This is a genomic window from Halomonas sp. 113, from assembly GCF_904067645.1.
GTDB lineage: Bacteria > Pseudomonadota > Gammaproteobacteria > Pseudomonadales > Halomonadaceae > Vreelandella > Vreelandella titanicae.
This window is the reverse complement of the sequence record NZ_LR881453.1, coordinates 3,703,392-3,758,191: the sequence shown is the minus strand read 5'-3', so window position 1 is coordinate 3,758,191 and position 54,800 is coordinate 3,703,392. Positions and strand designations below refer to the sequence as shown.

The following is a 54,800-nucleotide window of genomic DNA, read 5'->3' as shown; positions in this document are numbered from 1 at the left end:
GATCAAAAAGGGCTTGCCGGTAGAGTTTCGACTGCAGGATTACCGCAATGAAAGCGAGCAGTTTGACCGTATTGTCAGCATCGGCATGTTTGAGCATGTGGGGCATAAAAATTATCGCGAGTATATGAACGTGGTTAACCGCTGCTTAAAGGATGACGGCCTGTTTTTGCTACATACCATCGGCAAAAACTTAAGCAACACGGTGACTGACCCCTGGATTGATAAATATATTTTCCCCAATGGCGAACTGCCCACCTTGGGGCAAATAGCTGATGCCGCCGAAGCACTGTTTGTGGTGGAGGATGTGCATAACTTTGGGGCTGATTACGACCGTACTCTGATGGCATGGCACAATAATTTCGAGAGGCACTGGCCCACATTCGAAAGCCAGTATGGCGAGCGTTTCTATCGCATGTGGCGCTACTACCTGCTGAGTTGCGCCGGTGCTTTCCGAGCCAGAGAAATTCATCTTTGGCAACTGGTGATGAGTAAGCAGGGGGTACTGGGCGGTTATTCCCGCGTTAGCTAATCGCTATCTAACACAAGCTAGGGATCTGGCAGTAGCTTATTGGGCACCCAGCGTAAGAGTGTCACCATACCAAATAGCTCTACCAGTGATTGAAACACCACCACCACAACCGCCGCCTGCCAAGCGCTGGGTAGCGTCAGGGCGATGGGCAACATCATAAAAGAGTTACGTGTACCAAAGCTAAACGCTAGCGTTCTAGCGCTGGCGGTGGGTAGCTTAAACAACTTGCCAAGCCCCTTACCCAATAGAGCTGCAAAGAGTAAAAAACCAATAAAAATAAACACCACCTGAACCAACACTTGGCTAAGGCCGAACACAGTGTTGACCTGGGAAGCGGCGATCATAAACACCACTAAGGCCAGTAAGGGCACTGGCAGTATTTCCAGGTAATACACGGTGCGTTTAACTGTCTTGTGACGCTGGGCTATGTACTCGGTTAACCAGGCGAGTGCTAAAGGCGTGAGAATAAGCCCTGCAAAAGCGCTCAATAGTTCTTTAGAGAGCGTTAGCTGAAACCACTCACTGCCCAGGAACAGCCACAAATAAACGGGTAACGCGACTAACTGCACCAGCAGCAGTAGTGGGGCGGCGGCAACGGCCCGAGCGCTATCGCCCTTGCCTAAATGCGTGAAGGTGATAAACCAATCGGTGCAGGGCACCAGCAGTACCAGTAAAACGCCTGCCAGCACGGCGGGGGAGAGTGGTAGCCAAATAACGGTAAGGGCTAAAAAGGCTGGAATGGCAATAAAATTACCGACCATCAACGCGGCCATAAAGCGTGTGTCAGCGAAGCTTCGGGCAATATGCAGCAAAGGAATTTGCGTAAAGGTGGCGTAAAGCAGCACCGCTAACAGCGGCCATAAAAAATGCGCTAGCGGCTCAGCGAATTGCGGTGCTCTGATGCCTAACGTTAGGCCTAAGCCAATGAAAATCAGGTAGAGCCAAGACTGATGCTTTTCCATCTGATCGCGCATGCTGGCACATCCTGTCGCTAACGGTTTTGCAATCGGGGCTGTTTTGCTAACGAAAAAGCGCCATGCGCTCACCCACCACGGCAGCGCCCAGCCAAAGGGGAAGGCTAACCACAATGTAAACCAGCGCAATCCCCGGGCGGTCTAACTGCACCAGATGTAGCGTCTCTAAGCTAAATAGCGAAAAGGTGGTAAAACCGCCGCAAAAACCGGCCACCAATAATGGCTGAAAACGCGCTAGCTGGCTGTGGGGGGAGCGCGAGAGGGTGGCGGCCAACCAACCGATTAAGCACGAACCCAGTACGTTAACAATGAGTGTTCCCCAGGGGAAATAGCCCCCTAGTGCTGCCTGGGATAATAGCGAAACGCCGTAGCGCAGCGCGCTGCCCACGCCGCTACCGACACCTACCGCAAGGTAAGCCTTCCAGGCGCTCATAAGGTCGCTCCTGACAGAGAAGCCCCTGATAACAACCAGCCCAGGGTGACCATGACTAAACCAAGCAGCAGCGTGGTGCCCACATTAATGCCTGCGCGGAGTTGCTGGCCGCCCTGCCATAGCTCAATGGTCTGCAAGCTAAAAGAGGAGACAGTGGTGTAGCCACCTAACACACCTCCGATGGTGAACAGCCATACAGAAGAGGGGGCGCTAGCGATACCTAGGCTGCCGAGCAGCCAGCCCGCTAGAAAGGCTCCGCTGGCGTTAACCGCCAGGGTTCCCCAGGGGAAGGCCTTGCCGAGATAGCGGGCGAGTAGATTTGAAACCGCAAATCGTCCCATCCCGCCCAGCGCGCCGCCTAGTGCGACTAACAGTACGCTTGTTAAGCCATGCCCCATGCTTTCCTCCGAGTCGCCAACTTCAATAGGCCGCTAAGTTTAGCATGTGCGTTTTATAGCGTCCGAAGCACGTAAGAACGTTTTAGGGTGTCGTGGGGTAATGAGTTCGTGTAGAAAAGGGTGAGAATATAAAAATAATGTTGATGCTCAAGGAGAAGTACCTCATGTCAGATCGCGTGTTGGCAGCTATTGATAGTTCTCAGTTTTCAGAAGGCGTGTGTGATTATGCGACTTGGGCCGCCCAAGCCCTGGATGCTCCGCTCAGTTTTATTCATACCGTGGATAACCATGCCCAGGTAGCCGAGCCGGATTTAACCGGTAACCTGGGACTAGGTACTAGAGAGCACCTGCTGGAAAAGCTGTCAGCTATTGAAGAGCAGCATGCCAAAGTCTCCCGCGAGCGGGGCCGCCTGCTACTCGACGCCGCCAAGGAGCGCGCGGCCAACGCCGGTATTGCCGACCCGCAGTGTTTGCAGCGCAACGGCACTCTGGTGGAAACCCTGGTCGAGAATGAAAAAGATGTAAGGCTGTTAGTGGTAGGCAAGCGGGGCGAGACGGCGCACCAAGCCAGTGGTCATTTAGGTTCCAACCTAGAGCGCGTGGTGCGGGAAATGCATCGCCCGATTCTCATGGTGCCGAAAGAGTTTACTCAACCGCACAATGTGATGATGGCGTTTGACGGCAGTAAAACGGCTCGTAGAGGCGTGGAAATGCTGGCCAAAAGCCCGCTGTTTGAGGGCGCTACCTGCCACGTGGTGATTGTGGGCGCGGAAACCGCTGAAAACCGCTCGCAGCTGAGCTGGGCGCTGGAAACCTTACGCGAGGCCAGGCACACCGCCGAAGGGGCGATACGCGCGGGCGAGGTGGAAGAGACGCTGCGTACCTATAAGCAAGAGCATGATATCGACATGCTGGTGATGGGCGCCTACGGCCACTCGCGGATCCGTCACCTGCTGGTCGGCAGTACTACCACCACAATGTTGCGTAATGCCCAGTTGCCGGTGCTGATTTTGCGCTGATTTCTGCACTTTTATGGCTCAGCCGGGATAGTGGAGGTTTCCCGCAGTACACGCTGAGCCAGTAGCCAACCGGCGATGATAAACACCAGCATGCCCAACAGAAGCGCATGGAACGGAGCGCCTGCGCTAAGGGCTAACCCCAGTACGGCGGGCGCGACGCCGGTGGAGAACACCATGGCAGCGCTAAGAGCGGAGCGAACCCTCCCTAGGTGCTCAGCTCCCCATAGCTTGATCAGCAGACCCGATGCAATTAGCTCTTGCGCGCCCATGGCCAAGCCGCCCCCTACCATCAATGCCCAAATGCTGATATGCCCGCCAATGGTGAGTGCCATCACCATGGCAAAGGCGTAGGGGAGTAGGTAAAGGCGGGCTAGCTTTACGGGGCCCAGTTTATCCACCCAGCGGCCTCCTAATAAGGCCCCCGGCAGTTTGGCGATTCCCATGCCGGTCAGCGCCAGGGCGTAAACCGCCAGGGAGCTCTCCAGAGACTCCGTTAATTGCGCTTGATAGATAAACAGCCCCGTCATGGTGATGGGGAGGGCCATTAATAGTGGCATTAGCAGCCAAAAGCGTTTTTCGCGAAAGGGACGAGGGCCATGGGGCGTCTGCCTGGTTGGTTTAACGCCCGGTGCGTCGGGCCAAGGTGCTTTTAACAGTAGCCACAGCCAAGGCAAGGCGATGACGCCACACAGTAGCCACCAGAAGGTTTGCCAACTGCTCCAGATAAGCGCAGCCGCCACTAACGGGGGCAGCAGCGCTTCTCCCAGCGGTATCCCTAGGTTAGCCAGGCCAATGGCACGGCCGCGCATGGTGGAAAACTCTCGGGCAGCGAGGGTGTTACCCAAATGGGTCAACATGCCCTGGCCGCATAGCCGCACTATGCCAAGGCCGACTATCCCCAGCCACCACCAGGGCGATAAGGTAAGCAGTACAACGCCGGTTAACAGCAGTGACAAGACGATTGCCGCAAAGCGCTGTGGGTTAATCCAGTCGATGGAGGGCCCAAAGCGCAGCATGCAGAAACCCGCTATCAGGGTAACCACGGCATAGGCGGTGCCAAACTGGCCGACGCTAAGACCCAGGTGGTCTGAAAGGGGCGCTTGAAAAAGACCAATAAAGTAGCTCTGCCCAAGGCTTGAGCTAAACATCGCTAGAAAAGCGATACTGAGTACGCTGCGGTGATCGCGCAGCAGGGTGCGATAGCCCATCGTAACGTTCCCTTCGCGATCAAATAATTAGTAGGTTAACGATTGTTGGTAAATGATTGTAGGCTAGTGGGAGGTGCAGATGAATCACCCTGAGGTGGATATAGTCGTTATCCGTGAGAAATTACTTGCTCTTGACGCCACGCTCCGCGAGGAGAGCGCCAGCAGTGAAGAGTCCCGGGATACGGTGATGCTGGATCAAACGTCGGTAGGTCGGCTGTCGCGTATGGATGCAATGCAAGGGCAAGCGATGGCCAAAGCAGGCGAGCAGCGACGTCAGCTAAAGCTGAAGCAGATTGCCGCTGCCCTGCAACGCATTGAGAGTGAAAGCTTTGGTGAGTGTATAGAGTGCGGCGAATGGATTGGGGCCAAACGCCTCACCTGGGACCCATTAGTGCTGAAGTGTATTGAGTGTGCTGATTAGACCCTGCTCCTTAGAGCCAAGCCGTTTACGCTTCGGCGGCAGCTTCTTGCTGCTGCTCAGTTGTCTGACCAGGATTAATCGTTGCGTTAATACCTGACAACAGTGCCTTGAGCGATGCACTCACGGTGTCGCTATCTTCGGCCACTGCGCAAAGCCGTTGGCCATCGATATTGAGCTGAACGAAGGCGATGGCATTGGCTTCACTGCTGGCACCCAGCGAATGCTCGCTGTAATCGATAATCCCTACACTGCTGCCGGAGTGGCGTTGCCACGCATCGGTAAATGCCGACATCGCGCCGTTGCCCTTGCCAGAAAGGCGCAGCGTTTCGTCACCCTGTTTCAGTGTCAGCTCAATGCCTTCCTGCTGGCCTTTGGAGAGCTGATAATCCACAAGAGATAGGGGCGCTTCCTGGGTGAAATTGTCGAACATCACCTGGCGAATCATTTCACTGGAGAGTTCGCTGGCGCGCCGCTCGCTCTCTTGCTGAACAAAGGGGGCCAAAGCCAGCATCATCCAGCGCGGCAGGTTAATGCCGTAATCCCGCTCAAGCAGGAAAGCCATACCGCCCTTGCCGGACTGACTATTGACGCGAATTACCGCCTGATAATCGCGGCCGATATCATGGGGGTCGATGGGCAGATAAGCCACTTGCCAAGGCTCGTCGGGTTTTTGGTGCTTGAGGGATTTACGAATCGCATCCTGGTGGCTGCCCGAGAAAGCGGTGTAGACCATCTCGCCCACCCAGGGGTGACGCGGGTGTATAGCGATACCGGTGCACTCGTTGACCACCTGAATGATTTCATCAGGGTTGGATAGATCCAGTTCAGGATCGATGCCCTGGCTGTAGAGATTCATCGCCAGGGTGACGATATCCATATTGCCCGTGCGCTCGCCATTGCCCAGCAGGGTGCCTTCTACCCGCTCGGCGCCGGCCAGCAGGGCGAGTTCAGCAGAGGCTACCGCACCACCGCGGTCATTGTGGGTGTGCACCGAGATAATCACGCTGTCGCGGCGGCTAATGTGCTGGCAAAAGTACTCAATCTGATCGGCGTGATGGTGCGGCCCGGCCACTTCCACCGTGGTGGGCAGGTTGAGAATGCATTTATTCTCTGGCGTCGGCTGCCACACATCCATCACCGCTTCGCAGATTTCCAGCGAAAAATCGATCTCGGTGCTGGAGAAACTTTCCGGGGTGTACTCGAAACACCACTCAATCTCGGGGTATTGGTCGGCGTAGGTTTTGACCCAGGTGGCCCCTTGTACCGCAATATCGACAATCCCGGCACGATCCATCTCAAACACCCGCTCGCGCTGAATGGTGGAGGTGGAATTATATAGGTGAACAATGGCGCGCTTGGCACCCACCAGCGAGGCAAAGGTCTTCTCAATCAGGTGTTCACGGCACTGCACTAGTACCGCTATGGTGACGTCATCGGGAATTTGATTCTCTTCGATCAGCCAACGCACGAAGTCGTAGTCGGGCTGGCTGGCCGAAGGAAAGCCTACCATGACTTCTTTAATGCCCACTTTAACGATCTGCTGCCAGAAGCGTTGCTTTTGCTCAACGGTCATCGGCTCAAGCAGCGCCTGATTGCCGTCGCGTAGGTCTTCGCTCACCCAGATCGGGGCATGATCCAGGTCACGATCTGGCCATTGGCGATTGAAGGCAGGTACGCGGGGCGCAGGGCGATATTTGCGATGATCAAAAGCAGACATGGTGAGTTTCCTAAAGGCGGTGAGTTGTTAAAAGCGGCCGCTTGTGGCGTATGCCGCATTGCTGCAGTGCCAGGGTGAGGCACTTTAAGGGGCTGCTTGTGGCAATGACTCTTGTGGTACTGAGCTATCTCTTACTGGACTATCTTTTACTAGCTATCTCGTACTTGACATAGTGTATGCGGAGAGCGACGAAAGGTTATTGCGAAAATGTAGTGTTATCGCCAATAATTGACATTAAATATCGCATAATTCGCTTTTATTGGTAGGAGCTGCTTTCTATGGCCGTAATGCCGCTGTCGCTTGATCGATTTGATCGCCATATTCTGGATATTGTGCAGCAGGAGGGGCGCATCAGTAATCAGGAGTTGGCTGATCGAATCGGGCTTTCGCCTTCGCCCTGCTTGCGCCGGGTGCGGGCTCTGGAGGAGCACGGCCTAATACTGCGCTACCGTGCGGAGGTCGATTCCCGCCAACTGGGCTATCAGTTAATGGCGCTGCTGCATATTTCCATGGATCAGCATACGCCGGAGCGCTTCGATAATTTTGAGCGCCATATTCGTGAGATACCCAACGTTATCGAGTGCCTGATCATTACCGGTCAGGCGGCGGATTTTCAGCTCAAAATCCTGGTGCGGGACATGGATGACTACCAACACCTGCTGTTGCATGTGATTAACCGCATCGAGGGTGTTACCGGCGCGCATACCAGCTTTGTGCTGCGGCGGGTCTTTGAGCATCGGCCGGTACCTACGGATCGGCTTTGATAAGAAGGCATAGTCAAGGGTAAGCCAAGCGGTTTAGACTGCTTTTCTTAAACCCACTAGGAGTTTTCCCTATGACCATTCAACGCCACGATACAAAAGCCCGCATGAGCCGTGCGGTGATTCACCAGGGCGTGGCCTATTTGTGCGGCCAAGTGGCTGGCCCGGAGGCCCGCGAGGGCGACATTACTGCCCAAACGGAAAGCATGCTGGCGCGGGTGGATGCGCTACTGAAAGAGATTGGTTCAAGCCGTGAGCAGCTGCTTAGCGCGACGATCTACCTGAAAGAGGGCAGTGACTTTGCCGCTATGAACGGGGTATGGGATGCCTGGATGCCCGCAGGCTACGCACCGGCGCGCACCTGCGTCTGCGCGCCCATGCCCGCCGATGAGCTTAAAGTGGAAATTACGGTGACTGCCGCAGTGAGCTAACTGCTTTCTATTCGCTACTCACCATTCACCCTTCACTATTTTCCATTCACTTGCTATTTATCATTCACTTACCGGGCTTTTCTACCGGAAAGCGGGTGTCGCGCAGGCTGTCTTTGATTTTCTTGAGGTGGGGTAAGAAGTCTTCACCACGCCTCAAGGTTACCCCAGTGGCCAGCGCATCAATCAGCGTTAATTGAATTACCCGCGAGGTCATCGGCATGTAGTGGTCGGTGTCTTCGGGGGTAGCGACATCCAGGGTGGCGGTGCATTCGTTGGCCAGTGGCGAGTTTGGCGCGGTTATACCAAGAACGACGGCCCCTGCATCCCTCGCCAAACGGGCGATATCCACCAGCTCCCGGGTGCGCCCGGTGTAGGAGATAATCACCACCACATCCCCCGTATGGCAAGCGGCGGCGACCATACGCTGCATCAGCACATCAATGTAGGCCATCACCGGCAGGTTGAAGCGGAAGAACTTGTGCTGGGCATCCTGGGCCACCGCGCCAGAGGCACCCAAGCCAAAAATATGGATCTGCTTGGCCTGGGTAAGGTAGTCGACCATGCGCTCGACAGCACCCATATCGATGTCGCGCTGGGCTTCATCGAGGGCGGCGATGGTGGCGCCAAAGATTTTGTGGGTGTACTGGGTGGCGGAGTCGCCAGGCTCCACTGCACGGGTCACATAGGGTGTGCCGCCAGCTAAGCTCTGGGCCAATTTGATTTTAAAATCGGGATACCCCTTGGCGCCAAAGTTACGGCAAAACCGGTTAACCGTGGGTTCGCTGACGCTAGCTGCCTGGGCCAGGCTGGCAATGCTTAGGCTGGTGGCGACCGTTGGGTCTTCAAGAATTACATTGGCGACTTTACGCTCCGATCGGTTGAGTTCTTCTAAACGTTCGCGTAAGCGGTCAAGTAAGTCATGAGCCATTAACGGTCTCCGTGTCGTGTATGGAAAGCAGCAAATTTCCTATGCTTACAAAAGTTTTCCCACGAGTTTCAGTAAGCTGTTGCAAATGCTCAGGGCAGTTTCTGCTGTGCTTACGTGGGCTTTGTAGATAATTCCAACGTAGAGCGTATGTGAAATATATCATAAGGGCATTGTGAAAATTTGTTATTAGCAAACGATCATCAGTTCTTAAGCTTTAACCGACTCCTAACAATTTCATTAACCAGCGCCGATAAGGTGGATAAAGCAAGTGGCTCGAGGTGCGTTTTGATTGATAAAAAACGCTGCGTAAGTGGCTAAAACGCTCAAAGCCGTGACGGCCATGGTAGGCGCCCATGCCACTCTCGCCGACGCCGCCAAAGGGCAGTGAAGGAACGGCGTGATGAAGAAGCGTGGCATTAAACACCAGTGCGCCAGAGCGTGTCGTTTGCAGCAACTGCTGCTGTAAGCCCTTATCATGTGTGAAGGCATACAGTGCCAGCGGGTGAGGGCGGGCATTCACATAACGTATTGCGGCCGACATATCGCTAATGCCAATTACCGGTAGGCAGCGGCCAAAAATCTCTTCGCGCATCACCTGTAGCCCCTGGTGGGGGTCGATAATCAGCGCTGGGGCATGAGTGCCGTGATCGATGACTCTGCAGCCGTGGTCTTGGGCTTCTTGCAGCATGGCATCTAGCCGCTGCTGGTGGGCCGCGTTAATCGCGTGGGTGGCCGCATGATCGTCGGGGCGCTGCCGTTGAATAGCCTCGCTCAACGCTTTAACCAAGGCATTAATATGGCGGCTCTCAACCAGCACGTAGTCGGGGGCGATACAGGTTTGCCCGCCGTTCATGCCTTTTCCAAAAATAATATCTGCTGCCGCTTTGTCGAAATCCGCATCGCCTGCCACGATGGCGGGCGACTTGCCGCCCAGTTCAAGCGTCGTTGGGGTCAAATTCGCCGCGGCTGCTTGGGCCACTTGCCGACCTACCGCGCTGGAGCCGGTGAACACTAGGTGATCGAACGGCAAACTGCTAAAACGACGCGCCACCTCTACATCGCCTTCTACTACCTTGAGTTCTTCAGGGGTGAAGTATTGCGGCACCAGTCGCTGCAGTAGGGCGCTGGTAGCGGGGGAGTGCTCGCTGGGTTTAAGCATCACCACATTGCCCGCAGCAAATGCATCCACTATCGGCATTAGCGCCAAACTCCAGGGGTAATTCCAGGGTGACATCACGCCGACAACGCCCAGCGGCTGCGGCGCGATGCGTGCCCGGGCAGGCATCAATCGCCACGGCATGCTGACCGACCAAGGGCGCATCCAGCGCCATAGATGCAGTCTGGCATGGCGAATGGCGTGGAGCACCGCGCTGATTTCAGCCATGCGTATTTCCACCTCACTGCGCTGACCAAAATCCGTTTGAATCGCGCGGATAATCTCAAGCTGGTGATGCTTGGTCATACGCGCGAGGCGGGCCAGCCGGTCACGACGCACCGTTAGCGTCGGGTAGGGCATTTGATCGACAGCGTGGCGCTGCGTTTGAAAGTCACCCGTCATATCGCGCGTCATGGACTCTCCTCATATGCCGTTACCGGCGTGGCGTTAACGTTAAATACTGCAGTTCAATAGCCGTATCTGCTTTCGTTGGCATAGCCCGATGGCATAGCTCGTTGATTTAGCCAGTTGATTTAGACATCGGTGTAGATGGTTAGTGTAAACGGTTTATATAAACAGTTAGTGTAAAGTGACCTTTTAGCCCCCACACGTTCGGGAAGGTGCTATGCCGTTACCCCCACTATCGATCACCATTCTACCCACCATTGAGGCCATTACGGCAAGCCAGTGGGATTCACTGGTCGATAATGATCAACCCTTTTTGCGTCACGCGTTTTTACACGCCCTGGAGGCAAGCGGCTCGGTCAGTGAGGCCACGGGCTGGGAACCATGCCATCTGAGTGTATGGCAAGGCGAGCAGTTGGTAGCGGCGCTGCCGATGTACCGCAAGTACCACTCTTACGGTGAGTATGTGTTTGATTGGGGTTGGGCGGAAGCGCTAGAGCGTGCCGGTGGTCGCTACTATCCAAAAGCCCTCAGTGCGGTACCTTTTACGCCAGTGCCTGGCGCGCGCACGTTAATCGCCAAGAATGTCGATGCCCGCGCCGTCCGTGGGCTGCTGGCCGACGCCTGGCGCGAGCAGTGTGAAAGTCTCGGTCTGTCTAGCTGGCACTTGCTATTTGCCGACGAGGCCGATGTCACCGCCTGGCAGGCGCAGTGTCCTGAGCTTATTACGCGTGAAGGCGTACAGTTTCAGTGGCGCGATCGCGGCTTCGGCGATTTTGAGGGCTTTCTAGCCAGCATGACATCGAAACGGCGCAAGATGATCAAGCGCGAGCGTCGCTTGGTCGCCGAGCAGGGGCTACAGGTAGCGCACCTTGAGGGTGATGCAATTACATCAGCGGACATGGTGCATTTCTATCGCTGCTATGCAATTACCTACCATGAGCGCGGCAGGCCGCCTTACTTAAACTATGACTTTTTTGAGCGCCTGCGCCAAACCATGCCAGAGGCGCTGGTGCTGGTGCAGGCTTACGTTGAAGGGCGCCCGGTGGCGTCAGCGCTCTATTTTCGTGGCAGTAGCACGCTCTATGGGCGCTACTGGGGGAGTGAAGTCGTCGCCGATTGCCTGCATTTTGAGGCATGTTACTACCAAGGTATCGAGTACTGTTTGCAGCGCGGCTTAACGCTGTTTGATCCGGGCACCCAGGGCGAGCACAAGCTGGTACGCGGGTTTGAGCCCCAGCGTGTGCGCTCGCTGCACTATATTAGCCACCCTGGGCTTGCCGCAGGTGTTGCCCAGTTTTGTCATGAAGAAGGCGAGCATGTCAGCGCCTACCGCGATGCGGCCCATCAAGCGCTGCCATTTAAGTAGTTATTTAAGCTGTCATTATAACGACGTGCGGCTCGCTGGTGCTGCCCCTTAATGGCATAATGCGCGCCGATAAGCACTCTTTAGTGTATCAACGCCGCTTTTGATCAAACCAGGGCTTTGAATAAAATCCAGTCGATATTTCCAAGGAGTGCCGTGATGCGTAAATGGTTAGTGATGACATTGCTCGCTGTCTTGGCGCTGCTTCAGTACGAGCTGTGGTTAGGCAACGGTGGCTGGCACGATTTGCAGCAAGTGGAGCAGCGGGTCGCGGTGCAAGAGGCGGCCAATGTGCCCATGCGCGAGCGCAATGCGCGGCTGGCGGCCGAAGTGACGGATTTAAAAAACGGTTTAGACGCCATTGAGGAGCGGGCACGTAGCGATATGGGCATGGTGCGCACCGACGAGCAGTTCTTCTGGGTGCCTGGTGTAGCGATTGAGAAGGAGCTTATCGGTATTAATGCAGGTCTGGTCGCTCCCCAGGAGCCGCCACAGTGAGCCAAACCTGGTTAATTGTGCCCGCGGCGGGTCAAGGGCGCCGTATGGGGGCCGATAAGCCCAAACAGTACTTAACCTTGGCCGATGAGCAGCCGGTGTTGGCGCATACTTTGGCACGCCTTCATAGCGCCTTTCCTAGCGCTCGCTTGGTGCTCTGTTTAGATGCCGACGACCGCTGGTTCTCGCCCCGCTGGGTGCCTTTTACTGACTGGCAGCGCGTGACCGGGGGCGATGAGCGAATGGACAGCGTCTTAAATGCCCTGCACGCGATGGCCGCCGATGATAATGACGTAGTGATGGTGCATGATGTGGCCCGCCCCTGTATTACCGTGAGCGATCTCCAGGCGCTGTACCAAGCCGCCGCGACCCACCCCGCAGGCGCGCTTTTGGCGATGCCGGTGGCGGATACCATGAAGCGTGCCGATGATCAGTGCCAAAGCGCGCGAACCGAACCGCGGGATGACTTGTGGCACGCGCTAACGCCCCAAGGGTTTCGCTATGCGCTACTTCGGCGAGCCTTAGAAACCGCCCGCCAGCAACGAACCTTGGTAACCGATGAAGCCTCGGCGGTTGAAGCCTTGGGCGAATGCCCACAGTTGGTAAGCGGACGGCGCGACAACCTGAAAATTACCCACCCGGATGACTTGGCGCTGGCAGCCGCGATTATGGCGGCACAAACCGTTAACACGCCTGACAGGCTTTAATCACTAGGAGCTTATAATGCGTATCGGCCACGGATTCGATGTACACCGTTTCGGCCCCGGCGATCATTTAATGATCGGCGGCGTTAAGCTGCCGTTTGAACACGGCTTTGTGGCCCACTCCGACGGCGATGTGCTGCTTCACGCGATTAGTGATGCACTGTTGGGCGCCTGTGCGCTGGGCGATATTGGCCGCCACTTCCCCGATACTGACCCGGCGTGGGCGGGGGCTGATAGTCGCGAGCTGCTGCGTCATGTAGTCACGCTGACTCAAGGTCAAGGCTATGGGGTGGTCAATATCGACGCCACGCTAATGGCTCAAGCACCTAAAATGGCACCGCATATCGAGGCAATGCGAGAAGTCATTGCTGCCGATCTAGGCGTCGCGCTTGGTCAAGTCAACGTTAAAGCCACCACCACCGAACGATTAGGTTTCACCGGGCGCGGTGAAGGTATCGCCGCGGAGGCGGTGGTGCTGCTTAACCGTGCTGAGGCGCTTAATGATTAATATGCCTGAGTGGCAGCGCTGTCTCGATGCTCAATTTGGCTCTCCCAAACCGGGCCAGTACCGTGCCCAGCCGGAAGATTTTTGGGTCGATGAGCAGCTGGATTTCACCCCTGAAGCACACGGGGAACATTTGTGGCTGCGAGTTGAAAAGCGCAATCAAACCACGTTAGATGTCGTCAATACATTAAGTCGGCTTTGTGGCGTAACGCCCCGTGATATCGGTTACTCTGGCATGAAAGACCGCATTGCCGTCACGCGCCAGTGGCTGAGCGTGCATCTGCCCGGCCGCGACGCGCCCACGGAGCTTGAGCAGTCGCTTAATGCGCTGGGGATCACTGTCGTTGAGCAGGCGCGCCACCCACGTAAGCTGAAGCGTGGCGTTCACCGCACTAACCGTTTTGTATTGCGCCTTAGCGGTGAGGCCATTGAAAGCGAAGATTTTGTCAGCCGCTGGGAAGCCCTTTGTCAGCATGGCGTGCCTAACTATTTTGGCCCCCAGCGCTTTGGGCCCGAAGGACGTAATCTTCAGCGTGCCGAAGCATTACTTAACCGAGGTTGGCGAAAACGCGACGATCGCCAGGGTATGATGCTCTCCACTGCGCGCAGTTTTTTGTTTAACGAACTGCTCAGCGCGCGCATTGCGGATGGCACCTGGTCGCAGCCGCTGGCGGGAGACACGTTGATGCTGGACGGCACCCAAAGTGTGTTTCGTATCGACGCCTCCGACCATACGCTTCAGGCCCGCGCCGCTGAACTGGATGTGCATCCCACTGGGGTGCTTTGGGGCGTTGGTGAAGCTGACCAGGGCGACGCCGCTGGCTATGAAGCCCGTTTGCTGGAGCACTACCCTGGGCTATGCAGTGGCTTACAACGCAGCGGAGTAAAGCAGGCACGCCGTGCACTTCGTATGCGGCTGCTGGAACCCCAGTATGCTTGGGAGTCAGGTGCTGTCCGGCTTTCGTTTTCGCTGCCGCGGGGCAGCTTTGCCACCGCTGTGCTGGGTGAGCTGATGTTAGCGAACTGATTTAGCTATTAGATTTGAGATTAGCATACAGAAAAGTTAGTAAAAGAGAGGGATATGAGCGGCCGCGTTTCGTGCATATGCTTTTGCGCTCACGTCTCTTGTGGCTATCACTCTTGGCTTACGACTCTTGTGCTTATAACTTTTGTGGTTAAGAACAGGGAGACCCACTATGCGGCGACTGCTGCTTTCCAATGATGATGGTGTGTACGCGCCCGGACTGCGTGCGCTGCACGATGCGCTGTTGGCCCATGCCAATATTCGCGTAGTGGCGCCTGATCGAGACCGCAGTGGTGCTAGCAACTCGCTTACTCTGTCACGGCCTCTCTCGTTGACGCCTCTGGATAACGGCTTTTATAGCGTCGATGGTACTCCCGCGGACTGCGTTTATTTGGGCGTTCACGGCGTATGGGATGAAAAACCCGATTTAGTCATCTCCGGCATCAATCACGGCAGTAATCTGGGCGATGACGTGCTCTATTCAGGCACTGTCGCGGCGGCGATGGAGGGGCGTAATTTAGGTATGACGGCGATTGCCATGTCGCTGTGTGGCGAGCGTCATTTCGCCACCGCTGCCAGGGTCGCTGCCACCTTGATTGGTGCTGCTGATCAGCTCTCTCTGCCGCCGAGAACGCTGCTGAATGTCAATGTGCCCGATGTGCCCTGGGAGGAGGTTAAAGGCGTAAAAGTGACTCGCTTAGGCTATCGTGGGCCAGCCGAGAAACCGTTAGCGGTAAAAGACCCGCGGGGGCGTACGCGCTACTGGATTGCGCCGGTAGCGGCCAATGCCGATGACGGTGATGATACCGATTTTGCTGCCGTCGAGGCGGGCTATGTGTCGATTACTCCCTTACAAACAGACCTAACGCGGCACCCCGCGCTTAACGATGTGCAGGAATGGTTGGATGTTTTTGCCTGATATCTCTCCAGGAGAGCTGCGCGGTCGCGGCATGACCTCCCAGCGTACTCGTGACCGCATGGTCGAGCGCCTCATGCAGCAGGGCATCAGCGATGCCCGGGTGCTGGAAGTCATGGCCAGAGAGCCGCGTCATCTATTTGTTGATGAAGCGCTGGCCCATCGCGCTTACGAAGATACCGCGCTACCGATTGGCTTTAGCCAAACGCTGTCGCAGCCGTTCATCGTGGCGCGCATGACGGAGCTTGTGTTGCGCGCCGAGCCGCGCAGGGTATTGGAACTGGGGACAGGGTCTGGCTATCAGACGTTAATACTGTCGCGCTTGGTCGAAGAGCTCTACTCCATTGAGCGCATCAGTGCGCTACACGAGCGTGCGGTGGAGAGGTTAAGACGGCTAGCAGCACCTGCCAGACTGGCGGTGGCGGACGGCGGCTATGGTTGGCCAGACGTTGCGCCGTTTGACGTTATTTTGCTAACCGCCTGTGCCCAGACGCTACCCACACCGCTACTAGAGCAATTGAGCCACGACGGGGTGCTGATTGCTCCGTTGGAAGAGCCCGATGGCAACCAGTGGCTTACTCAGGTAAAGCGCATTGGCAGTGCCTTTGAAAAACGTCGGCTTGAGCCCGTGCGTTTTGTACCCTTACTGCAAGGAGTAGTGGATTGAAGCGGCAACCCTTGGGAATATTTTTACGAGGCGCAGGGATGGGCGCCGCCGACGCAGTGCCTGGCGTGTCGGGAGGAACGATTGCATTTATTAGCGGTATCTATGAAGAGCTGATCAATACGATCAAACAGTTTGGCCCTGGTGCCATCGGCGCTTGGCACCGCGGTGGCTGGCGGGCTCTTAGCAACCATTTGAATCTCGCCTTTCTGGTGCCGCTATTGGCGGGGGTTGCGGTTAGCCTGTTTAGCGTAGCGCATTTAGCGCTCTGGTTGATGGAAGCGCACCCGTTGCTGCTGGATGGCTTCTTTTTTGGCCTGGTGGCAGCCTCTGCTCTGGTGGTCGGGCAGGCGAGTAGCGGCTGGAAGCTTTGGTATCTATTGCCGCTACTGGTGGGGCTAGTGCTCGCCCAGGCGTTACCGGGCATGATGCCGCTGGTGTTATTAATTGGTAATGAAGCGCTGGTAGTCATGGTGGCAGGCTGCATCGCGATTAGCGCCATGCTGTTACCGGGCGTGTCAGGTAGCTTTCTATTGCTGACTATGGGCCTCTACGGCACCATTATGGGTGCAATTCGCAGTTTGGATCTGGGCATTATCGTGCTGTTTGGCATGGGCTGCATAGTCGGCTTAGCGCTGTTTTCACGACTTCTGTCCTGGCTGTTACGGCGTCACCATACCCCAACGATGCAACTGCTATTGGGGTTTATTGCCGGTTCGCTGCCGGTTCTCTGGCCATGGCGCGAGCTGTTACGCTACCAAATCGGGCCAGAAGGGCAAATGATTCCTCTGGAGTACCGCTATTTATTGCCCGCTGACTATGCCGTATTGACCGGCGCTTCGGCACAAGTGGCCGGTGTTGTTGCGCTAATGGCCGTGGGTGCCCTCATTGTCGTGTTACTCAACCGACATGCAGATCGTCGGCCAATCGATACCCAGCTTGGCGCTGAAAAGGAGTAGGTTTGAATGCGTAAAGGTCATATACCTAAAGTACTCATGATGTCGGCGCTGGCATTAGCCATTGCTGGCTGTGCCAGCCAGCAAGGCGGAAGCCCCCAGGTGCGCGATTTAAGCCAAGCACGCCAGGCGGTGGAAAACTCGCCCCAGTACACGGTGAAAGCGGGTGATACTTTGTATGGCATTGCTTGGCAGCACAATTTGGATTATCGCCAGCTCGCGGCAATCAATAACATTGATCCGCCCTACCAAATTCGGCCAGGGCAAACGATTGCCCTGCGTGAAGGCGCTGGGTCGGCATCAACGGCCAGTAACCAGCCCACGACGAATACCTCAAGTGGCGCAGTGGCGACCGGGCTGAGCCCACAGACGGCCTCAGTGGCCAGCGACGACCAGGAGTTGGATTGGCTACTGCCCGATGAATCCGCGATTCAACGCAACCAGCGCCTTACCGCTGAACGCAATGCAGCAGAGCAAGAGGCTGATGAATCGTCCTCAACACCTCAGCCTGAAGTCGTCGCGGCGGCTGAGCCTGAGCCCGCCGAGCAACCTGAACCACAGCCATCATCAGAACCCGAACAAGCTGAGCCACAGCAAGCGCCGGCACCGCAGCCCGAATCTGAGGCCGAATCTGAGCCCGAACCACAGCCTGAAGCAGCGTCTGCCACACAAAGTGCCAGCGTAGACCGTTCATCGCGTACCTATACGCCCGCCGAAAACATCGACTGGCAGTGGCCTGCCGATGGTAATGTGGTCGGGGCATTTGGTCAGGGTGATAGCATCACCGCCGGGATTGATATCGCTGGTGAAAAGGGGCAACCTGTTAAAGCAGCAGGCCCCGGCATTGTGGTTTATGCGGGCAGTGGCGTCAGGGGGTACGGCAACCTCATCCTTCTCAAGCACAACGATCAGTTCCTGAGCGCGTATGCTCATAACGACAGCTTACGGGTCAGTGAAAATGACGTAGTAGAGGCTGGTGAGGTGATTGCCACAATGGGGGATAGCGATGCTGAAAACGTCAGATTACACTTTGAAGTTCGCCGTGATGGGCAGCCGCAAGATCCCATGGACTTCCTGCCTTCTCGCTAATGCACTCACCGGGATAGTGAGCAGTCAGCGCATAACTTGGACGTTGCCCGAATCGCAGCATTCGAGCGTCATATAACAATCGTCACATAACAATATGGTGTGCGTCTTAGAACGCACCCTTTGACTTTCTAAATGGCGGGTAGGCGACAAACGAGGGGTAAGGCCATGAGTATGTTGGAGAAAGATCTACAGGAGGTTGACCTGGACGCTGCTGAGGAGGCACTTGATGATACCGATGACGATGTCACGATAGAAGAAGATGCCTTTGAGAAAGCGCTAGGGCGTGAGGATCGTCAATCGACCCAAAGCTTGGATGCGACGCAAATCTACCTCAACGAAATCGGCTTTTCGCCACTGTTAACGCCAGAAGAGGAAGTTTACTACGGCCGCTTAGCGCGTAAAGGCGACCCCTTGGGTCGCTCACGAATGATTGAATCCAACCTGCGGCTGGTAGTGAAAATTGCCCGCCGCTACCTAAACCGTGGCTTGACGTTGCTGGATTTGATCGAAGAGGGCAATTTAGGTTTGATTCGCGCGGTAGAGAAGTTTGACCCCGAACGGGGCTTTCGTTTCTCGACCTACGCCACCTGGTGGATTCGTCAAACCATTGAGCGGGCGCTGATGAACCAGACGCGGACGATCCGCTTGCCCATTCACGTGGTCAAAGAGCTCAATATTTACCTGCGTGCGGCGCGTGAATTGACTCAAAAGTTTGACCATGAAGCCACCGCCGAAGAGATCGCTGATCACCTTGATAAACCGGTCGATGTGGTCAAAAAGATGCTCGGTCTTAATGAGCGCGTATCATCTGTCGATTACCCCATGGGTGGTGAAAGTGATAAACCGCTGATCGATACATTGGCTGACGATGAAGTGCAGGGGCCTGAGGCGCGGCTAGTGGATGGCGACGTTAAAGAGCATGTGGATCTTTGGTTGGATGAGCTGAGCGAAAAACAGCGCGAAGTGGTGGTGCGCCGTTTTGGTTTGCGCGGTCACGAATCGGCCACCTTGGAAGAGGTGGGCGCCGAAATCGGTTTAACCCGCGAGCGAGTTCGCCAGATTCAGGTCGAAGCACTCAAGAAACTACGCCGTGCATTGGAAAAACAGGGCCTTTCTTTAGAGGCGCTGTTTGAAACCTGAGTGAAGCTTAGGCGAACGTAAATCGCGTTATCTCTCTAAGCCGGGCGAGCGCCAGTGAGCGCTTACTCGGCTTTTTATTGCTGGCAGTTTTATTAATAAACTTTTATTGCTAAATCAGGTAAGTGAGAAAGCACATGCGCCCCCTTGTGGCCGATATTGATCTGGACGCGCTGCGTCACAACTATCAATTGGCGTGCCGCTGCGCGCCGCAAAGCCGCTCAGTGGCAGTTATCAAAGCCGATGGGTATGGGCATGGCGCGCTGGCCTGCGCTCAGGCGCTGGAAGGCCAGGCTCCCGCGTTTGCCGTTGCCTGTATCGAAGAGGCGCTTACCCTGCGCCAGGGCGGCATTACCCAACCCATCATCCTGTTGGAAGGTATCTTCAGCGCCGACGAGCTGGAGCTGGTGGATTCCCACGGCTTCTGGATTGCGGTACACAGCCAATGGCAGGTTGATGCTTTGTTAGCCGCTTCACCTAAAAAGCCAATTCCTGTCTGGTTGAAAGTTGACTCCGGCATGCACCGCCTGGGCTTTGCCATCGACGAGGCCGCCGCTATCTGGCGTCAGCTAAGTGCCGCGCCAAGCGTGGCCTCGCTCCACCTTATGAGTCATTTTGCCAGCGCCGATTCCCGCGATAACCGCTATTTCAACCAGCAAATGACCCGGCTGCAAGGTCTTGCTAGCGAGCTAGAAGCGCCGCTGTGCCTGGCCAACTCACCGGCTACCCTGGCGTGGCCGGTGGCCCATGGTGACTGGAACCGGCCAGGTGTGATGCTCTACGGCAGCGACCCCTTGGAAGTTGCCAACGAAATCACTCAGCAACTGCAGCCGGTGATGACCCTACGCTCGGAAATAATTGCCCTGAGGGAGCTGGAAGAGGGCGAGCCCGTTGGCTATAGCGGGCGCTGGCGCGCACCGCGGCGTTCACGCATTGCCGTGGTCGCCTGCGGCTACGGTGATGGCTATGACCGTCATGCCCGCGATGGCACGCCGGTACTGGTCAACGGCCAGCGCTGTGCGATTGCCGGAAAAGTCTCCATGGATATGTTGACCGTTGATGTGACGGACGTACCCGACGCCGCGATTGGCAGCGACGTTGTATTGTGGGGCAGGGCCAGCAACGGCGAGGTGCTGTCGGTGGATGAAGTGGCCCGCTACTGCGATACCATCAGCTATACGCTGCTAACAGGGGTACTGCCTCGGGCGCCGCGGCGTTATCATGGGCGTTCTGCTTAAACGGTTGTTTGCATGTCGAAATCACGTTACCCGCGCTCATTCGCCCACCCGCGTTACTGGCCCACATGGCTGGCTATTGGTGCCATGTATATCGCTGCCTGGTTGCCTTGGCGATTAAAAATGGCCATTGGCAAAGGGCTTGGACTGCTCGCCTGGCGCTTTGCCAAACGGCGGCGCCATATTACCGAAACCAATATAGCGCTCTGTTTTCCCGAAAAGAGTCCCCAGCAACAGTATCAGCTCGTTAAAGATACCTTTATTGCCAATGGCATTGGTCTGATTGAAACCGCAACCGGCTGGTGTCGCGATGGCGAAAGCCTACGCCACCGGGTCGCTTACATCGGCGAAGAGCATATGGCCCGCGCCGAGGCCCGGGGTAAAGGCGTGATCATTGTGGGGGTTCACTTCTCTTCCCTCGATTTAGGGGGTGCCCTGCACGCGCTGTTTTTCTCTGCCGATGCGGTCTATCGACCGCATAATAACCCGCTGTTTGAGCGTTTTATGACCCGCGCCCGCGGGCGCAATTTTGGTGTTGCCCTCGACCGTTATGACTTGCGTGGCGCGGTGCGTCAGCTCAAGGATGGACGTATGGTGTGGTACTCACCGGATCAGGATTTTGGCCGCGATGTGAGCGTATTTGCGCCGCTATTTGGTCAGCAGGCCGCGACTATTCGCTTAACGGCCAAGCTTGCGCGTATGACCGGCGCGTCAGTGGTGCCGATGATGTTTCACCGCAACCCGGATAACGCCACCTATACCATTGAAAGCCTGCCTGCCCTGGAAGGTTTTCCCAGCGGCGATGAAGTTGCCGATGCCACACGGATCAACCAGTTTATTGAACTGGCCATTCGCAAGCATCCCGAGCAGTACCTCTGGCTACACCGACGTTTTAAGACTCGCCCTGAAGGCGAGCCAAGCGTTTATTAAACGGCGATAGCTCTTCCTGTCATCGCGAGCGAAGCGCGGCGATCTCGACTTGAGTGCCCACCGTAGGTAGAGATTGCTTCGTCGCAGGCTCCTCGCAATGACAGATAAGCCAGGCTCCTAATGCCCTTCCTGTCATCGCGAGCGAAGCGCGGCGATCTCGACTTGAGTGCCCACCGTAGGTAGAGATTGCTTCGTCGCAGGCTCCTCGCAATGACAGATAAGCCAGGCTCCTAATGCCCTTCCTGTCATCGCGAGCGAAGCGCGGCGATCTCGACTTGAGTGCCCACCGTAGGTAGAGATTGCTTCGTCGCAGGCTCCTCGCAATGACAGATAAGCCAGGCTCCTAATGCCCTTCCTGTCATCGCGAGCGAAGCGCGGCGATCTCGGCTTGAGTGCCCACCGTAGGTAGAGATTGCTTCGTCGCAGGCTCCTCGCAATGACAGATAAGCCAGGCTCCTAATGCCCTTCCTGTCATCGCGAGCGAAGCGCGGCGATCTCGACTTGAGTGCCACCGCGGGTAGAGATTGCTTCGTCGCAGGCTCCTCGCAATGACAGATAAGCCAGGCTCCTAATGCCCTTCCTGTCATCGCGAGCGAAGCGCGGCGATCTCGACTTGAGTGCCACCGCGGGTAGAGATTGCTTCGTCGCAGGCTCCTCGCAATGACATATAAGCCAGGCTCCTCAATGACATATAAGCCAGGCTCCTAATGCCCTTCCTGTCATCGCGAGCGAAGCGCGGCGATCTCGACTTGAGTGCCACCGCGGGTAGAGATTGCTTCGTCGCAGGCTCCTCGCAATGACATATAAGCTAGTATATTTAGTTGATATGAAAAAAAGCCAGCGTTCGCTGGCTTTTTGGTGTTCTGGTGCTGCGTTGAGTCCAGTTTGGGGGCTTAATCCAGATTGCGGGAGTAGAAAATTTCCAGCATCTCTTTACGCAAACGGCCCTCAATATCCCGGGCTTCTTCAAAGGTAATATCGCGACGCGACGTGCCGAACAGGTAGTTATCCAGTTCGAAGTCTTTGAGCAGCATCTTGGTGTGGAACATATTCTCCTGATACACGTTGACGTCCATCATCTGATACGCATTCTTGGTGTCTTCAGCGAGGTAGTCTTGAATGGAAGTAATACCGTGATCGATAAACAGTTTTTTGCCATCCACATCGCGAGTAAAGCCACGCACCCGGTAATCCATGGTGACGATATCGGAGTCGAAGCTGTGGATCAGGTAGTTCAGCGCTTTTAATGGGCTGATATGACCACAGGTGGAGACATCAATATCCAGGCGGAAGGTGCTAATACCGTTGTCGGGGTGCGACTCGGGGTAGCTGTGCACCGTCACGTGGCTTTTATCCAGGTGGCCAACCACCGTCTCCGGTAGCGGGCCGGGACCTGGCTCAATTTGTTCAGGCGCCGCCTCATCAAGCTCATGTTCGGCAATCAAAATCGTCACGCTCGCGCCGTGGGGCTCGTAGTCCTGGCGGGCGATATTGAGCACATGGGCGCCGATGATATTGGTGACGTCTTTAAGAATCTGCGTCAAACGTTCGGCGTTATACAGCTCATCGATATAGTCGATGTAAGCCGCCGTCTGCTCTTCGGTTTTGGCATAACAGATATCGTAAATGTTGAAGCTCAGCGAGCTAGTCAGGTTGTTAAACCCGTGGAGTCGGAGATTGTCTGTCACGTCCGAGCCTCCTCCATAATCTCAAAGGAATGGGTGATCTCAACGCCGCCGTTAACGAGCATGATCGAGGCACTGCAGTATTTTTCAGCGGAGAGCTCAACCGCGCGGGCCACCTGCTTCTCTTTCAGCGCGCGACCGGTCACCACGAAATGGACGTGGATCTTGGTAAAAACGGCGGGCACTTCATCGGCGCGTTCGGCGTCTAGCTCAGCAACGCAGTCGGTCACATTGGCACGCGCTTTATCAAGAATATTCAAGATATCAAAAGCGGTGCAGCTGCCCATGCCCATTAGCAGCATTTCCATTGGGCGAGGCCCTGTGTTGCGACCACCGTGGTCGGGCGGGCCGTCGATCACAACGCTGTGCCCGCTACCGGATTCCGCCACGAATTGGCGGCCTTCTGTCCATTTTACCCGTGCTTTCACGTTGCTCTCCTCATCTAGGCGACGAAAGGTAAGTCGCGCAGCATAACATTTCTTGGCCTGCGCGCCTCTTCTCAGCGCCGCTGTTGAACATTGCTAATGTTCGGCATGCGCCAGCCACTCTCATAAATAGCTGTTTTACCTGTCACACTCGGATTGTAAAGATACACCCAGGCGAGACCAAAACAGGTGGTTATCTGCTGGCGGTCATACTCACCCTCTGACGGCGCATCGATGCGGTAGTCCTCTAACCAGTCTAGCTGGGCCAGATGGTCAATACTGATCTGATAGACTTCAATCGTCACCCCTTTTGACCGCTGCCATTTGGCACCGGGGTAGGGGCCAATATCGTAAAGCGTGAGCGCTTTAGTAACGTCGCTCCCGAGCAGAGTGGCTCCGTTTAGCCAGTGGGCATTGTTGAAACCTTGCTTGAGCGTGCCGTAGACCGCTACCCGTGGAGTGTTGGCGATTGCCTCACGTAAGTGGTGCGGATGCATAGGCTAACCCCTTTCGCTCTGTAGCTGGCGTTCCAGCGCCGCCAGTCGTTCAGGGGTTCCAACGTCGACCCAATGCCCTTTATAGTGCTCGCCGCTTACCCGGTTGTTATCGATAGCAGTTCTCAGCAGTGGCGCCAAGGCAAAGGCGCCCTGGGGTTGTCCGGCGAGCAGCCCTGGGTGAATCACGCTGATACCTGAGTAGGTCAAACGCTCAGTGCTGGTTTGATTCACGCGCCCTCCTGCTAGTCCAAAATCCCCACTGGCGTGATGAGAAGGGTTTTCCACCAGCATCAGGTGAGCCAGATCATTGCCTTGCAGCGCGTGCTGGGTGGGGAGCGCTGCGCACCAAACATCGCCGTTAATCAACAGAAACGGCGCCTCGCCAAGCATCGGCAGCGCTTGCTGAATACCGCCTCCGGTTTCCAACGGTTCGGTTTCGCGACTCCAGTGAATGTGCAGTCCATAGGCGTCACCATCGCCGAGCGCTGCGATAATCTGCTCTGCACGGTAGCTGACATTGATGACGACCTCATGAATACCTGCCTGGCGAAGACGCGCCAGGTGGTGCACGATTAGCGGCTTGCCCGCCACGGGCAGCAGCGGCTTGGGGCAGTGGTCGGTGAGCGGACGCATTCGCTTGCCTAGGCCTGCGGCTAAAATCATCGCTTTCATGACGGTATTTCCGCTAGTCGTTTCATAATGGCAGGTCTTAAGGTGAGTTGGAGCCACTCAGCGAACTCAGCCTGCTCGGTCAGAAACGAAAAGCTATCTTCCAGATGATCCAGAAAGTGGGGTAAGCGCTCGAGATAGCCACTTTTTTGATCGCGCAGGGTTAAGCGGCAGAAAATCCCCAGCACTTTTAGTGAGCGCTGGGCAGCCATCGCGTGGCACTGGAGCAGAAAAGTGGCAAAATCGACACTGCTGGGCAGTCGACCATCATGGCGGGCCTGGTGATAAAAAGCCTCGACAAAGCCAGCGAACTGCTCATTGCTAAAGCGGCAGTATCGCCCCCGTAACAGCGAGATCACATCGTAGCTGAGCGGGCCAGCCACGGCGTCCTGAAAGTCGATCATAAACAGACGCTGATCGTGCAGCATCAGGTTCATGGCATCAAAATCACGGTGCACAGTCACTACCGGCTGCGCTAAGGCATGCTGGATAAGCTGCTCACGAACAACGTGCCAGCTCTCTGGCGATGGCAGCGTTAACCAAGCGCTGAGACACCACTCGGGAAATAGGTCGAGTTCGCGGCCCAACAACGCCGTATCATACACGGGCAGCGAGTCAGGGCCTGCACGATTTTGCAGCTCGGCGATCAGCGTGAGAGCCTGCTGATGGTAAGCCTGTATGCTAGCGTCGTCGCTAAACAAACACTGTAGGGGGGTGTTACCCAAGTCTTCAAGCAGCAGAAAGCCGTCCGCCAGGTTGGTGGCGTGCACCTTGGGTACCGGCAGTCCGGCGCTTCGCCAGCGCCTGGCAATGGTTACAAACGGCTGGGAGTCCTCTTGCTCAGGCGGGGCATCCATGACCACCTGGGTGGTGCCGTCGGGTAGTGTTAGGCGAAAATAGCGCCGAAAACTCGCATCGCCCACGGCGGATGAAAGCGAAATATCGGTCTCAGAGAGACCGTTTTGTTGGGCGGCCCACATGGTGAGGGCGTTAATCCGATATGAGGACATGCAAGCTCCTTGCTGGTCGGGCATCATGCGGGCTGTATAATACCGATTCTGGATGCCAAGGATAACGAACATGGGCAAGCGATTTTCGCGCACGTTGCCGGTTGCGCATACGCTGATGGGCAGTTTGCTTGCTGGCGCCTCGTTTACAGCGGTGGCTCAGGGTCAAACCATGTCCGCTGAAGCGTTGGATTGGCAACCCTGGGGGGAAGAGGAAGCGGCTAACCAACTGTGCCGGGGCCGCTATGTAATGCCCAGCTACCGCTTGCCAGCGGAAGATAACCCGGAAACCGTCTCGTTGGAGGCCCGGGAAGTCGATTACGCTGCCGATGGCGAAGCATTGCTACGCGGCGATGTGGTACTGCGCCGCGGCAATGAAGAAGTGGAAGCGGAGCGTATCTTTTTACCCGCTGACCGTCAGCAGGTCGACGCAGAAGGTAATATCGCCATCCGCGATGGGCGCGCTTTGGTGCGTGGCGAACAGGCGATGCTCCGGCTAAACGAAGATCGGGCCACCCTGGGTGACAGCCACTATGTGCTCTACGAGCAGCATCTGCGCGGTCAGGCTAGTCAGCTAGAGCAGACTGGGGAGGGCGAGTACCGCCTGCAAGACGCAAGCTTCACCACCTGTGATCCAGGCGCCAATAGCTGGCAACTGGTCAGCAGCGATATTCGTTTGAACCAAGCCGAAGGCTTTGGCACAGCGCGTCATGCGCGCCTGGAAGTGAAAGATGTGCCGGTATTTTACTGGCCATGGCTGCGCTTTCCCATCGACGATCGCCGCCATACAGGCTTGCTGTCTCCGTCGATTGGCTTTTCAACGGACGGTTTTGACTACGCCCAGCCGTTTTATTGGAATATTGCCGCAAACCACGATGCGACGATCACGCCGCGCTGGATGAGTGACCGCGGGCTGTTGATGAACGGTGAGTACCGCTACCTGTTTGAGGAGAGCTCGGGCATCGTTGAAGGCGGCTATTTAAACAGTGATAACGGTGGCTCTGGCGGCGGAGAAAATCGCTTTGAGGGTGATGATCGCTGGTATGTGGATGCCCGCCATGCGGGGCGGGTAAATGAGCGCAGTAATTATCGGCTGCGCTACGGGGCCGCCAGCGACGGTCGCTATTTCGATGACTTCGGCGGTGAGTTTGGCGAGAGCGAGCGCGCCAGTATGGAGCGTTTGGCCCAGGTCGATTACCGCGGCCAGCGCTGGCAGTTGGATGCCCGCGCCCAGGGTTTCCAGCGCTTGGAAGACCCGCTTAGCGATAGCGATAAACCTTTTTATCAACTGCCGAGCCTGAGCGCGAATGCCAACTGGCAGTTCGACAACGGGCTATATACCCAGTGGCGATCAAACGCGACCTATTTTTGGCGCGACGTGGATGAGCGCCGCGTGCCGGAGCGCGAAGCGGCCACCGGTAGCCGTTTGCACCTAATGCCTGCGGTTGGCTGGCGTTTCGAGCGCCCTTGGGGCTACCTGGAGCCGCGTACCGAGCTATGGAACACTGCTTACGAGCTGGATTACGGCGAGCGCGATACACAGCGTAGCGACTCACCCAGCCGCAGTGTTGTGCTGACCTCCATCGACAGTGGGCTCGTCTTTGAACGTGAGCTTGCACTGGGTGGGCGGGACTACCGCCAAACCCTAGAGCCGCGTTTGAACTACGCCTATGTGCCGCGCACCGATCAGAGCGAACTGCCCGACTTTGACAGCCGCGAACGCGCTTTCTCCTGGGATCAGCTTTGGTCAGCCCAGCGCTTTTCCGGTACTGACCGCGTTGGCGATCTCAACCGGCTCTCTTACGGCGTGCAGTCACGCTTATTGGAAGATGCCTCCGGTCGTGACCGGCTCTCGTTTGGGGTAGGTCAGAGCGTTTACTTTGATGACCGCCGTATCGATAGCGAGGGCGATGCCGATACGCTGCCGGATCGGCCGGAAGACAACCCAAGCGTCAATCCGGAAAGCCGCTATCAGGCCACCCGAGATCGTTCGCCGCTGGTTACCCGCCTTGACTGGCAGATTAATGATCGCTGGAGCAGCGGAGCAGAATGGCTCTACGATGACCACCGGGAACGCACCGAACGATCAAGTGTTGATGTTAGTTACCGGCATCCCGAAGGGCACGTAGTGAACCTTGGCTACCGTTGGGAGATCGAAGGGTTCGATCCAGGCGTATTGCCGGGCGATAACGGCTTTCGCGACTATAACCGCGAAGAGTGGGATCTCTCATTTGCCTGGAAAGCCAGCACCAACATTGATTTGATTGGCCGCTACCTGCACGATCAAACCAATGAACGCTCACTGGAGCAATTGGCAGGCGTGCAGTGGAACAACTGCTGTTACGGTCTGCAGTTGGTGTGGCGCGAATGGGTAGATGACAATGACACCGCACCCATTAATGATGACTTTAATGATCGCGGGCTATTTTTACGCTTCGTATTCCGTGGCTTAGGCGGCGTTGGCCAGGATGCGGATAGCTATTTTGAACAGACCATTCCTGGCTATCGTCCGACTGCCCTGTAAATGACTTCCATCGAATGGCTAATGAAAGAGACGTTTGTTATGAAAATGAGAAAGCCCCTGCTAGGCCGTATGAAACAGCTATCGGCTGGTAGCCTGCTCGCTTTGTGTGTAGGCGCAGGCCTTGCATTGGCCCCGCTAGCCCTTCAGGCGCAGAACTTCCAGTCCACCCAGCGCCAAGTGCTGGACAGCGTCGTGGCCGTGGTCAATAACGATGTGATTATGCGCAGCGAGTTAGATGATCGCATGACGCAAATCGAGCAGCAGGCGCAGGCCCAGGGTGGTAATCTCCCTCCGCGCTCCCAATTGGAGCGTCAGGTGCTTGAGCGCATGGTAATGGAAGAGATTCAACTGCAGATGGCGAAAGATGCCAACTTGAGCGTCGATGATACCGAGCTCAATGGGCAAGTGCGCTCGATTGCCGAATCCAATGGCATGACGCTTGACCAGTTTGCCGATGCCGTGGAAGCTGATGGTATGACGCTGGCCAGCGTGCGCGAAGATATTCGCCGCGAAATGCTGATGCGTCAGGTGCAGCAGCGCCAAATTAGCAACCGCGTATCGGTCAGCGATCGCGACGTTGAGCGCTTTCTAAACCAGCAGCCCGGCCAGTCCGGCGAGCAGAACTTTATTGAAGAGACCCGTGCCCGCCACGTGCTGATTGCACTGACCCCTAATCGCGATGAAAACCAGGCCCGCGCGCGAGCAGAAGAGGTACGTCAGCGCCTTTCACAAGGCGAGGATTTTGCTTCGGTGGCGCGTGAGATGAGCGACGACAGTGGCACTGCCCTCAACGGCGGCGAGCTGGGCTGGGTTCGCCCAGGGCAAACCGTACCCGCCTTTGAAGAGGCGATGCGCGACCTGGATGTTAACCAGATATCTCAGCCGGTTCGCTCTCAGTTTGGCTACCACGTGATTGAGGTCGAAGAGCGCCGTCGTCAAAACGTTACCCAAGAGAGCCAGCGTGAGCAGGTGCGCCAGGCGATCTTCCAGCGTCGCGCGAACGAAGAGTTAGAGACATGGCAACAAGAGATTCGCTCCCAGGCCTTTGTTGATATTCGACTCTAATGGTAGTGGGAATGGTAGCGGGCACTTTATCTTCCGATAGCGAGCTGCCGGTAGTAGTGACCACCGGCGAGCCGGCGGGCATTGGCCCCGAGCTAATGCTGTTGCTAGCGGCCCAGGGCATCCTCCCCGCGGGTACAGTAGCGATTGGCGACCCGGATATGCTGCGCCAGCGTGCAGCAGCGCTGGGACTAGGTGTCACGGTGATTGAGTGTTCGCCTGGCGAGTACCCAAGTAGCCCCCATGGTTTGCCGGTCTGGCCGGTTGCGCTGAACCAACCGGCCACGCCGGGCGTTCTCAATCCGGCCAACGCTGACTATGTGCTGGCTACCTTGGCGCTGGCGGTGGATGCCTGCCAAAAAGGTCAGGCGGCCGCTATGGTTACGGCGCCACTTCATAAAGGCGTCATCATCGAAGGTGGTCACCCAGCCTTTACCGGCCACACTGAGTGGTTGCGCGATGCCTGCGGCGTCGATGAGGTGGTAATGATGCTCGCCACCGATACGGCGCTGCATGCTGCGTCACCAAGCTGGCAGGGTGGCGGCGATCTGCGTGTGGCGCTGGTGACCACCCATTTGCCGCTGCGCAATGTTGCCGACGCCATCACCTTTGAGCGGGTAACCCGTATTAGCCGACTGCTTGCGGCTGATTTACAGCGCCAGTTTGGGATTGCCCAGCCACGTATTGCGGTATGTGGCTTGAATCCCCACGCCGGTGAAGATGGTCACCTGGGGCGCGAGGAGCTGGATGTTATTATTCCCGCCCTTGATGCACTGCGCGCTGAGGGAATGGATATACTTGGCCCCTTGCCCGCCGACACACTGTTTACCCCCAGGCATTTGGCTGGTGTCGATGCGGTGCTGGCGATGTACCACGACCAGGGTTTAGCGGTGTTAAAATACGCAGGCTTTGGTCAGGCCGCTAACATTACTCTGGGCTTGCCATTGGTACGCACTTCGGTCGACCATGGCACCGCGCTGGATCTGGCAGGCAAAGGCGTGGCAGATCCCGGCAGCCTAAACGTCGCTATCGCCCTTGCGCGCCGTCTAGCTGCAAGGCGGTTGTCTGCTGAGATATAACCTGCTCTGGCACCGATTCGTGCAAACGACCAGTTGCAACAGTGCTGGCTACTACATACTCCCGATTGAATCCGCACCCCAAGGAACACCGTTTGATGTCTACTGTGCCCCAACACCGCGCTCGTAAACGCTTTGGTCAGAATTTTTTACGCGACCTTGGCATTATCTCGCGGATCGTTCGCGCCGTTGGCCCGCGCTCGACGGATCGCCTCGTCGAAATTGGCCCAGGCCAGGGGGCGCTGACCGAGCCGTTGCTGGAAGCCGCGGGGCACTTGGAGGTGATCGAACTCGACCGCGATCTGATTCCCGGTTTGCGGGTACAGTTTTTCAACTATCCCGATTTTGTGATTCATGAAGGCGACGCACTGAAGTTCGATTTTGCTGCGCTGAAAGGCGATGGGCCCGCGCTACGCGTGGTAGGCAACCTACCCTACAACATCTCCACACCACTGATAATACATCTGCTGGCTGCAGGAAGTGCCATACAAGATATGCATTTTATGCTGCAAAAAGAGGTGGTTGAACGCTTAGCCGCAGAACCCGGCGGTGCTGATTGGGGGCGTCTGTCGGTTATGGCTCAGTACTACTGCCAGGTCGAACAGCTGTTTATCGTGCCGCCGGAAGCCTTTGTGCCACGACCCAAAGTCGACTCCGCCATTGTGCGCTTAACCCCCCATGAAACGCTGCCCCATACGGCGGATGACCCAGCGATGCTGTTTGAGCTGGTGAAGCTCGCCTTTGGTCAGCGGCGCAAAACGCTGCGCAATAACTTCAAAGGGCGGGTGAGTGCCGACACCCTGGAAGATCTGGGCATTGACCCCATCCGCCGTCCGCAAACGTTGACCGTGGCGGAGTACGTGGCGATTGCCAACCGTGTCGCCGCCGATGAGCAGGCAAGCGGTGAGCGGGGCAGCCAAACGTGAGTGGCCTAGCAATCAAAGTGAGCGTCGTCCCTAGCTATCGCGCTGATGAGTCTAACGATGGAGAGTCGCGCTATGTGTTTAGCTACACCGTGACTGTCCACAATCAGAGCCCCCATAGCGTTCAGCTGATGGCGCGCTACTGGAAAATCACCCAGGGCAGCGGCGACTGCCAGGAAGTCCGCGGCAAAGGCGTCGTCGGCCAACAGCCGCTAATTGGCCCCGGCCAGAGTTTTCGTTACACCAGTCGCGCCATTCTGCAAACCCCGGTGGGGGTGATGGAGGGTGCCTATACGCTGTTGGATACCTCTACTCAGCGTGTTTTTGAGGTAGCCATTACTCCTTTTAGGTTAGCCGTACCGCTTCAGCTCCATTAGACAGTTTGGGTTAGCCTGCTCTCCAGGTGATCGCAAAGCCGCAGGGCCAGCTGTACTAGCGTTAACGTCGGGTTGGCGTGCCCGGCGCTGGCAAAAACGCTGGAACCCGCCACATAGAAGTTATCCTGGGCAAACAGTCGGCAGTCGGGGTTAACAATGCCTTCCTCGGCATTAAGACTCATACGCGTGCCGCCCATATGGTGACGGCCAGCCAACTCGCCCTCGGTAGGCAGTTGTACCGGCGTATCGGCCAGCCAGTCAGCCATTTGCAGCCTTCCCACCTCGTGGTCGCGCAGATACTCCCCTAATAGCAGCATGCTCTCGCGGATCGTATGGCGATCCAGCTCGGACTGCTGCCACACCAATCGGCTGCGGGGTACGTCCAGATCATCCAGCTCTTCGCTTAACTCTATGCGATTGTCAAAGCGCGGCTCTTGCTCCCAGGCGGCTCTGAGTACCGCGCCGTGTATCACCCGTCCCTGGGCCTGCCAGATACGCAACCGTCCCGCCAGCGTGGGGGCCTGATCCGCGAGCTCGTCAATCAGTTCCTGGGTGGCTTCAGCGTTCATGCGGTGCAAGCGCAGCCCACAATTCAGTATTTGGCGTGAGCTGATGGATTGAGCGGTGGGGGAGAGGAACACGTTGTAATCCTCGTCCAGCCCCAGTGCCGCTGGCTCAAAAATTAGCGCCTGACCCACCGTGGCGTGGGGGTGCTCCATCCAGTAATGCCCTAGGGTGTCGGCTTGAGGTATAAGCTGGCCATTTAACTGTTGGTTGCACCACAGCAGCAAGCGCGAGTTTTCGATGCCGCCACAGGCCAGCACAAAGTAGCGCGCCTGAACCTTTCGGTAATCGCCTTGGTAGTTTTTGAAGATAGCGCCGGTGACTTTGCCATTCTGGCTTTCCAGCGCCACCAAGTTGGCCGTTAGGCAGCACTCCAACGTGTTCGATTCGCTTAGCGTGGTGGCATATTTCTCCTTCAGACGCGTCGGGTGGCCCAGTGAGAAATAGATGCGCTTGAGCCCAGAATCCGTGATCGGCTGATCAGCAGGCGTAGGCGCCAAGTCGAGCACGCTGGCCGCGGCGCGGTAGTAGGGCGATAACGCATCCCGGCCAATAGGCCAGGCCGTCTCACTGGCAGCACTTTTGGCGGTAAAGTCATAGCGATCGAGTGGTCGGCAGATGCCACCCCAGTGGTTGGTCGACCCGCCCAAATAGCGCAGGCGAGCGCCATAAAGGGGAATATAAGGGTCGCCGACGACTTCGCCCCGGTAGCACTCCTGGGAGCGTTCGCTGTAGTCCGCATCGCCACCTTCGCAGAGCAGTACGCGGTGGCCCCGCTCCGCCAGGGTAACGGCCATGGAAATGCCCGCCGCACCCGCGCCGATAATGCAGACATCCACTGCATGGCTGTGTTCGCTAATGTCCTCAAAAGCGATATACATCAGCGGTCACTGCTGCGCAGGAGCCAACCATTAACCGTCACCGCAGCGGGCGGTGGGTCAAGCTTGGGAGTGGTGGCTCGTGCGGCTGGAAGAAGCGTTGTGCCGGGGAGTATAAGTGCGCCAAGACCTGCCAGCGTTGCCGCTCGCAATAGCCCGCGTCGAGAGTAATCCATTGTCATAAGCGTACCGTTTTCCTTAACAGTTGTTGCGAGGTGGCTACTCGATTGAGTGGTTAAGCTAGCGAGAAGCTCAAGAGCGCCAAAGCGTACTTTTTATAGTGATCCAGGTTTGTACTTTTCACCAGTGCTAATCATCAACATAAGCCACCAGCGACAGGCATAGGATGTCGGTGAAGTGGTAGTATTTAGCCTACTCATTTTATTAAAAAGGCCTCGTGCATGAGCACCTATGCGATCGGCGATCTGCACGGCTGTCACGCCGAATTTGTAGCCCTTCTTGAAAAGCTTAGCTTCAACCCCGCGCGGGATACGCTATGGCTGGTGGGCGATTTGATTAATCGTGGGCCTGGTTCATTGGAGTGTCTGCGAGAAGTGCGCGCACTGGGTAGCTCGGCACGCAGCGTATTGGGCAACCACGATTTTCATTTGCTGGTCGTAGCGCGCGGGGGCGGCAAGCTGAAAAAAAACGATACCTTGAGCGATATTCTTGGCGCGCCTGATCGCGAAGCGCTGCTGGATTGGCTGCAGAGCCAACCGCTTAGCGTGTTTGAAAACAGTACGTTAATGACCCACGCGGGGCTGCTTCCCCAATGGAGCGTAGCCCAGACCGAATCTTTAGGGCGCGAAGTGCAGATGGCGCTAGGCAGTGAGGCATCCGGTGAGTTTTTAACCCAACTGTTTGGTAACCAGCCGGATAGCTGGCACGATGATTTAGACGGCATGGATCGGCTGCGCCTGACTGTCAATGTGCTGACTCGGATGCGCTTTATTGATGCCCAGGGCCGTTTGGACTTTGCGGCCAAAGAGGGATTGGACAGTGCCCCAGAGGGCTTTCTGCCCTGGTTTCAATACCCGCGTGACGATGACACCCGCCTACTCTTCGGCCACTGGGCGGCGCTGGAGGGGAATACCCCCCAGGCGCGGGTACCCGTTGAGGCGTTGGATACGGGCTGCGTGTGGGGCGGACGTCTAACCGCGCTCAATCTGGACAGCGGCGAGCGAACCAGTGTAGCTAGCCTTCAGCAGGAAAAACGACAGTGAAAGAAACAAACAGTGATCCCCGCTTAGCAGGCTTGAACGTGTATCGGGTAGGCGGCGCCGTGCGCGATGAGTTACTCGGCTGGCCGGTATATGACAATGACTGGGTCGTGGTGGGCACTACGCCAGATGCCATGCGCAAGCGCGGATTTAAGCCCGTGGGGCGCGACTTTCCAGTTTTTCTGCATCCCGAAACCGCTGAGGAATACGCCCTGGCCCGCACCGAACGCAAGTCTGGCCACGGCTATGGCGGGTTTGAAGTGCATGCCAGCCCCGATGTCAGCCTGGAAGAGGATCTATTGCGGCGTGATTTAACCATTAATGCCATTGCCCAGAGTACTGAGGGCGAATTAACCGATCCGTTTAATGGTCAAGGCGATATCGAACGGCGCGTGTTGCGGCATATCTCCGCGGCGTTTAGCGAAGACCCGCTGCGAGTGCTGCGTACCGCACGTTTTCTGGCCCGCTATGCGTCACTGGGCTTCACCATTGCCCCTGAAACCCAGGCACTAATGCGTAAGGTGAGCCACAGCGGCGAACTTGAGCACCTGGCCGCCGAGCGGGTGTGGGTCGAAACGGAAAAAGCGCTGGGTGAGCCAAGCCCAGAGGTCTATTTCACCACCCTTGAACGTTGCGACGCGCTCAACGTCTGGTGGCCAGAATTGGCGGGCGAAGCGTTAGTGAAGGGCTTGGCAGCGATGGCTGAGGTACCTGATAGCGATATGTTCCCATTGGCTCATTGGCGCCATGCGCAGTTGGTATCGCCGCTAAGCGCTGAGCAGCGCGATGCCTTGTCGGAACGACTCAAACTGCCCAATGCCGTTGCCCAATTGGCTCGCCATACCGCGCTTACCTATTCTTTAATAAACCATTCGCTAAAAAACCATGCGCTGCCTTCCGACGCATTAGAGGGCCCCAGCGTGCTACGTTGGCTGGAACGTTTGGATGGTTGGCGTAAGCCTGAGCAGGTCGAGGGACAGCTGGCGTTAGTCAAAGTGTTGGCGCCTGAGCAGGTTGGCCCGCTCGAAAACGCCTGGCAGGCTGCTCGGGAGGTAAGCCCCCAGGCACTGATAGCTGAGGGATATCAAGGCGCAGCGCTGGGCGAGGCCTTGCGAGCGCGCCGCGGGCAGGCCGTGGAGGCGGCGCTAACCAAGTAATTTACCGGCGTGCCGCCGCCAGCAGGGGCTGTTCATCCGCTTGGGAGATCCAGCGGCCGCGCCAGCTGAAATCCACCGCCCAAAGGCGCTGGCTGCCTAGCTCGAAGGCGCTCCATAGCGCGGCATAGGACGTGCCGCAGCGGGGGTGGCGCTGCTCGGGCAGCAACTCGGCGAGCGGCTGCAAAACAAACGCATTATGGGTAATTTCGCTACGCGGTAAGGCGATTTCGTCAACCGTGCCGCAAAGGCTGCCCACCGTGAGCAAGTCGATATCCAGCGCGCGGGGACTAAATTTGGCAAGACCAGGCAGGCGGCCATGCTCTATTTCCAGTTGCTTCCCCCATGCCTGAAGTTCGCCGGGTGTCCAAGCACTGTGAAACGCCACCACCAGGTTGTAGAAATTGCGGCTGTCGGCGAAACCGACCGGCTCGCTTTCAAACACACGGGAGATCTGCAGGGGGCCGAAGGTATCAGCAAGCGCATCCAGGCAGCAGCGAATATGCCGAGTAGGGTGAATATTGCTGCCTAAGCTGACGGTCACCAGGTTCATGCGCTGATCTCCTGGGTTGCCTCCGGCAGGTTGCCGCGGGTGATTTCCAGGCCGACGCTAACGGCGTTGGCAACCGCGCCCGGTTTACGTACCGTCAAGCGCAGCCAAGTGATAGGGAATTCCGTACGCAGGCACTCAGCGAGGCGTTCGGCAAAAGTCTCTACCAGGGCGAACTGATGGGCATCGGCAAACTGCTGAATGCGCTGGCAGATAGCAGCGTAATCCAGGGTGAGGCGCAGATCGTCGGTGGCTGCCGCCGAGCGAATATCGGTCGCCAACACCAAGTCTAAGCTTAGCGACTGTTGAATCGAGCGCTCCCAGTCGTAGACACCAATCACGGTATCGACGCTTAACGCTTCAATCAAAATGCGATCCATCCAGCTTCCCCCTACGGTAACAAGCGGGCGATTGTACGTTAGGATGGGGCTAAACGACAGTATATCGGGCCACAAAGCGAGCATGGCGCCATGGTATGGATAGTGGTGGGTTATTTAAGTGGCAGTTGGCTGGCAGCGCTGAGCGTTTGCCGCCTGGCGGGTGTGGGCGACCCCCGTCAACACGGTTCATTTAATCCCGGCTTTTCCAACGTACTGCGCCTATATGGCCCCCGCTTAGCGGCAGCCACCCTGCTGTTAGACGCCTTAAAAGCCATGCCTGCTGTTTTGGGTGCCAAGCTGATGGGCTATCCGGTCTGGCTGCAGGGGCTTGTGGGATTGGCAGTATTGCTAGGCCACAGCTTTCCACTGTGGCATGGCTTTCGTGGCGGTAAAGCGGTCGCCAGTGCCTTCGGTGTGTTGTTGGTATTAGTGCCTCAGGTGGCGTTACTGAGTGCATCGATATGGGCGCTGCTAGCGTGGCGATTAAAAACAGCTGCGCTGGCGTCGCTAGTGAGTGCTCTCGTGGCGCCGCTGGCCTGTGGCTGGCTGGCGCCGGAGTACGTCATGGTGGTGGGTGGATTCAGCCTGCTGGTGCTGGCCCGTCACGGGCTTAATATTCGCCGACTGCGACGCGGTGAAGAGCCGCCGTTTCGTGGTTCTTAGCGTGAGACAGGCGGTGTCAGCTGATTCAGCGGCCAGCGGGGCGTCGCCTGCATCATGCCAGGGGTGTCGCACTCTCCCGCTGCCAGGCGTTGAGCACCGACATAAGCAATCATGGCGCCATTGTCGGTACAGAATCGCCCGCGCGGGTAGTAGGCGCGGGCCTGGCGTTTTTCGCACTCAGCCTGCAGTCGTTCACGCAGGCGATGGTTGGCGCTGACCCCGCCCGCCACCACTAAGCGCTTCAAGCCGGTTTGATCCAGTGCTCGACGGCACTTAATCACCAGCGTATCGACAACGGCCTCTTCAAAGGCGCGGGCAACGTCGGAGCGGGCCTGGGCGTCGAGTTCGTCGGCTGTTTCCAGCTGGCGAATGGCCGTCATGGTGTGGGTTTTTAGGCCCGAAAAACTGAAGTCTAGCCCTGGCCGGTCGGTCATGGGGCGCGGGAAGCGAAAGCGCTTGGGGTCACCCTGTTCCGCCAGCTTGGCTACCTGAGGGCCGCCTGGATAGGCCAGGCCGAGCATCTTGGCGGCTTTATCAAACGCTTCACCAGCCGCGTCATCCACCGATTCGCCGAGCAGTCGATAGCGACCCAGCCCCTGAACTTCGACGAGCTGGGTATGGCCGCCGGATACCAGCAGCGCCACGAAAGGGAACTCGGGTGGCTCGTCTTCCAGCATCGGTGCCAGTAAATGGCCTTCCATATGGTGTACGCCGAGCACGGGGATGTTCAAGGCCCGAGCCATGCCATGGGCGGTACTGGCACCCACCATTAATGCGCCGACCAAGCCGGGGCCAGCGGTGTAAGTGATGCCATCCAGGTCGCGGCGCGTTAGCTTGGCGTCACCGAGCACTTGCTCGATCAGCGGCAGCAGTTTGCGGGTGTGATCGCGAGAGGCGAGTTCGGGCACTACGCCGCCAAATTCTGCATGCATGGCGATTTGGCTATACAGCGCATCGGCAAGTAGCCCCTTGCCGCCGGTTGACGAGGTGTCGTAAAGCGCGACACCCGTTTCGTCGCAGGATGTTTCAATGCCCAGAACTCGCATAAAAAGGGCCTCTCAAAGGCTATTCAAAAGATGTAAAGGTGAAAAACACAAGAGCACTAGTCTAGCATTGTCGTCCTGGGTCAGCGTAAGCATTTGCAAAGATGGCCAACGGCGACTAAACTACTGTGCGCTGTAAAACTGGGTCGTACACCGCGTTCTAAATGTAATATCGCAGTGTACGTACTATCCGAACTCAAGACTCCTTAAGGTAGGTGAGTGCTTAATGCCTTCTGTAAAAGTACGTGATAACGAGCCGTTTGACGTCGCCCTGCGTCGCTTCAAGCGTTCTTGCGAAAAAGCCGGTGTTCTTTCTGAAGTACGCCGCCGCGAGCACTATGAGAAGCCGACTGCTGAGCGTAAACGCAAAGCGGCAGCTGCCGTAAAACGCCACGCTAAGAAAGTTCAGCGTGAGCAAAAGCGTTTCGAACGGCTCTATTGATCCGTACCCGAGGGGGCCGGAGCAGTTAGCTGGTCGTCTCAAGAGGGATGCCAAGCGGCCGCCACTAGGTGGCCGTTTGTTTTTGACTGTTGTTCTTCAAAGCTGTCGTTGCTAAAGGCCGTCGCTGTTTATGATGATCTGATCTGGCAATGGGTCTGATGACCTTAGGCAGTGTTTTAAAAAACAGGGCTTTTAAAAACAGTCTCGAAAGTTAGCGCTTTGCGCGAGGATGCCCGTAGTTCATGGCAGGCCAAATTCCACAGCGTTTCATTGATGATCTGTTAGGCCGCGTTGACGTGGTCGAGGTGGTTGGTGAGCGCGTGCAGCTTAAAAAGGCTGGTCGTAACTACTCTGGGCTGTGTCCCTTCCATCAAGAGAAAACCCCGTCGTTTACCGTCAGTGCTGATAAGCAGTTTTATCACTGCTTTGGCTGCGGAGCTAATGGTAATGCACTACGCTTCTTGATGGAGTACGACAAACTACCGTTTCCTGAGGCGGTAGAGCAGTTGGCCGGTCGCCTGGGTATTGAAGTGCCGCGTGAAGGCGCTGATGACCCGCGTGCCCAGCAGCGTGAAAAGAAGCGCAAAGAGGGTGTTAACCTGCTCGAACTCGCCGCCAGTTTTTATCGCGAGCGATTAAAGATGCAGGAGGGCCAGCCGGCCCAACGCTATTTGTCGGGTCGTGGGCTCTCGGACGAGGTGATCAAGACCTACGGCATTGGCTATGCCCCGGCGGGTTGGGAGGCGCTAAAACAGCACCTCAGCGAGCGCGGTATTGGTGAGCCAGTGCAGGTGGAGTACGGCCTGCTGATTCACCGTGAGGATACCGGGCGTACCTACGACCGTTTTCGTGATCGGGTAATGTTCCCCATTCGCGATTTGCGCGGTCGTACGATTGCCTTTGGTGGTCGAGTGATGGGCGATGACCAGCCCAAATATCTCAACTCTCCGGAAACACCCGTATTCCATAAAGGTCGTGAGCTTTACGGCTTGTATGAGGCGCGCCAAGCCTCGAACAAGCTTGAGCAACTGGTCATGGTCGAAGGCTATATGGATGTGGTGGCACTGGCGCAATACGGTATTCATAATGCTGTGGCGACGCTGGGTACCGCCACCACAGAAGACCATTTGACCCGCCTGTTTCGACTGGTGAGTCGCGTAGTGTTCTGTTTCGACGGTGATCGTGCCGGGAGGCAGGCGGCTAGCCGGGCATTGGAAACCGCACTGCCGCAAATGATTGATGGCCGTGAAGCGCGCTTTCTGTTTCTGCCCGAAGGTGATGACCCGGACACCCTGGTGCGCCGTGAAGGCACCCAGGCATTTCAGGATCGCGTGACCTGTGCCATGCCTCTGTCGGAGTTTCTATTCGAACAGGCGGCCCAAGGGCGCGACTTGAATACCGTGGAAGGGCGCGAGCGGTTTGCCAGTCAGGTGCTCGAAGCATTGAACAAAGTGCCTGAAGGCATGCTCAAATCGCTACTGCTGGAGTCATTGGCAAAGCGTAGTGGGCTGGCGCAAGAGCAGTTGAAAGTGCTGCTCGAAAAGCGTTCCCAGGCGTCGCAGCGATCCGTCACCCAAGGTGATGTTTCGCAGGAGCCGGCAGAGCAGTTGGAGTCCGAATCGGCCTCATCCGCCATGAACGGCGCTGTTTTGGCAGCGCCATCGCGCTCACGTTCTCAGGCGCTCTCCCCGGTTGGGCGTATCGTGCAGCTGTTATTGCATGAGCCCAATCTGGTGGTCACGCTCCCTGATCATTTGGAGTGGTTGCCGGAAGATGGCGATGCGCCGCTATGCCGCGAGCTGATTGAACTGCTCAAGGCAGGGCGCTACCGCAGCCCACAAGTGGTGTTGGCGCATTTTCAAGGCAGCCAGCAGGGGCATGCCTTGGCGGCTTTCGCCAAGCGCGAGCTGTTGATTCCCAAGGCAGATCGGGAAGCAGAGCTGAAGGGATTGGTGGAACACTTGCAGTACGTTCAGCGCCAGCGTTCTCCTCAAGAGGAGTACACGGCGTTGCTGGCGCAGGAGCGCGCCGGGCAAAAGTTGGATAAGGAGCAGCGCCAGCGTTTGGCAAGCTTGGTAATGGAGCTTGCTCAGCGCCAATGAGGCGGTGTCTTGGGCGATGGGGGTTGAATTCCTAGCGTTTCAGCACCAGATATAGGGTCAGCCACCGAGCGTTGGCCTAACCGAACAAACTAACACACCTGAATTACCGCGCAAATACGTCGAGCTGGAAAATTTCTTGCTTTTTACGCTATACTGTACGGCTTGTTGAGTTTAATCGATTCAGCGCTCCAGGTGTTTCATTCTTCTTCGTCGAGATAGGGTTTCTATGGCTGGAAATGCGCAGCAGCAGTCGCGTCTGAAGGAGTTGATCGCTCGAGGCAAGGAACAGGGTTACCTGACCTATGCCGAGGTCAACGACCATCTACCTGAGGATATCGCCGACCCGGATCAAGTGGAAGACATCATTGGCATGATCAACGACATGGGTATAAGTGTCGCTGAAGAAGCGCCAGATGAAGACACTTTGATGATGTCGGATCAATCCACGGACGAGTCCGCTGCGGAAGAGGCCGTAGCGGCCCTTGCCGCCGTGGAAAGCGATGTAGGCCGCACCACTGACCCCGTACGCATGTATATGCGTGAAATGGGCACGGTTGAGCTTTTGACCCGTGAAGGCGAAATCGAAATCGCCAAACGGATCGAAGAGGGTACCCGTGAAGTGATGTCGTCTCTGGCCTATTTGCCGGGTGCCGTCGCGTCTATTTTGGACGCCTATGACGCTACCCAGGATGAAGAAGCGCCGGGGCGTCTTTCGGATCTGTTTTCTGGTTTCATCGATCCCGATGAGGGTATCCCCGGCGTTGCCGAAGCAGAGGTGCCCGAACCGGAGCCTGAAGCCGAGATTGACGACGACGTTGAGAGCGACGGCGACGATGAGGACGAGGATTCTACGGCCAGCGAGGGCGGCCCAGATCCCGAAGAGGCGCGTGCACGTTTCGAGCAGATTCGCGAGCAGAACGCCTTGGTGGAAGAGGCGTTTGCCAAGCATGGCCGCGGCAGTGCTGAGTTAAAGGCCGAGCAAGCCCGCTTGGCGGTGCTTTTCTCGCCTATCAAGCTGGTGCCTAAGCACTTCGAGCGCTTGGTCGGTCAAGTGCGTATCAGTGTTGAGCAGGTGCGTGCCCAAGAGAAAGCGGTCATGCAGCTGTGCGTGAAAAAAGCCAAGGTGCCGCGTAAGACGTTTATCAAGTCGTTTCCTGGTAATGAGTCGAGCAAAACATGGCTGGATGAATTCCAGGCAGCGCAGAGCAAGTACGCAGACCGCCTTGAGCCGTTGCGCGCCGATATTGCTCGTGCTCAGCGCAAGATCGCCTTCGAAGAGGATATGGTGCAGCTCTCGGTTGCCGACCTTAAAGAGGTGAATCGCAAGCTCTCGATTGGTGAGGCGAAAGCTCGCCGTGCCAAGAAAGAGATGGTTGAGGCTAACCTGCGCTTGGTGATTTCGATCGCCAAGAAGTACACCAACCGTGGTTTGCAGTTCTTGGATCTCATCCAGGAAGGCAACATCGGCTTGATGAAAGCGGTCGATAAGTTCGAATACCGCCGTGGTTATAAGTTCTCGACTTACGCCACCTGGTGGATTCGTCAGGCAATTACCCGCTCGATTGCCGACCAGGCGCGCACCATCCGTATTCCGGTGCATATGATTGAGACGATCAACAAGCTCAATCGCGTATCGCGCCAGATGTTGCAGGAAATGGGCCGTGAGCCAACGCCGGAAGAACTCGGCGAGCGTTTGGAAATGCCGGAAGATAAAGTACGCAAAGTGCTCAAAATCGCCAAAGAGCCGATCTCCATGGAGACGCCGATTGGTGACGACGATGATTCACACCTGGGTGACTTTATCGAAGACGGCACCATGCTGCTGCCCATTGACATGGCTACCGGTGAAGGTCTTATCGAAGCAACGCGCAACGTGTTAGGCGGCTTGACCGCCCGCGAAGCGAAGGTACTGCGCATGCGTTTCGGTATCGATATGAACACCGACCATACCCTGGAAGAGGTGGGCAAGCAGTTTGACGTAACCCGTGAGCGAATTCGTCAGATTGAAGCCAAAGCGCTGCGTAAGCTGCGTCACCCCAGCCGCTCCGAGCCGCTGCGCTCGTTCCTTGACGAGTGAATGTCGTAAGTGGTGAGCGGTAAATAGAAAGTCGTAAGTGGTGAATAGAAATCAGTCGCCGCTAAGACCAAAAAGCCCGCCGTTCTCTGAACGGCGGGCTTTTTTATGGGGACTATTGTTGAAGACGATGTGTGCCGCGCTTAATTGGGTATCTGCCGGGCTTTATAAATGCGGCGAGCCAGTAGTAGCAATTCCAGGGTGGCGATCAGAATTAGGCTATAACCGAGTAGTTCGACGACTTCTTCAGCAACACTCTTAAAGGTTCCTGAATAGCTGTCTTCAAGAACGGCTTGCCAGAACTCTTGCCGCCCATACAGGCGCGAAAATATATAAGTGGTCAGCACGCCTGCCGTAAACAAACCAAAGGCGAAGGTGTTGCTGTAATGAGCGAACTCTGCAAGAAAACGTTGGCGCTGCTTCACCACCCAAAAAAGCGATGGGAGAATAATCAGTGCAACGAGTACCTTCCAGGTGTTATCAGCCACATAGTTATCTAAAAAGTGATCCTGTTCGCGTACCAGGGAGGCGGCCACAAATGCTAGCAGCAGCAGTGTAACGGTGGGCCACACTTTAAGTACATGACGAATGTAAATCAGCATTGCACAGCAGGTGGCTAGCACCAGCGTTTGGGTAAATTCGGTAAAACCCAGCTCAGAAAAGCGTACTGAGGGGAGATAGAGCGCTTCTAAATAGGCACCTTGGGTAATCGCACCGATAAACAGTACGTACAGTACTGCACGTACTAAAATGGTTTGAAATCCGATAGGCCAGGCAGGGGGGGGAGACATACCGACATCCTTTGTGGGTAAGCAGCGTAGCTACTACACAATTTTGCAATGACATGTGCATATAAAAACATGCAGGGTTGAATGTTCATTATATCGTCACAGTTATGTGTTGGCACGTCGATATTGCGGTTAATCACTCGACGTTTGGTCATCGGCGCTGCAAAGTGTCCCATAGGCAGGTAATAACAGTGTTGTGAGGCGTAATAGACATGGCTATTAGTGTGTTTGATCTTTTTCGAATTGGCATCGGGCCATCGAGTTCCCATACTGTGGGCCCGATGCGCGCGTCGCGAGATTTTGCCTTGGCGCTTGGCGATACCCGCGTTACCCGACTGGTGGTAAGGCTTCATGGGTCACTTGCCGCCACCGGGGTGGGCCACGGTACCGATCAAGCCGTCATCATGGGACTGATGGGCGAAGCACCAGAAAGTATCGATCCAGACACGATTACGTCGCGGTTAAAACAACTTGCCGAAGGCGAGCCGCTGTTGTTGGCCAATGGCCAACAGATCGCTTTTGACGCTCATAACGATGTCGAATGGGATGAGGCCTGTTTGCCGTTCCATCCCAATGCCATGGTGCTGAGCGCCTATTGTGATGACGCGCTAGTGGCGACCAATACGTTTTACTCCCTCGGCGGCGGTTTTTATGTCGATCAAGCGAAGGCTGATCAAGGCGAGGTCGGTGAAGATGCTACTGAACTGACTTACCCCTTCAATACGGCGGCCGAACTACTCGCACTATGCCGGCAGCATCAACTGCGTATTAGCCAGCTTATGTTAGAAAACGAGAAAGCCTGGCGTAGCGAATCGGCCATCCGTGAAGAGCTGCTGACCATCTGGCACGCTATGAGCGATAGCATTGAGAATGGCCTACGCGCGACAGGCCATTTGCCCGGTGGATTAAATGTGCGCCGCCGTGCGCAGCTGCTCCACCAGCAGTTGCTTCATCCACCGGAAAATCAGCGTCTGATTGTGTCGAGTTTTACCGTAATGGATTGGGTTAACGTGTTTGCGTTGGCAGTAAATGAAGAGAACGCCGCCGGGCGGCGGATGGTCACTGCGCCGACCAACGGCGCAGCGGGCATCGTGCCCGCCGTATTAGCGTACTACTTGAAGTTTGAGCCCGATGCTAGCGAAGCTGATGTGGTGGATTTTCTGCTTACCGCCGGGGCCGTAGGCATTTTATGCAAAAAGAACGCCTCCATTTCTGGTGCTGAAGTGGGCTGTCAGGGCGAAGTTGGCTCCGCTTGTGCTATGGCGGCCGCAGGGCTTGCCGAAGTGCTAGGTGGCTCACCTGGGCAGGTGGAAAACGCCGCTGAGATCGGCTTGGAGCATAACCTCGGTTTGACCTGCGACCCGGTCGGCGGACTTGTTCAAGTGCCCTGCATTGAGCGCAATGCGATCGCCTCCGTCAAAGCTATAAACGCTGCACGAATGGCGCTGCACGGCGATGGAGAGCACTTTATATCGCTGGATAAAGTGATCCGTACCATGCGCGATACTGGTCGTGACATGCAAGACAAATACAAAGAGACCTCCAAGGGCGGGCTAGCCGTCAATGCCATCGAGTGCTAGGCCATCAAGTGCTAGGCCAGCGGATTAGGAGGCAGTAAGCTGTCAATATTGGTGACTAGGTAGTCGACCAGCTGGCGGATTTTGGGCGACAGGTGACGGTGGCGAGGGTATACCGCCCAGACAGCGGTATCGTGGTGCTGAAAAGGCTCAAGCACGGCCACCAGCTCACCGCTGGCCAAGTAGGGCGCTACGTAATAGTCGGGCAGTTGTGCAAGGCCGAGCCCTTTAAGTGCGGCATCTAATAAAGCAGGGCCAGAATTACCGCTCCAGCGCCCTTCTACGCGCACCTCGCGTCGTTGACCGTTGACTTCAAACAGCCAGTTGGGCCGTGAGCCAATCAAGCAGCGGTGCTGGCTAAGCTCGCTCAACGTATGCGGGCGTGGCGCTTGGCGAAAGTAGCTGTGTGAGCCGACGATATACTCGCGGCGGTCGCATAACCGTCTGGCGATCAGGCTGGAATCCTTTAATACGCCCATCCGAATGGCAATATCGTAGCCCTCTTCAATGAGTTCTACTGGTCGGTTAGTGAAGTGCATGTGAACATCCAGCTGCGGATGCAAACACTGAAAGTCATTCACCAGTGGGGCGATAAAGCGCTCGCCAAAGGTCGTGGCCGAGGTCAGTTTAAGTAGCCCGCTAGGCTTGGCCTGGAGTTCGCTAAGCGCCTGCTCGGCATCCCGCAGCCCATCAAATAGATGGCGGCAGTGTTCCACGTAGGTAGTCCCCGCGTCGGTTAAGCGAATTTGACGGGTGGTGCGATATAGCAACTGAACACCTAGCTGATTTTCGAGCTGGCTGACCAAACGGCTGATATGCGAGGTCGATACCTTCAGGTGGCGGGCCGCAGCAGAGAACGTGCCTAAACGCACCACCTCGACAAAGGCTTCGATACGGCTCCAGTGCTGCATGCTAACTCCCTGGGTTGATAGTAATTGTTGCTGTGTGGCAATAATCTTATGAGTGTATCCCGGTTTATCAAGAGCGCCTAGCTGGCCTACACTGCTAGCATCGCTAGCCTATCAATGGAGCCTTGTGCTTATGTCTATATCTTTATCTCAGTGGTCTCGCGGTGCGTTAGCAGTGGCCGTGGGCGCTGGCTGGGCAGTTAGTGCTCAGGCAGAGCTACCCGCCCAGCAGCAGGAGCAGGAGCAGGAGCAGGCGCCAGGCTGGTTTCGCATGATGGTTGGGGAGTATGAGGTAACCGCGCTGTACGATGGCCATACGGCTATTGATACCTCCTTGTTAAAAGGCATGGAGCAAGAAGAGATTCTCCGCCGCTTGGATGCGCTATTTATCGATGCAGAGAGTGGCATGCAAACTGCGGTCAATGCCTTTCTTATTCACACTGGCGAGAACCTTGTGCTGGTTGATGCCGGCTCAGCTGCCTGCTTTGGCCCCTCGTTAGGTCAGGTGGAGAGTAACCTGCGCGCTTCTGGCTACTCGCCGGAGGATGTCGACACGGTGCTGATGACCCATCTGCATCCTGACCACGTGTGTGGTTTGGCCAATGAGGAGGGCGAAGCGGTTTATCCCAATGCTGAGCTGCGAGCGAGTCAAGCCGATGCCGATTTTTGGCTGGATGAGGAGCGCGCGGCTGCGGCGCCTGAAGCCAATCAACCCTTCTTTACCATGGCTCAAGAGGCGGTAGCGCCTTATCAGGAAGCTGACCGTTTCAACCCTTTTACGGCCGGTGATGAAGTGCTGATGGGTATCGTTGCCCAAGATACCCATGGCCACACCGCCGGACACTCAAGCTTTATGCTCAACAGCGATGATGACGCCATGCTGGTATGGGGTGATGTGGTGCACAGCTATGGCGTTCAATTTGCTGATCCCACTGTCGCTATCGAGTTTGACTCAGACTCCGAGCAAGCCATTCGCACTCGAGAAGAAGTGCTCGAAAGCGCGGTTGAAGATAAGCACTGGGTCGCCGGTGCCCACATGCCATTTCCCGGCATTGGTCATATCGTAAAAGATGAAGAAGGCTATCGCTGGCTGCCGATTGAATTTGGCCCAGTGGCAGTTGACGAGTAACGGCTTAGTGTCTGTTGTTGAAGTAATGAACATTTAGGAGTCAATATGAAATCACGCGCAGCTGTTGCACTGGAAGCGGGTAAGCCGCTTGAACTGGTTGAGATCGATGTTGAAGGCCCGAAGGCGGGGGAAGTGCTGGTTAAAATGGCCGCGACAAGCGTTTGCCATACCGATGCTTACACGCTCTCCGGTGCTGATCCCGAAGGTAACTTCCCTGCCGTGTTGGGCCATGAAGGTGCCGGCGTTGTACAGGAAGTCGGCGAGGGCGTTACCAGCCTTAAGCCAGGCGACCATGTTATTCCGCTTTACACCGCTGAGTGTGGAAAGTGTAAATTCTGTTTGTCGGGCAAAACCAACCTGTGTGGCAGCGTGCGTGCTACCCAAGGTAAAGGGGTCATGCCTGACGGTACCTCGCGTTTTTCACTCGAGGGCAAAATGCTTCATCACTATATGGGCACCTCCACGTTCAGCGAGTACACCGTGTTGCCTGAAGTCTCCCTAGCGGTGGTTTCTAAAGAAGCACCCATGGATAAAATCTGCCTACTGGGCTGCGGCGTGACCACCGGCATCGGTGCAGTGCTGAATACCGCAAAAGTAGAGCCGGGCGCCACGGTGGCGGTGTTTGGTCTCGGAGCTATCGGTTTGGCCGTCATTCAAGGCGCGGTAATGGCCAAGGCGGGGCGTATTATTGCTATCGACGTCAACGCTGATAAATTTGAGCTGGCCAAGCAGTTTGGCGCCACTGATTTTGTGAACCCCAAAGAGTACTCAGATCCAATCCAGCAGGTCATTGTCGATTTGACCGATGGCGGCGTTGACTACTCCTTTGAGTGTATCGGCAACGTCAATGTGATGCGCTCAGCGCTGGAGTGCTGCCACAAAGGCTGGGGTGAATCGATCATCATTGGTGTTGCTGGAGCCGGTGAAGAGATCTCCACACGGCCATTCCAGTTGGTCACCGGGCGGGTCTGGAAAGGCTCCGCCTTTGGTGGCGTAAAAGGACGCAGCGAGCTGCCGGGCTACGTTGATCGTTATATGAACGGCGAAATCAATATCGACGATTTCATTACCCACGATATGCCGTTCGAAAAGATCAATGAAGCGTTTGAGTTACTGCATGCGGGCAAGAGCATTCGTACAGTGCTGCATTACTAAGGTCTGCACAACTAAGTGTCAGAGCAGGTTTCCGTGAGGGCGCTGTGAACCCATCCGTGGGCGCTACTTTTGACATCTGACCGCCATGGATGGCGGAAATGCCGGAATTGTCGGGAATATTTTCCGGCCCTGTCAAAAGACCCTCACTCCAACCTGCCCTGACACTGCGTTATCGGGAGCTTTATAGACAGTCATTTGCCCTGTGCATTACTAGGCCTAGCATTATTAAGTAGTATAGGAAGCACGTTTGAAACGCTAAAACGCGGTAGGGTAGACCTGCCGCGTTTGCTGTATTTAAAGGAACCTGCCCATGAGCATGAGTGAAACTCTAGAACTGGTGTCTGCCAACCGTAGTTTCGGGGGCTGGCATAAGCGCTACCGCCACTATTCCCGTGCGCTGGACTGCGACATGATCTTCGCCGTTTACTTGCCACCCCAGGCGGAAAACGAGCGCGTACCGCTGCTGTGGTGGCTCTCGGGGCTGACCTGTAATGACGAAAATTTCATGCAGAAAGCGGGCGCTCACCGTATTGCCGCTGAGCTGGGCGTGGCGATTGTTTGCCCTGATACCAGCCCACGGGGCACCGACTTGCCCGGCGAGCATGAAAGCTATGATTTAGGCTCTGGGGCTGGGTTTTACGTCAATGCCACCGAGTCACCCTGGAAGCCCCACTATCGCATGTACGACTATGTGATTGAGGAGTTGCCTTCTGTAGTGCGTCAGCACTTCCCGGTCAATGGGCGCGAATCGATTAGCGGACACTCGATGGGTGGGCACGGAGCATTGATCCTGGCGCTGCGTCATCCAGGTCGTTTCCGCTCTGTGTCGGCCTTCTCACCGGTGGTGAACCCGATGAACTGCCCTTGGGGGCAGCAGGCGTTTAACGCCTACTTGGGGGACGATCAGTCCCGCTGGCGTCAGTACGATGCCTGTGAGCTGGTGGCCAACGGCGCATCACGCCAGCGGCTGTTTATCGACCAGGGCGAAGCGGATCAATTCCTGGAAGAGCAGCTTCAGCCAGAGCGTTTAGAAGCCGTTTGCGAAGAGCATGATCATCCGTTAACGCTGCGCCGCCAGCCGGGCTACGATCACAGTTACTTCTTCATTGCCTCGTTCATTGAGGATCATCTGCGCTATCATGCAGATCACCTCATGAAGCGTTAAGGATAACGGGATGCTCAATCGCTTGCTGCGCCGTTTTATGCGTCTGCTATGGCGGATTGTATGGCGCGGCGTTTTAGCGTTTGTACTGTTGTCGGTCGCGCTGGTCTTGTTGTTTCGGGTCGTTCCACCACCGGGATCGATGGTGATGGTCGAGCGCAAAATTCAGAGCTGGATCCACAGCGATCCGATTCGTATACAGCGCGAGTGGCGAGGTTGGGACTCGCTCTCGGTGAACGCTAAGCTGGCAGTGATTGCCGCGGAGGATCAGCGCTTTCCACACCACGGCGGGTTTGATCTGGTCGAACTGCGCCGCGCATTGCAGGCTAGTCGGGACGGCGGACGACTGCGCGGTGCCAGTACCTTGAGCCAACAAACGGCTAAAAACGTTTTTCTGTGGACAGGTCGCAGCTGGACGCGGAAGGGGCTAGAAGCGTGGTTTACGCTACTGATCGAGATACTCTGGAGCAAGCAGCGTATTTTAGAGGTCTATCTCAACGTCGCCGAGTGGGATCGCGGTGTGTTTGGCCTAGAAGCCGCTGCTCAGCACTATTTTGGCGTTTCTTCAGCTTCGTTAACTGAGCGCCAGGCAAGTCTTCTCGCGGCTATCTTACCCAGCCCCCTGACGCGCAGCGCCGCACGCCCCGATGCCCAGGTTGAGCGGCGAAGCCAGTGGATTCGCCAGCAGATGCGTAACTTAGGTGGGGCTGATTATTTGCAACATCTATAGCTATTTTTAGCCACGCTAGCCGTATTTAGCGACGTCAATTTTCCCAGTGCCTCTAGATTGGGATAGGAGAAGTAATAACCCATGCTGCATGGGAATAAAAGGTACCGGAGAATCGCAACGGTTACAGTGTCCGTTCACCCTGGCGCAGTGGTGTTGTGCTGACATGTTTAGCCAAGCCCTGGAATAAAATTATCGACCATTATAAAAATCGGGTCATCGTCTAATCGCCTTAGGGCCGGGTTTCCGTATCACCATCACTACCCCAGTGATGGCCACCAACATACCCACAAGCCCTAACAAGGGAAGGCGTTCGTCAAAGAGCCACCACGCCTGAAGCGCCGTGACTGGCGGCACAAGATAAAAAAGACTCGCTACACGCGAGGCTTCCCCCTTTTTAATCAAGGCCATGAGTAACAGAATAGCGGCAATTGAGAGAATCAACACCAACCAGCCCAGGGTCAGCACAAAGGTGCTGCTCCACTCCACTTGGCGCGTCTCAAAAAGCAGGGCACCAACGCCTAGCAGAGCGCCTGCTGCCAAATACTGAATAACCGCCCCGGAAAGCAGCGGCATGCTGGTGCAGTATCTTTTCTGATAGAGCGTACCCAGCGAAATCCCCATTAACGCGGCGGTGACACACAGCAGAGCACTAATCCCGAAGCCGTCAAACAGCGACTCACCCAGCTCAAGCTTACTGCCGAGGACTAAACTGATACCTATCAGGCCCAGCGCTAGCCCTGTCCATTGGCGCCAAGAGAGCTGCTCACCCAGCAGTGGGCCAGCGAAGGCGGCGGTCAGAAGTGGCTGCAGCCCCACCAGTAAGGCCGCTAAACCGGCGGGCATGCCCAGGTAAATGCCATAGAAGACGCCACCTAAGTAAGCACCATGGACTAGAAAGCCTGATATGGCGATATGTGTCCATAGCCTGGGTGATGAGGGCCAAGGTATCCGCATCACGACGACCAGCGGAGTCAGTAGCAGTAGCGTGAGTACAAAGCGAATAAACAGAAACGTAAAAGGTTCTGCGTAAGGCAGGCCGAACTTCGCACCAATAAAGCCAGTGCTCCAAAGCAGAACAAAAAGTGCGGGCATGGCGGCAAGCCCTGCTGAAGGTAAGTCGTTTTTATGTAACTTTCTGAATATGCTAGACATATTATTTCCGAGGTGGCGTGTTTAATTCGTCTTTTAGATACGTTTGGTTCTTTTTGTTACTAACTTTTACATAAAAGATTGAACCTGCTTGAGCATGGCGCGTCACAGAGGGCACATACACAACGCAATATTGAGGTTTCTTCTATGCAACGTATGACTGCTCTGTTCTCCGCTGCCCTGCTCGCGACCGGTTTGATGACGGCCACCGCCCACGCCCAGGAAGAGCAACAAGGCGCTGCACAAGATCCAATGGCAACCCAGCAAGCTCCTGCCCAGGATTTTTCTGACGACCAGCTCCAGCAGTTTGCCGATGCTTCTCAAGAAATTGCGGTTATTTCTCAGGAATATACCCAGCGTCTGCAGGAAGCGGAAGATGAATCAGCGCAACAGGAAGTGCGTACCGAAGCTAACGACCGCATGATCGAAGTGGTCGAAGACAGCGGCCTAGATGTTGATACTTTCAACGCTATTGGTCAATCCATTCAGCAAGATCCGGAAATGATGCAGCGTGTGCAGGAAATGGCTAACCAGTCATAAGTCATACTGCTAAAAGTGGCTGATGTGTTTTTGCTAATTGGGTCTGGCTAATATAGCAACCTTTATTTAGCAACGTTAATATTAGTATGGTTTCGGCCACCAAAGCCCGGTGCATAACTGCACCGGGCTTTTTTTGTGAGCCGATTGGCCTACGGTTAGTTTTATTATCCTTAGTGGGGTTTACCTAACTTAGCCTTCCCGCCACACTTTAGATTATGCGTTGATTATCCAGCCTATTGACCGGCAACACCAAGGAGTCCCCGTATGGATGTCGAACTGTTAGAAATACGCCAACATATGGGACGGTTTCCCCCTTTTGATGGGCTGTCGGATGATCTCCTTGATGCCATTGCTGAGCAGGTGGAAGTGAGCTACTTCAAAACAGGTAGCAGCATATTAACGCTTAACGAGATGCTCAATGATCTTTGCTATATCCGCAGTGGCGCTGTGGAGGTTTATCGTAGTCAGGGCGAGCTGTATAACCGCCTGGGCGAAGGCGATATTTTCGGTCACTTCAGCCTCTTGCGTAACCATAAGGTGCGTTTCCCAGCCCAGGCGATCGAAGATACCCTGATCTATTTTATTCCCAAGGCGGTCTTCCTGCGATTGTGCGAGGAGGATGACCATTTTGCGGATTTTGTCGAGTTGGAGCGACCGCGGCTTGAGAGCGCTGCCGAGCAGCAAAAGAAATCCAACGACATGATGGTGACGCGGATACGCAAGCTGCTAACCCGCTATCCAGTAATGGTGGAAACGTCTACCAGCGTTCAGCACGCCGCGCAGCAAATGAGCGAGGCTCAAGCCTCCGCCCTGCTGGTAATAAAAGAGGGGAGCGATAACCCTCGCTACAGTTTTAAAGATAGCGAAGGCCAAACTTGGCAGATGTGCGGTATTTTAACCGATAGTGATTTTCGTACCCGCATTGTGGCCGAGGGGCTATCGCCACAAACCTCCGTCGGTGAAGTGATTTCCTCGCGGCTAATTACTATCCAGTCTGACGCCTCTGTTTATGAAGCGATGCTGACGATGTTGCGCAGTAACGTGCATCACCTGCCTGTGCTCTATCGTCAGCGCCCTGTGGGCGTAGTGCATCTCTCCGACATTATTCGCTACGAGACCCACAGTGGTCTCTATCTGGTCAGCAATATTTTTAATCAGTCCAGCGCCCAGGGGCTGGCACGCTTGGCGCCGGATGTGAGCGCGGCGTTTGTGCGTATGGTGCAAGAGGGCGCTAACTCGCAGATGGTGGGTAGCGCCCTTTCCACGATCGGACGCAGCTTTACTCGACGGTTGCTGGAAATGGCTGAAGCTGAACTTGGCCCCCCGCCGGTGCCTTATTGTTTTATGGTGAATGGCTCAATGGCCCGCAATGAGCAGAGCATCGTCACTGACCAGGATAATGCGCTGATCCTCTCCGACGAGTTTAATCCCGAAGAGCATGACGACTACTTTTACGCCCTGGCAAAAATTGTCAGCGATGGCTTAGATGCCTGCGGTTACACCTACTGCAAAGGTGACGTTATGGCGACCAACGTTCAGTGGCGTCAGCCGCTCAGCGTTTGGAAGGGGTATTTTCAGGATTGGATGGCCAATCCCACGCCTGAACGGCTGCTGCACAGCTCGATTTTCTTTGACCTGGATAGTTGCTATGGCGAAGACCTTTATGTGGAAACGCTGCAAGATTTGATTGCCGAGACAGCGCCAAAATCACCGCTGTTTTTAGCTGCCATGGCGCGCAATGCCTTAAACCGTACGCCACCGCTAGGGTTTTTCCGTACCTTTGTGATGGAGCAAGATGGCAAGCACAACAACTCGATCAACTTGAAGCGCCGGGGAACTGCGCCGATGGTGGATTTGGTGCGTATTCACGCTTTGGCCTGCGGTTCCAAAGCGCAGAACTCCTTTCAGCGCTTGAATGACATCAGTAAGACCCAACTATTGGCGACCGGCATGAGCGACAAGCTAAGTTATGCGTTTGAGTTTTTATGCATGTCGCGGATTCGCCATCAAATGATTGACCTACAAGAGGATCGCCTGCCGGATAACAATATCGAGCCCGAAAACGTGGCGGACAGCGAACGCCACACCCTGAAAGACGCCTTCCAGGTGCTTAGCAACGCGCAAAAATTCCTCAAGTTCCGCTATCCCATGCCTGCACAACGGCAGGGGCGCTAAGATGCGCGGTATACGTCCACGTCAAAAAATCGTCCAGGCCGATTGGAAGGGCTATATGGCCCAACGAGCGCAACAAGCGAAAAATCCTGCCCTTCAGCAATTCTTTGGTACGCCGTTGCCTGATCCTGAAACGCCCATTTCTGAGGTGCCCATGGTGGCGCTGGATATGGAAACCACTGGGCTGGATGAGAGGCGCCATGCGATTGTTAGTATTGGCCTCGTGCCCTTCACGTTAAATCGTATCAAATTGGCTGAGCGGCGCTATTGGGTAGTGAACCCTTCGCGGCCGCTAGCAGAAGCCTCAATTACCTACCACCACATTACCCATTCAGAGATCGCCCAGGCGCCGGACTTAGATGCGATACTGGACGAACTGCTGGCCCAGCTAGCAGGTCGCCTAGTGGTCGTTCATTTTCGCAATATTGAACGGCCCTTTTTGAATGCAGCTGTCAAAGCCCGACGTGGGGAAGGGGTGCTGTTTCCGATGATTGATACCATGTCGCTGGAAGCGCGGATGCACCGCCAAACCCTATGGGCGCGGTTCCGCCGCTGGCTGGGTCGCCCACCGGTTTCCATCCGTATGCATGCGAGTCGTGAGCGCTATGGCTTGCCCCCTTATCAAGGACATCATGCCCTAGTGGATGCATTGGCCACCGCAGAGCTATTGCAGGCGCAAATAGCCACCCATTATCGACCTGAAACGCCATTGAAAGATATTTGGTGTTGATGCTTAGCTGTCGACATACCAACAAAAACGGGCAACCCATTGGT

The 54,800-nt window shown here is 56.1% G+C and carries 56 protein-coding genes (1 of these 56 only partly in view); 36 read left to right on the top strand and 20 right to left on the bottom strand.

Going from position 1 to position 54,800, the window contains the following annotated elements; all coding sequences use genetic code 11:
• On the top strand, positions 1-529 hold the final stretch of the coding sequence (gene cfa, locus YERSI8AC_RS17770) for a cyclopropane fatty acyl phospholipid synthase (protein WP_009287341.1). 632 nt of this gene lie to the left of the window's left edge; the window shows 529 of its 1,161 coding nt (coding positions 633-1,161); its start codon lies beyond the left edge, outside the window; it ends in the stop codon at positions 527-529.
• Positions 530-546: 17 nt separating this feature from the next.
• Here cfa and YERSI8AC_RS17765 read toward each other — a convergent pair whose 3' ends face one another.
• From YERSI8AC_RS17765 to YERSI8AC_RS17755, 3 genes are read right to left on the bottom strand one after another with little or no spacing between them, the layout of a single operon-like run.
• Positions 547-1,503: an arsenic resistance protein gene (locus YERSI8AC_RS17765; RefSeq protein WP_022522340.1), complete on the bottom strand. Its 957-nt coding sequence runs from the start codon at positions 1,501-1,503 to the stop codon at positions 547-549.
• A 46-nt stretch (positions 1,504-1,549) separates the two neighbouring features.
• Entirely contained in the window at positions 1,550-1,936 is a 387-nt protein-coding gene (crcB, locus tag YERSI8AC_RS17760) for a fluoride efflux transporter CrcB (protein WP_022522341.1), read from the bottom strand.
• Complete coding sequence (locus YERSI8AC_RS17755; protein ID WP_022522342.1) at positions 1,933-2,334, bottom strand: fluoride efflux transporter FluC; 402 nt, start codon at positions 2,332-2,334, stop codon at positions 1,933-1,935. Before YERSI8AC_RS17755 ends, crcB begins: the two co-directional genes overlap by 4 nt.
• A gap of 164 nt (positions 2,335-2,498) precedes the next feature.
• On the opposite strand from YERSI8AC_RS17755, the gene YERSI8AC_RS17750 reads away from it, so the two are divergent.
• Entirely contained in the window at positions 2,499-3,353 is an 855-nt protein-coding gene (locus YERSI8AC_RS17750; protein WP_159177246.1) for a universal stress protein, read from the top strand.
• Between the two features lie 11 nt (positions 3,354-3,364).
• Here YERSI8AC_RS17750 and YERSI8AC_RS17745 read toward each other — a convergent pair whose 3' ends face one another.
• Positions 3,365-4,561, bottom strand: a complete 1,197-nt coding sequence (locus YERSI8AC_RS17745) for an MFS transporter (protein WP_141440744.1) — start codon at positions 4,559-4,561, stop codon at positions 3,365-3,367.
• Positions 4,562-4,640: 79 nt separating this feature from the next.
• Between YERSI8AC_RS17745 and YERSI8AC_RS17740 the strand changes: the two genes are divergently transcribed.
• Positions 4,641-4,982 (top strand): TraR/DksA family transcriptional regulator, encoded by a 342-nt coding sequence (locus tag YERSI8AC_RS17740; protein WP_027958037.1) that lies wholly within the window; start codon positions 4,641-4,643, stop codon positions 4,980-4,982.
• Positions 4,983-5,007: 25 nt separating this feature from the next.
• On the opposite strand, the gene YERSI8AC_RS17735 is transcribed toward YERSI8AC_RS17740, so the two are convergent.
• Positions 5,008-6,699 (bottom strand): 2-isopropylmalate synthase, encoded by a 1,692-nt coding sequence (locus YERSI8AC_RS17735; RefSeq protein ID WP_009287338.1) that lies wholly within the window; start codon positions 6,697-6,699, stop codon positions 5,008-5,010.
• A gap of 278 nt (positions 6,700-6,977) precedes the next feature.
• Between YERSI8AC_RS17735 and YERSI8AC_RS17730 the strand changes: the two genes are divergently transcribed.
• Positions 6,978-7,463, top strand: coding sequence for an Lrp/AsnC family transcriptional regulator (locus tag YERSI8AC_RS17730; protein ID WP_022522347.1), 486 nt, complete (start codon positions 6,978-6,980; stop codon positions 7,461-7,463).
• Positions 7,464-7,534: 71 nt separating this feature from the next.
• Complete coding sequence (locus YERSI8AC_RS17725; protein WP_022522349.1) at positions 7,535-7,891, top strand: RidA family protein; 357 nt, start codon at positions 7,535-7,537, stop codon at positions 7,889-7,891.
• A 64-nt stretch (positions 7,892-7,955) separates the two neighbouring features.
• Here the strand turns inward: YERSI8AC_RS17725 and YERSI8AC_RS17720 are convergent, their stop codons facing one another.
• Both YERSI8AC_RS17720 and YERSI8AC_RS17715 read right to left on the bottom strand, forming a co-directional pair.
• Positions 7,956-8,819: a MurR/RpiR family transcriptional regulator gene (locus YERSI8AC_RS17720; RefSeq protein ID WP_009287337.1), complete on the bottom strand. Its 864-nt coding sequence runs from the start codon at positions 8,817-8,819 to the stop codon at positions 7,956-7,958.
• A gap of 214 nt (positions 8,820-9,033) precedes the next feature.
• The gene (locus YERSI8AC_RS17715; RefSeq protein ID WP_022522350.1) at positions 9,034-10,389 is read right to left on the bottom strand and encodes an aldehyde dehydrogenase family protein; all 1,356 of its coding nucleotides are present in this window, start codon (positions 10,387-10,389) and stop codon (positions 9,034-9,036) included.
• 211 nt (positions 10,390-10,600) lie between these two features.
• Here YERSI8AC_RS17715 and YERSI8AC_RS17710 point away from each other — a divergent pair, with 211 nt between their 5' ends.
• The 12 genes from YERSI8AC_RS17710 (at position 10,601) to lpxL (ending at position 21,401) form a co-directional block, all read left to right on the top strand.
• Complete coding sequence (locus tag YERSI8AC_RS17710; protein WP_159177245.1) at positions 10,601-11,749, top strand: GNAT family N-acetyltransferase; 1,149 nt, start codon at positions 10,601-10,603, stop codon at positions 11,747-11,749.
• Positions 11,750-11,905: 156 nt separating this feature from the next.
• Complete coding sequence (ftsB, locus tag YERSI8AC_RS17705) at positions 11,906-12,244, top strand: cell division protein FtsB (protein WP_022522352.1); 339 nt, start codon at positions 11,906-11,908, stop codon at positions 12,242-12,244.
• A complete protein-coding gene (gene ispD / locus YERSI8AC_RS17700) occupies positions 12,241-12,948 on the top strand; it encodes a 2-C-methyl-D-erythritol 4-phosphate cytidylyltransferase (protein ID WP_159177244.1) in 708 nt (235 codons plus the stop codon). Before ftsB ends, ispD begins: the two co-directional genes overlap by 4 nt.
• Before the next feature lie 16 nt (positions 12,949-12,964).
• The gene (gene ispF, locus YERSI8AC_RS17695; protein WP_022522354.1) at positions 12,965-13,453 is read left to right on the top strand and encodes a 2-C-methyl-D-erythritol 2,4-cyclodiphosphate synthase; all 489 of its coding nucleotides are present in this window, start codon (positions 12,965-12,967) and stop codon (positions 13,451-13,453) included.
• Complete coding sequence (gene truD, locus YERSI8AC_RS17690; protein WP_027958032.1) at positions 13,446-14,477, top strand: tRNA pseudouridine(13) synthase TruD; 1,032 nt, start codon at positions 13,446-13,448, stop codon at positions 14,475-14,477. The genes ispF and truD overlap by 8 nt, the downstream gene beginning before the upstream one ends.
• Before the next feature lie 169 nt (positions 14,478-14,646).
• Positions 14,647-15,393: a 5'/3'-nucleotidase SurE gene (gene surE / locus YERSI8AC_RS17685; RefSeq protein WP_022522356.1), complete on the top strand. Its 747-nt coding sequence runs from the start codon at positions 14,647-14,649 to the stop codon at positions 15,391-15,393.
• Positions 15,380-16,057 carry a protein-L-isoaspartate(D-aspartate) O-methyltransferase gene (locus YERSI8AC_RS17680; RefSeq protein WP_159177243.1) on the top strand — a complete coding sequence of 226 codons (678 nt, stop codon included), beginning with the start codon at positions 15,380-15,382 and terminating at the stop codon, positions 16,055-16,057. Before surE ends, YERSI8AC_RS17680 begins: the two co-directional genes overlap by 14 nt.
• Entirely contained in the window at positions 16,054-17,013 is a 960-nt protein-coding gene (locus YERSI8AC_RS17675; protein ID WP_009287330.1) for a DUF368 domain-containing protein, read from the top strand. The genes YERSI8AC_RS17680 and YERSI8AC_RS17675 overlap by 4 nt, the downstream gene beginning before the upstream one ends.
• Positions 17,014-17,019: 6 nt before the next feature.
• A complete protein-coding gene (locus tag YERSI8AC_RS17670; protein WP_159177242.1) occupies positions 17,020-18,099 on the top strand; it encodes a peptidoglycan DD-metalloendopeptidase family protein in 1,080 nt (359 codons plus the stop codon).
• Between the two features lie 165 nt (positions 18,100-18,264).
• Positions 18,265-19,239: an RNA polymerase sigma factor RpoS gene (rpoS, locus tag YERSI8AC_RS17665; RefSeq protein WP_022522360.1), complete on the top strand. Its 975-nt coding sequence runs from the start codon at positions 18,265-18,267 to the stop codon at positions 19,237-19,239.
• A 134-nt stretch (positions 19,240-19,373) separates the two neighbouring features.
• The gene (alr, locus tag YERSI8AC_RS17660; protein WP_022522361.1) at positions 19,374-20,474 is read left to right on the top strand and encodes an alanine racemase; all 1,101 of its coding nucleotides are present in this window, start codon (positions 19,374-19,376) and stop codon (positions 20,472-20,474) included.
• 12 nt (positions 20,475-20,486) lie between these two features.
• Entirely contained in the window at positions 20,487-21,401 is a 915-nt protein-coding gene (gene lpxL, locus YERSI8AC_RS17655; RefSeq protein WP_009287327.1) for an LpxL/LpxP family Kdo(2)-lipid IV(A) lauroyl/palmitoleoyl acyltransferase, read from the top strand.
• An 893-nt stretch (positions 21,402-22,294) separates the two neighbouring features.
• Here lpxL and speD read toward each other — a convergent pair.
• The 5 genes from speD to YERSI8AC_RS17630 form a co-directional block, all read right to left on the bottom strand.
• A complete protein-coding gene (gene speD / locus YERSI8AC_RS17650; RefSeq protein ID WP_022522363.1) occupies positions 22,295-23,089 on the bottom strand; it encodes an adenosylmethionine decarboxylase in 795 nt (264 codons plus the stop codon).
• Positions 23,086-23,514 carry an OsmC family protein gene (locus YERSI8AC_RS17645; RefSeq protein WP_022522364.1) on the bottom strand — a complete coding sequence of 143 codons (429 nt, stop codon included), beginning with the start codon at positions 23,512-23,514 and terminating at the stop codon, positions 23,086-23,088. Before YERSI8AC_RS17645 ends, speD begins: the two co-directional genes overlap by 4 nt.
• A gap of 71 nt (positions 23,515-23,585) precedes the next feature.
• The gene (locus YERSI8AC_RS17640; RefSeq protein ID WP_027958028.1) at positions 23,586-24,008 is read right to left on the bottom strand and encodes a gamma-glutamylcyclotransferase family protein; all 423 of its coding nucleotides are present in this window, start codon (positions 24,006-24,008) and stop codon (positions 23,586-23,588) included.
• A 3-nt stretch (positions 24,009-24,011) separates the two neighbouring features.
• Entirely contained in the window at positions 24,012-24,680 is a 669-nt protein-coding gene (gene murU / locus YERSI8AC_RS17635; protein ID WP_022522366.1) for an N-acetylmuramate alpha-1-phosphate uridylyltransferase MurU, read from the bottom strand.
• Positions 24,677-25,687 (bottom strand): aminoglycoside phosphotransferase family protein, encoded by a 1,011-nt coding sequence (locus YERSI8AC_RS17630; RefSeq protein WP_159177241.1) that lies wholly within the window; start codon positions 25,685-25,687, stop codon positions 24,677-24,679. The genes murU and YERSI8AC_RS17630 overlap by 4 nt, the downstream gene beginning before the upstream one ends.
• Positions 25,688-25,757: 70 nt before the next feature.
• Here YERSI8AC_RS17630 and YERSI8AC_RS17625 point away from each other — a divergent pair, with 70 nt between their 5' ends.
• From YERSI8AC_RS17625 to apaG, 5 genes are all read left to right on the top strand, one after another.
• Entirely contained in the window at positions 25,758-28,208 is a 2,451-nt protein-coding gene (locus YERSI8AC_RS17625; RefSeq protein ID WP_027958026.1) for an LPS-assembly protein LptD, read from the top strand.
• 39 nt (positions 28,209-28,247) lie between these two features.
• A complete protein-coding gene (locus YERSI8AC_RS17620) occupies positions 28,248-29,273 on the top strand; it encodes a peptidylprolyl isomerase (protein WP_027958025.1) in 1,026 nt (341 codons plus the stop codon).
• 11 nt (positions 29,274-29,284) lie between these two features.
• A complete protein-coding gene (gene pdxA / locus YERSI8AC_RS17615; RefSeq protein ID WP_159177240.1) occupies positions 29,285-30,349 on the top strand; it encodes a 4-hydroxythreonine-4-phosphate dehydrogenase PdxA in 1,065 nt (354 codons plus the stop codon).
• Positions 30,350-30,444: 95 nt separating this feature from the next.
• Positions 30,445-31,272 (top strand): 16S rRNA (adenine(1518)-N(6)/adenine(1519)-N(6))-dimethyltransferase RsmA, encoded by an 828-nt coding sequence (gene rsmA / locus YERSI8AC_RS17610; RefSeq protein ID WP_027958023.1) that lies wholly within the window; start codon positions 30,445-30,447, stop codon positions 31,270-31,272.
• Positions 31,269-31,646: a Co2+/Mg2+ efflux protein ApaG gene (apaG, locus tag YERSI8AC_RS17605; RefSeq protein ID WP_022522372.1), complete on the top strand. Its 378-nt coding sequence runs from the start codon at positions 31,269-31,271 to the stop codon at positions 31,644-31,646. The genes rsmA and apaG overlap by 4 nt, the downstream gene beginning before the upstream one ends.
• Here apaG and YERSI8AC_RS17600 read toward each other — a convergent pair.
• Positions 31,643-33,091, bottom strand: coding sequence for an FAD-dependent oxidoreductase (locus tag YERSI8AC_RS17600; protein ID WP_159177239.1), 1,449 nt, complete (start codon positions 33,089-33,091; stop codon positions 31,643-31,645). The genes apaG and YERSI8AC_RS17600 overlap by 4 nt on opposite strands.
• The gene (locus YERSI8AC_RS17595; protein ID WP_081742558.1) at positions 33,091-33,270 is read right to left on the bottom strand and encodes a hypothetical protein; all 180 of its coding nucleotides are present in this window, start codon (positions 33,268-33,270) and stop codon (positions 33,091-33,093) included. The genes YERSI8AC_RS17600 and YERSI8AC_RS17595 overlap by 1 nt, the downstream gene beginning before the upstream one ends.
• A gap of 219 nt (positions 33,271-33,489) precedes the next feature.
• On the opposite strand from YERSI8AC_RS17595, the gene YERSI8AC_RS17590 reads away from it, so the two are divergent.
• Together YERSI8AC_RS17590 and YERSI8AC_RS17585 are read left to right on the top strand one after the other, a co-directional pair.
• Positions 33,490-34,311 carry a symmetrical bis(5'-nucleosyl)-tetraphosphatase gene (locus YERSI8AC_RS17590; protein ID WP_159177238.1) on the top strand — a complete coding sequence of 274 codons (822 nt, stop codon included), beginning with the start codon at positions 33,490-33,492 and terminating at the stop codon, positions 34,309-34,311.
• Complete coding sequence (locus YERSI8AC_RS17585; protein WP_052475663.1) at positions 34,308-35,465, top strand: polynucleotide adenylyltransferase; 1,158 nt, start codon at positions 34,308-34,310, stop codon at positions 35,463-35,465. Before YERSI8AC_RS17590 ends, YERSI8AC_RS17585 begins: the two co-directional genes overlap by 4 nt.
• 1 nt (position 35,466) lies before the next feature.
• Here YERSI8AC_RS17585 and folK read toward each other — a convergent pair whose 3' ends face one another.
• Positions 35,467-36,015: a 2-amino-4-hydroxy-6-hydroxymethyldihydropteridine diphosphokinase gene (gene folK, locus YERSI8AC_RS17580; RefSeq protein ID WP_041158828.1), complete on the bottom strand. Its 549-nt coding sequence runs from the start codon at positions 36,013-36,015 to the stop codon at positions 35,467-35,469.
• Positions 36,012-36,392 (bottom strand): dihydroneopterin aldolase, encoded by a 381-nt coding sequence (gene folB, locus YERSI8AC_RS17575; RefSeq protein ID WP_041158827.1) that lies wholly within the window; start codon positions 36,390-36,392, stop codon positions 36,012-36,014. Before folB ends, folK begins: the two co-directional genes overlap by 4 nt.
• Before the next feature lie 90 nt (positions 36,393-36,482).
• On the opposite strand from folB, the gene plsY reads away from it, so the two are divergent.
• On the top strand, positions 36,483-37,055 hold the full coding sequence (plsY, locus tag YERSI8AC_RS17570; RefSeq protein ID WP_022522379.1) for a glycerol-3-phosphate 1-O-acyltransferase PlsY: 573 nt from the start codon (positions 36,483-36,485) through the stop codon (positions 37,053-37,055).
• On the opposite strand, the gene tsaD is transcribed toward plsY, so the two are convergent.
• Entirely contained in the window at positions 37,052-38,101 is a 1,050-nt protein-coding gene (gene tsaD / locus YERSI8AC_RS17565; protein ID WP_041158826.1) for a tRNA (adenosine(37)-N6)-threonylcarbamoyltransferase complex transferase subunit TsaD, read from the bottom strand. The genes plsY and tsaD overlap by 4 nt on opposite strands.
• A gap of 223 nt (positions 38,102-38,324) precedes the next feature.
• On the opposite strand from tsaD, the gene rpsU reads away from it, so the two are divergent.
• From rpsU to rpoD, 3 genes are all read left to right on the top strand, one after another.
• Positions 38,325-38,540 (top strand): 30S ribosomal protein S21, encoded by a 216-nt coding sequence (rpsU, locus tag YERSI8AC_RS17560; protein ID WP_008956349.1) that lies wholly within the window; start codon positions 38,325-38,327, stop codon positions 38,538-38,540.
• Between the two features lie 242 nt (positions 38,541-38,782).
• Positions 38,783-40,642, top strand: a complete 1,860-nt coding sequence (dnaG, locus tag YERSI8AC_RS17555; protein WP_159177237.1) for a DNA primase — start codon at positions 38,783-38,785, stop codon at positions 40,640-40,642.
• Between the two features lie 226 nt (positions 40,643-40,868).
• Positions 40,869-42,719, top strand: a complete 1,851-nt coding sequence (rpoD, locus tag YERSI8AC_RS17550; RefSeq protein WP_027958016.1) for an RNA polymerase sigma factor RpoD — start codon at positions 40,869-40,871, stop codon at positions 42,717-42,719.
• Positions 42,720-42,859: 140 nt separating this feature from the next.
• On the opposite strand, the gene YERSI8AC_RS17545 is transcribed toward rpoD, so the two are convergent.
• Entirely contained in the window at positions 42,860-43,507 is a 648-nt protein-coding gene (locus YERSI8AC_RS17545) for a hypothetical protein (RefSeq protein WP_022522383.1), read from the bottom strand.
• 209 nt (positions 43,508-43,716) lie between these two features.
• On the opposite strand from YERSI8AC_RS17545, the gene YERSI8AC_RS17540 reads away from it, so the two are divergent.
• Positions 43,717-45,084: an L-serine ammonia-lyase gene (locus tag YERSI8AC_RS17540; RefSeq protein ID WP_159177236.1), complete on the top strand. Its 1,368-nt coding sequence runs from the start codon at positions 43,717-43,719 to the stop codon at positions 45,082-45,084.
• An 11-nt stretch (positions 45,085-45,095) separates the two neighbouring features.
• Here the strand turns inward: YERSI8AC_RS17540 and YERSI8AC_RS17535 are convergent, their stop codons facing one another.
• On the bottom strand, positions 45,096-45,992 hold the full coding sequence (locus YERSI8AC_RS17535) for a LysR family transcriptional regulator (protein WP_022522386.1): 897 nt from the start codon (positions 45,990-45,992) through the stop codon (positions 45,096-45,098).
• 130 nt (positions 45,993-46,122) lie between these two features.
• On the opposite strand from YERSI8AC_RS17535, the gene YERSI8AC_RS17530 reads away from it, so the two are divergent.
• The 4 genes from YERSI8AC_RS17530 (at position 46,123) to mtgA (ending at position 50,165) form a co-directional block, all read left to right on the top strand.
• Complete coding sequence (locus YERSI8AC_RS17530) at positions 46,123-47,118, top strand: MBL fold metallo-hydrolase (protein WP_159177234.1); 996 nt, start codon at positions 46,123-46,125, stop codon at positions 47,116-47,118.
• A 45-nt stretch (positions 47,119-47,163) separates the two neighbouring features.
• On the top strand, positions 47,164-48,273 hold the full coding sequence (locus YERSI8AC_RS17525) for an S-(hydroxymethyl)glutathione dehydrogenase/class III alcohol dehydrogenase (RefSeq protein WP_027958011.1): 1,110 nt from the start codon (positions 47,164-47,166) through the stop codon (positions 48,271-48,273).
• Positions 48,274-48,583: 310 nt separating this feature from the next.
• Positions 48,584-49,438, top strand: a complete 855-nt coding sequence (gene fghA, locus YERSI8AC_RS17520; protein WP_009288687.1) for an S-formylglutathione hydrolase — start codon at positions 48,584-48,586, stop codon at positions 49,436-49,438.
• 10 nt (positions 49,439-49,448) lie between these two features.
• On the top strand, positions 49,449-50,165 hold the full coding sequence (gene mtgA / locus YERSI8AC_RS17515) for a monofunctional biosynthetic peptidoglycan transglycosylase (protein WP_009288686.1): 717 nt from the start codon (positions 49,449-49,451) through the stop codon (positions 50,163-50,165).
• Positions 50,166-50,378: 213 nt separating this feature from the next.
• On the opposite strand, the gene YERSI8AC_RS17510 is transcribed toward mtgA, so the two are convergent.
• Entirely contained in the window at positions 50,379-51,317 is a 939-nt protein-coding gene (locus tag YERSI8AC_RS17510; RefSeq protein WP_159177232.1) for a DMT family transporter, read from the bottom strand.
• A 144-nt stretch (positions 51,318-51,461) separates the two neighbouring features.
• Between YERSI8AC_RS17510 and YERSI8AC_RS17505 the strand changes: the two genes are divergently transcribed.
• The 3 genes from YERSI8AC_RS17505 to YERSI8AC_RS17495 all read left to right on the top strand — a co-directional run bounded on the left by YERSI8AC_RS17505 (position 51,462) and on the right by YERSI8AC_RS17495 (position 54,756).
• Complete coding sequence (locus YERSI8AC_RS17505; RefSeq protein WP_022522390.1) at positions 51,462-51,854, top strand: DUF4168 domain-containing protein; 393 nt, start codon at positions 51,462-51,464, stop codon at positions 51,852-51,854.
• 264 nt (positions 51,855-52,118) lie between these two features.
• Positions 52,119-54,029, top strand: a complete 1,911-nt coding sequence (locus YERSI8AC_RS17500) for a DUF294 nucleotidyltransferase-like domain-containing protein (protein WP_027958007.1) — start codon at positions 52,119-52,121, stop codon at positions 54,027-54,029.
• A 1-nt stretch (position 54,030) separates the two neighbouring features.
• Positions 54,031-54,756 (top strand): 3'-5' exonuclease, encoded by a 726-nt coding sequence (locus YERSI8AC_RS17495; RefSeq protein ID WP_022522392.1) that lies wholly within the window; start codon positions 54,031-54,033, stop codon positions 54,754-54,756.
• The last annotated feature ends 44 nt before the right edge of the window (positions 54,757-54,800 follow it).

Excerpts from the sequence above, each read along its gene's own strand:
- YERSI8AC_RS17510 (WP_159177232.1), bottom strand. The coding sequence starts at position 51,317 with ATGTCTAGCATATTCAGAAAGTTACATAAAAACGACTTACCTTCAGCA.
- YERSI8AC_RS17535 (WP_022522386.1), bottom strand. The coding sequence starts at position 45,992 with ATGCAGCACTGGAGCCGTATCGAAGCCTTTGTCGAGGTGGTGCGTTTA.
- rpoD (WP_027958016.1), top strand. The coding sequence starts at position 40,869 with ATGGCTGGAAATGCGCAGCAGCAGTCGCGTCTGAAGGAGTTGATCGCT.
- YERSI8AC_RS17530 (WP_159177234.1), top strand. The coding sequence starts at position 46,123 with ATGTCTATATCTTTATCTCAGTGGTCTCGCGGTGCGTTAGCAGTGGCC.
- YERSI8AC_RS17765 (WP_022522340.1), bottom strand. The coding sequence starts at position 1,503 with ATGCGCGATCAGATGGAAAAGCATCAGTCTTGGCTCTACCTGATTTTC.
- YERSI8AC_RS17720 (WP_009287337.1), bottom strand. The coding sequence starts at position 8,819 with ATGGCTCATGACTTACTTGACCGCTTACGCGAACGTTTAGAAGAACTC.
- surE (WP_022522356.1), top strand. The coding sequence starts at position 14,647 with ATGCGGCGACTGCTGCTTTCCAATGATGATGGTGTGTACGCGCCCGGA.
- tsaD (WP_041158826.1), bottom strand. The coding sequence starts at position 38,101 with ATGCGAGTTCTGGGCATTGAAACATCCTGCGACGAAACGGGTGTCGCG.
- YERSI8AC_RS17745 (WP_141440744.1), bottom strand. The coding sequence starts at position 4,561 with ATGGGCTATCGCACCCTGCTGCGCGATCACCGCAGCGTACTCAGTATC.
- ftsB (WP_022522352.1), top strand. The coding sequence starts at position 11,906 with ATGCGTAAATGGTTAGTGATGACATTGCTCGCTGTCTTGGCGCTGCTT.
- YERSI8AC_RS17750 (WP_159177246.1), top strand. The coding sequence starts at position 2,499 with ATGTCAGATCGCGTGTTGGCAGCTATTGATAGTTCTCAGTTTTCAGAA.
- crcB (WP_022522341.1), bottom strand. The coding sequence starts at position 1,936 with ATGAGCGCCTGGAAGGCTTACCTTGCGGTAGGTGTCGGTAGCGGCGTG.
- fghA (WP_009288687.1), top strand. The coding sequence starts at position 48,584 with ATGAGCATGAGTGAAACTCTAGAACTGGTGTCTGCCAACCGTAGTTTC.
- YERSI8AC_RS17630 (WP_159177241.1), bottom strand. The coding sequence starts at position 25,687 with ATGTCCTCATATCGGATTAACGCCCTCACCATGTGGGCCGCCCAACAA.
- YERSI8AC_RS17715 (WP_022522350.1), bottom strand. The coding sequence starts at position 10,389 with ATGACGCGCGATATGACGGGTGACTTTCAAACGCAGCGCCACGCTGTC.
- murU (WP_022522366.1), bottom strand. The coding sequence starts at position 24,680 with ATGAAAGCGATGATTTTAGCCGCAGGCCTAGGCAAGCGAATGCGTCCG.
- YERSI8AC_RS17670 (WP_159177242.1), top strand. The coding sequence starts at position 17,020 with ATGCGTAAAGGTCATATACCTAAAGTACTCATGATGTCGGCGCTGGCA.
- truD (WP_027958032.1), top strand. The coding sequence starts at position 13,446 with ATGATTAATATGCCTGAGTGGCAGCGCTGTCTCGATGCTCAATTTGGC.
- YERSI8AC_RS17640 (WP_027958028.1), bottom strand. The coding sequence starts at position 24,008 with ATGCATCCGCACCACTTACGTGAGGCAATCGCCAACACTCCACGGGTA.
- YERSI8AC_RS17735 (WP_009287338.1), bottom strand. The coding sequence starts at position 6,699 with ATGTCTGCTTTTGATCATCGCAAATATCGCCCTGCGCCCCGCGTACCT.
- rpsU (WP_008956349.1), top strand. The coding sequence starts at position 38,325 with ATGCCTTCTGTAAAAGTACGTGATAACGAGCCGTTTGACGTCGCCCTG.
- pdxA (WP_159177240.1), top strand. The coding sequence starts at position 29,285 with ATGGTAGCGGGCACTTTATCTTCCGATAGCGAGCTGCCGGTAGTAGTG.
- plsY (WP_022522379.1), top strand. The coding sequence starts at position 36,483 with ATGGTATGGATAGTGGTGGGTTATTTAAGTGGCAGTTGGCTGGCAGCG.
- rpoS (WP_022522360.1), top strand. The coding sequence starts at position 18,265 with ATGAGTATGTTGGAGAAAGATCTACAGGAGGTTGACCTGGACGCTGCT.
- folK (WP_041158828.1), bottom strand. The coding sequence starts at position 36,015 with ATGAACCTGGTGACCGTCAGCTTAGGCAGCAATATTCACCCTACTCGG.
- YERSI8AC_RS17710 (WP_159177245.1), top strand. The coding sequence starts at position 10,601 with ATGCCGTTACCCCCACTATCGATCACCATTCTACCCACCATTGAGGCC.
- YERSI8AC_RS17595 (WP_081742558.1), bottom strand. The coding sequence starts at position 33,270 with ATGACAATGGATTACTCTCGACGCGGGCTATTGCGAGCGGCAACGCTG.
- folB (WP_041158827.1), bottom strand. The coding sequence starts at position 36,392 with ATGGATCGCATTTTGATTGAAGCGTTAAGCGTCGATACCGTGATTGGT.
- YERSI8AC_RS17590 (WP_159177238.1), top strand. The coding sequence starts at position 33,490 with ATGAGCACCTATGCGATCGGCGATCTGCACGGCTGTCACGCCGAATTT.
- YERSI8AC_RS17505 (WP_022522390.1), top strand. The coding sequence starts at position 51,462 with ATGCAACGTATGACTGCTCTGTTCTCCGCTGCCCTGCTCGCGACCGGT.
- ispF (WP_022522354.1), top strand. The coding sequence starts at position 12,965 with ATGCGTATCGGCCACGGATTCGATGTACACCGTTTCGGCCCCGGCGAT.
- mtgA (WP_009288686.1), top strand. The coding sequence starts at position 49,449 with ATGCTCAATCGCTTGCTGCGCCGTTTTATGCGTCTGCTATGGCGGATT.
- YERSI8AC_RS17625 (WP_027958026.1), top strand. The coding sequence starts at position 25,758 with ATGGGCAAGCGATTTTCGCGCACGTTGCCGGTTGCGCATACGCTGATG.
- YERSI8AC_RS17540 (WP_159177236.1), top strand. The coding sequence starts at position 43,717 with ATGGCTATTAGTGTGTTTGATCTTTTTCGAATTGGCATCGGGCCATCG.
- YERSI8AC_RS17620 (WP_027958025.1), top strand. The coding sequence starts at position 28,248 with ATGAAAATGAGAAAGCCCCTGCTAGGCCGTATGAAACAGCTATCGGCT.
- dnaG (WP_159177237.1), top strand. The coding sequence starts at position 38,783 with ATGGCAGGCCAAATTCCACAGCGTTTCATTGATGATCTGTTAGGCCGC.
- YERSI8AC_RS17680 (WP_159177243.1), top strand. The coding sequence starts at position 15,380 with ATGTTTTTGCCTGATATCTCTCCAGGAGAGCTGCGCGGTCGCGGCATG.
- YERSI8AC_RS17725 (WP_022522349.1), top strand. The coding sequence starts at position 7,535 with ATGACCATTCAACGCCACGATACAAAAGCCCGCATGAGCCGTGCGGTG.
- rsmA (WP_027958023.1), top strand. The coding sequence starts at position 30,445 with ATGTCTACTGTGCCCCAACACCGCGCTCGTAAACGCTTTGGTCAGAAT.
- YERSI8AC_RS17500 (WP_027958007.1), top strand. The coding sequence starts at position 52,119 with ATGGATGTCGAACTGTTAGAAATACGCCAACATATGGGACGGTTTCCC.
- YERSI8AC_RS17525 (WP_027958011.1), top strand. The coding sequence starts at position 47,164 with ATGAAATCACGCGCAGCTGTTGCACTGGAAGCGGGTAAGCCGCTTGAA.
- YERSI8AC_RS17755 (WP_022522342.1), bottom strand. The coding sequence starts at position 2,334 with ATGGGGCATGGCTTAACAAGCGTACTGTTAGTCGCACTAGGCGGCGCG.
- lpxL (WP_009287327.1), top strand. The coding sequence starts at position 20,487 with ATGTCGAAATCACGTTACCCGCGCTCATTCGCCCACCCGCGTTACTGG.
- YERSI8AC_RS17740 (WP_027958037.1), top strand. The coding sequence starts at position 4,641 with ATGAATCACCCTGAGGTGGATATAGTCGTTATCCGTGAGAAATTACTT.
- YERSI8AC_RS17600 (WP_159177239.1), bottom strand. The coding sequence starts at position 33,091 with ATGTATATCGCTTTTGAGGACATTAGCGAACACAGCCATGCAGTGGAT.
- YERSI8AC_RS17545 (WP_022522383.1), bottom strand. The coding sequence starts at position 43,507 with ATGTCTCCCCCCCCTGCCTGGCCTATCGGATTTCAAACCATTTTAGTA.
- alr (WP_022522361.1), top strand. The coding sequence starts at position 19,374 with ATGCGCCCCCTTGTGGCCGATATTGATCTGGACGCGCTGCGTCACAAC.
- YERSI8AC_RS17495 (WP_022522392.1), top strand. The coding sequence starts at position 54,031 with ATGCGCGGTATACGTCCACGTCAAAAAATCGTCCAGGCCGATTGGAAG.
- YERSI8AC_RS17730 (WP_022522347.1), top strand. The coding sequence starts at position 6,978 with ATGGCCGTAATGCCGCTGTCGCTTGATCGATTTGATCGCCATATTCTG.